At 69.2% G+C, this 54,906-nt stretch carries 54 protein-coding genes and 1 tRNA gene (2 of these 55 running past the window's edge); 27 read left to right on the plus strand and 28 right to left on the minus strand.

Annotation, left to right across the window (positions count from 1 at the left end):
• A protein-coding gene (locus tag ACN6M5_RS01860; RefSeq protein WP_434948307.1) for a hypothetical protein crosses the window boundary here: on the plus strand, window positions 1–197 show its end. The gene continues 928 nt to the left of window position 1, outside the view; the window shows 197 of its 1,125 coding nt (coding positions 929–1,125); the start codon falls outside the window, past its left edge; it ends in the stop codon at window positions 195–197.
• 21 nt (window positions 198–218) lie between these two features.
• Here the strand turns inward: ACN6M5_RS01860 and ACN6M5_RS01865 are convergent, their stop codons facing one another.
• From ACN6M5_RS01865 to ACN6M5_RS01875, 3 genes are read right to left on the minus strand one after another with little or no spacing between them, the layout of a single operon-like run.
• Complete coding sequence (locus ACN6M5_RS01865; RefSeq protein WP_434948308.1) at window positions 219–1,106, minus strand: alpha/beta fold hydrolase; 888 nt, start codon at window positions 1,104–1,106, stop codon at window positions 219–221.
• A gap of 48 nt (window positions 1,107–1,154) precedes the next feature.
• Window positions 1,155–1,670, minus strand: coding sequence for a hypothetical protein (locus tag ACN6M5_RS01870; protein ID WP_434948309.1), 516 nt, complete (start codon window positions 1,668–1,670; stop codon window positions 1,155–1,157).
• Entirely contained in the window at window positions 1,667–3,085 is a 1,419-nt protein-coding gene (locus ACN6M5_RS01875) for an MFS transporter (protein WP_434948310.1), read from the minus strand. The genes ACN6M5_RS01870 and ACN6M5_RS01875 overlap by 4 nt, the downstream gene beginning before the upstream one ends.
• A gap of 138 nt (window positions 3,086–3,223) precedes the next feature.
• On the opposite strand from ACN6M5_RS01875, the gene ACN6M5_RS01880 reads away from it, so the two are divergent.
• Entirely contained in the window at window positions 3,224–5,080 is a 1,857-nt protein-coding gene (locus ACN6M5_RS01880; RefSeq protein ID WP_434948311.1) for a glycoside hydrolase family 15 protein, read from the plus strand.
• Here the strand turns inward: ACN6M5_RS01880 and ACN6M5_RS01885 are convergent.
• Together ACN6M5_RS01885 and ACN6M5_RS01890 are read right to left on the minus strand one after the other, a co-directional pair.
• On the minus strand, window positions 5,046–6,188 hold the full coding sequence (locus ACN6M5_RS01885; RefSeq protein WP_434948312.1) for a hypothetical protein: 1,143 nt from the start codon (window positions 6,186–6,188) through the stop codon (window positions 5,046–5,048). The two genes, ACN6M5_RS01880 and ACN6M5_RS01885, sit on opposite strands and share 35 nt — an antisense overlap.
• 74 nt (window positions 6,189–6,262) lie before the next feature.
• On the minus strand, window positions 6,263–7,276 hold the full coding sequence (locus tag ACN6M5_RS01890) for an adenosine deaminase (protein ID WP_085369500.1): 1,014 nt from the start codon (window positions 7,274–7,276) through the stop codon (window positions 6,263–6,265).
• A gap of 63 nt (window positions 7,277–7,339) precedes the next feature.
• On the opposite strand from ACN6M5_RS01890, the gene ACN6M5_RS01895 reads away from it, so the two are divergent.
• Window positions 7,340–7,810: a ribosomal maturation YjgA family protein gene (locus ACN6M5_RS01895; RefSeq protein ID WP_434948313.1), complete on the plus strand. Its 471-nt coding sequence runs from the start codon at window positions 7,340–7,342 to the stop codon at window positions 7,808–7,810.
• On the opposite strand, the gene ACN6M5_RS01900 is transcribed toward ACN6M5_RS01895, so the two are convergent.
• The 3 genes from ACN6M5_RS01900 to ACN6M5_RS01910 are packed head-to-tail and all read right to left on the minus strand — an operon-like array spanning window position 7,713 to window position 10,809.
• The gene (locus ACN6M5_RS01900; RefSeq protein ID WP_434948314.1) at window positions 7,713–8,693 is read right to left on the minus strand and encodes an NAD(P)H-quinone oxidoreductase; all 981 of its coding nucleotides are present in this window, start codon (window positions 8,691–8,693) and stop codon (window positions 7,713–7,715) included. The two genes, ACN6M5_RS01895 and ACN6M5_RS01900, sit on opposite strands and share 98 nt — an antisense overlap.
• The gene (locus ACN6M5_RS01905) at window positions 8,693–9,934 is read right to left on the minus strand and encodes an ABC transporter permease (protein WP_434948315.1); all 1,242 of its coding nucleotides are present in this window, start codon (window positions 9,932–9,934) and stop codon (window positions 8,693–8,695) included. Before ACN6M5_RS01905 ends, ACN6M5_RS01900 begins: the two co-directional genes overlap by 1 nt.
• A complete protein-coding gene (locus tag ACN6M5_RS01910; RefSeq protein WP_434952292.1) occupies window positions 9,934–10,809 on the minus strand; it encodes an ABC transporter ATP-binding protein in 876 nt (291 codons plus the stop codon). Before ACN6M5_RS01910 ends, ACN6M5_RS01905 begins: the two co-directional genes overlap by 1 nt.
• A gap of 129 nt (window positions 10,810–10,938) precedes the next feature.
• On the opposite strand from ACN6M5_RS01910, the gene ACN6M5_RS01915 reads away from it, so the two are divergent.
• Together ACN6M5_RS01915 and ACN6M5_RS01920 are read left to right on the plus strand one after the other, a co-directional pair.
• Complete coding sequence (locus ACN6M5_RS01915) at window positions 10,939–11,304, plus strand: ArsR/SmtB family transcription factor (protein WP_434948316.1); 366 nt, start codon at window positions 10,939–10,941, stop codon at window positions 11,302–11,304.
• The gene (locus ACN6M5_RS01920; protein ID WP_434948317.1) at window positions 11,301–11,777 is read left to right on the plus strand and encodes an SRPBCC family protein; all 477 of its coding nucleotides are present in this window, start codon (window positions 11,301–11,303) and stop codon (window positions 11,775–11,777) included. The genes ACN6M5_RS01915 and ACN6M5_RS01920 overlap by 4 nt, the downstream gene beginning before the upstream one ends.
• Window positions 11,778–11,870: 93 nt before the next feature.
• On the opposite strand, the gene hisN is transcribed toward ACN6M5_RS01920, so the two are convergent.
• Window positions 11,871–12,674, minus strand: a complete 804-nt coding sequence (gene hisN, locus ACN6M5_RS01925) for a histidinol-phosphatase (protein ID WP_434952294.1) — start codon at window positions 12,672–12,674, stop codon at window positions 11,871–11,873.
• A gap of 111 nt (window positions 12,675–12,785) precedes the next feature.
• On the opposite strand from hisN, the gene ACN6M5_RS01930 reads away from it, so the two are divergent.
• Window positions 12,786–12,861: transfer RNA gene (locus tag ACN6M5_RS01930), tRNA-Lys, on the plus strand.
• Window positions 12,862–12,941: 80 nt separating this feature from the next.
• Window positions 12,942–13,064, plus strand: coding sequence for an LPXTG cell wall anchor domain-containing protein (locus ACN6M5_RS01935; RefSeq protein ID WP_434948318.1), 123 nt, complete (start codon window positions 12,942–12,944; stop codon window positions 13,062–13,064).
• A 27-nt stretch (window positions 13,065–13,091) separates the two neighbouring features.
• Here the strand turns inward: ACN6M5_RS01935 and ACN6M5_RS01940 are convergent, their stop codons facing one another.
• A complete protein-coding gene (locus ACN6M5_RS01940) occupies window positions 13,092–14,225 on the minus strand; it encodes an AI-2E family transporter (RefSeq protein ID WP_434948319.1) in 1,134 nt (377 codons plus the stop codon).
• Between the two features lie 230 nt (window positions 14,226–14,455).
• On the opposite strand from ACN6M5_RS01940, the gene ACN6M5_RS01945 reads away from it, so the two are divergent.
• From ACN6M5_RS01945 to ACN6M5_RS01975, 7 genes are all read left to right on the plus strand, one after another.
• On the plus strand, window positions 14,456–15,649 hold the full coding sequence (locus ACN6M5_RS01945; RefSeq protein WP_434948320.1) for an ROK family protein: 1,194 nt from the start codon (window positions 14,456–14,458) through the stop codon (window positions 15,647–15,649).
• Window positions 15,646–16,836 carry a Gfo/Idh/MocA family protein gene (locus ACN6M5_RS01950; RefSeq protein WP_168689200.1) on the plus strand — a complete coding sequence of 397 codons (1,191 nt, stop codon included), beginning with the start codon at window positions 15,646–15,648 and terminating at the stop codon, window positions 16,834–16,836. The genes ACN6M5_RS01945 and ACN6M5_RS01950 overlap by 4 nt, the downstream gene beginning before the upstream one ends.
• Window positions 16,837–16,918: 82 nt before the next feature.
• The gene (locus ACN6M5_RS01955; protein ID WP_434948321.1) at window positions 16,919–18,184 is read left to right on the plus strand and encodes an ABC transporter substrate-binding protein; all 1,266 of its coding nucleotides are present in this window, start codon (window positions 16,919–16,921) and stop codon (window positions 18,182–18,184) included.
• On the plus strand, window positions 18,184–19,140 hold the full coding sequence (locus ACN6M5_RS01960) for a carbohydrate ABC transporter permease (RefSeq protein WP_085369513.1): 957 nt from the start codon (window positions 18,184–18,186) through the stop codon (window positions 19,138–19,140). Before ACN6M5_RS01955 ends, ACN6M5_RS01960 begins: the two co-directional genes overlap by 1 nt.
• On the plus strand, window positions 19,133–19,987 hold the full coding sequence (locus ACN6M5_RS01965) for a carbohydrate ABC transporter permease (protein WP_085369514.1): 855 nt from the start codon (window positions 19,133–19,135) through the stop codon (window positions 19,985–19,987). Before ACN6M5_RS01960 ends, ACN6M5_RS01965 begins: the two co-directional genes overlap by 8 nt.
• 17 nt (window positions 19,988–20,004) lie before the next feature.
• Window positions 20,005–21,054: a Gfo/Idh/MocA family protein gene (locus ACN6M5_RS01970; RefSeq protein WP_434948322.1), complete on the plus strand. Its 1,050-nt coding sequence runs from the start codon at window positions 20,005–20,007 to the stop codon at window positions 21,052–21,054.
• Entirely contained in the window at window positions 21,051–22,088 is a 1,038-nt protein-coding gene (locus ACN6M5_RS01975) for a Gfo/Idh/MocA family protein (RefSeq protein WP_434948323.1), read from the plus strand. Before ACN6M5_RS01970 ends, ACN6M5_RS01975 begins: the two co-directional genes overlap by 4 nt.
• Before the next feature lie 18 nt (window positions 22,089–22,106).
• On the opposite strand, the gene ACN6M5_RS01980 is transcribed toward ACN6M5_RS01975, so the two are convergent.
• From ACN6M5_RS01980 to ACN6M5_RS01990, 3 genes are read right to left on the minus strand one after another with little or no spacing between them, the layout of a single operon-like run.
• Complete coding sequence (locus ACN6M5_RS01980) at window positions 22,107–22,949, minus strand: NAD(P)-dependent oxidoreductase (protein ID WP_434948324.1); 843 nt, start codon at window positions 22,947–22,949, stop codon at window positions 22,107–22,109.
• Between the two features lie 27 nt (window positions 22,950–22,976).
• The gene (locus tag ACN6M5_RS01985; protein ID WP_434952296.1) at window positions 22,977–24,251 is read right to left on the minus strand and encodes an RNA polymerase sigma factor; all 1,275 of its coding nucleotides are present in this window, start codon (window positions 24,249–24,251) and stop codon (window positions 22,977–22,979) included.
• Window positions 24,248–24,589 (minus strand): YciI family protein, encoded by a 342-nt coding sequence (locus ACN6M5_RS01990; RefSeq protein ID WP_143465773.1) that lies wholly within the window; start codon window positions 24,587–24,589, stop codon window positions 24,248–24,250. The genes ACN6M5_RS01985 and ACN6M5_RS01990 overlap by 4 nt, the downstream gene beginning before the upstream one ends.
• A 206-nt stretch (window positions 24,590–24,795) precedes the next feature.
• Between ACN6M5_RS01990 and ACN6M5_RS01995 the strand changes: the two genes are divergently transcribed.
• Complete coding sequence (locus ACN6M5_RS01995; protein WP_434948325.1) at window positions 24,796–25,437, plus strand: hypothetical protein; 642 nt, start codon at window positions 24,796–24,798, stop codon at window positions 25,435–25,437.
• 29 nt (window positions 25,438–25,466) lie between these two features.
• A complete protein-coding gene (locus tag ACN6M5_RS02000) occupies window positions 25,467–25,592 on the plus strand; it encodes an LPXTG cell wall anchor domain-containing protein (protein WP_434948326.1) in 126 nt (41 codons plus the stop codon).
• Between the two features lie 46 nt (window positions 25,593–25,638).
• Here ACN6M5_RS02000 and ACN6M5_RS02005 read toward each other — a convergent pair whose 3' ends face one another.
• The 7 genes from ACN6M5_RS02005 to ACN6M5_RS02035 form a co-directional block, all read right to left on the minus strand.
• Window positions 25,639–26,709, minus strand: coding sequence for a glycoside hydrolase family 130 protein (locus tag ACN6M5_RS02005; RefSeq protein ID WP_434948327.1), 1,071 nt, complete (start codon window positions 26,707–26,709; stop codon window positions 25,639–25,641).
• Entirely contained in the window at window positions 26,706–27,779 is a 1,074-nt protein-coding gene (locus ACN6M5_RS02010) for a glycoside hydrolase family 130 protein (protein ID WP_434948328.1), read from the minus strand. Before ACN6M5_RS02010 ends, ACN6M5_RS02005 begins: the two co-directional genes overlap by 4 nt.
• 68 nt (window positions 27,780–27,847) lie before the next feature.
• Entirely contained in the window at window positions 27,848–28,744 is an 897-nt protein-coding gene (locus ACN6M5_RS02015) for a carbohydrate ABC transporter permease (protein WP_085369522.1), read from the minus strand.
• A complete protein-coding gene (locus ACN6M5_RS02020; RefSeq protein ID WP_434948329.1) occupies window positions 28,741–29,727 on the minus strand; it encodes a carbohydrate ABC transporter permease in 987 nt (328 codons plus the stop codon). Before ACN6M5_RS02020 ends, ACN6M5_RS02015 begins: the two co-directional genes overlap by 4 nt.
• A 7-nt stretch (window positions 29,728–29,734) precedes the next feature.
• The gene (locus ACN6M5_RS02025; protein WP_434948330.1) at window positions 29,735–31,027 is read right to left on the minus strand and encodes an ABC transporter substrate-binding protein; all 1,293 of its coding nucleotides are present in this window, start codon (window positions 31,025–31,027) and stop codon (window positions 29,735–29,737) included.
• Between the two features lie 19 nt (window positions 31,028–31,046).
• Window positions 31,047–32,072 carry a LacI family DNA-binding transcriptional regulator gene (locus ACN6M5_RS02030; protein ID WP_434948331.1) on the minus strand — a complete coding sequence of 342 codons (1,026 nt, stop codon included), beginning with the start codon at window positions 32,070–32,072 and terminating at the stop codon, window positions 31,047–31,049.
• Window positions 32,069–34,183, minus strand: a complete 2,115-nt coding sequence (locus ACN6M5_RS02035) for a carbohydrate-binding protein (protein ID WP_434948332.1) — start codon at window positions 34,181–34,183, stop codon at window positions 32,069–32,071. Before ACN6M5_RS02035 ends, ACN6M5_RS02030 begins: the two co-directional genes overlap by 4 nt.
• 122 nt (window positions 34,184–34,305) lie before the next feature.
• Between ACN6M5_RS02035 and ACN6M5_RS02040 the strand changes: the two genes are divergently transcribed.
• The gene (locus ACN6M5_RS02040; protein ID WP_434948333.1) at window positions 34,306–35,427 is read left to right on the plus strand and encodes a baeRF8 domain-containing protein; all 1,122 of its coding nucleotides are present in this window, start codon (window positions 34,306–34,308) and stop codon (window positions 35,425–35,427) included.
• Between the two features lie 25 nt (window positions 35,428–35,452).
• Here ACN6M5_RS02040 and ACN6M5_RS02045 read toward each other — a convergent pair whose 3' ends face one another.
• From ACN6M5_RS02045 to ACN6M5_RS02055, 3 genes are read right to left on the minus strand one after another with little or no spacing between them, the layout of a single operon-like run.
• Entirely contained in the window at window positions 35,453–35,986 is a 534-nt protein-coding gene (locus ACN6M5_RS02045) for a DUF2017 family protein (RefSeq protein WP_434948334.1), read from the minus strand.
• On the minus strand, window positions 35,983–36,273 hold the full coding sequence (gene clpS, locus ACN6M5_RS02050; protein WP_085369529.1) for an ATP-dependent Clp protease adapter ClpS: 291 nt from the start codon (window positions 36,271–36,273) through the stop codon (window positions 35,983–35,985). The genes ACN6M5_RS02045 and clpS overlap by 4 nt, the downstream gene beginning before the upstream one ends.
• 37 nt (window positions 36,274–36,310) lie before the next feature.
• The gene (locus tag ACN6M5_RS02055; RefSeq protein ID WP_434948335.1) at window positions 36,311–38,128 is read right to left on the minus strand and encodes a glycoside hydrolase family 15 protein; all 1,818 of its coding nucleotides are present in this window, start codon (window positions 38,126–38,128) and stop codon (window positions 36,311–36,313) included.
• Between the two features lie 30 nt (window positions 38,129–38,158).
• On the opposite strand from ACN6M5_RS02055, the gene ACN6M5_RS02060 reads away from it, so the two are divergent.
• Complete coding sequence (locus ACN6M5_RS02060; protein ID WP_085369545.1) at window positions 38,159–39,535, plus strand: glucose-6-phosphate dehydrogenase; 1,377 nt, start codon at window positions 38,159–38,161, stop codon at window positions 39,533–39,535.
• 14 nt (window positions 39,536–39,549) lie between these two features.
• On the opposite strand, the gene ACN6M5_RS02065 is transcribed toward ACN6M5_RS02060, so the two are convergent.
• Both ACN6M5_RS02065 and ACN6M5_RS02070 read right to left on the minus strand, forming a co-directional pair.
• Complete coding sequence (locus ACN6M5_RS02065) at window positions 39,550–39,966, minus strand: hypothetical protein (protein WP_434948336.1); 417 nt, start codon at window positions 39,964–39,966, stop codon at window positions 39,550–39,552.
• Window positions 39,967–40,105: 139 nt separating this feature from the next.
• Window positions 40,106–40,303 carry a hypothetical protein gene (locus ACN6M5_RS02070; RefSeq protein ID WP_085369532.1) on the minus strand — a complete coding sequence of 66 codons (198 nt, stop codon included), beginning with the start codon at window positions 40,301–40,303 and terminating at the stop codon, window positions 40,106–40,108.
• A 114-nt stretch (window positions 40,304–40,417) separates the two neighbouring features.
• Between ACN6M5_RS02070 and ACN6M5_RS02075 the strand changes: the two genes are divergently transcribed.
• Entirely contained in the window at window positions 40,418–41,572 is a 1,155-nt protein-coding gene (locus tag ACN6M5_RS02075; RefSeq protein WP_434948337.1) for an SLC13 family permease, read from the plus strand.
• 90 nt (window positions 41,573–41,662) lie between these two features.
• Here ACN6M5_RS02075 and ACN6M5_RS02080 read toward each other — a convergent pair whose 3' ends face one another.
• Together ACN6M5_RS02080 and ACN6M5_RS02085 are read right to left on the minus strand one after the other, a co-directional pair.
• Window positions 41,663–43,564, minus strand: coding sequence for a YhgE/Pip domain-containing protein (locus tag ACN6M5_RS02080; protein WP_434948338.1), 1,902 nt, complete (start codon window positions 43,562–43,564; stop codon window positions 41,663–41,665).
• On the minus strand, window positions 43,561–46,497 hold the full coding sequence (locus tag ACN6M5_RS02085; RefSeq protein WP_434948339.1) for an MMPL family transporter: 2,937 nt from the start codon (window positions 46,495–46,497) through the stop codon (window positions 43,561–43,563). The genes ACN6M5_RS02080 and ACN6M5_RS02085 overlap by 4 nt, the downstream gene beginning before the upstream one ends.
• Window positions 46,498–46,617: 120 nt before the next feature.
• Between ACN6M5_RS02085 and ACN6M5_RS02090 the strand changes: the two genes are divergently transcribed.
• The 5 genes from ACN6M5_RS02090 to ACN6M5_RS02110 all read left to right on the plus strand — a co-directional run bounded on the left by ACN6M5_RS02090 (window position 46,618) and on the right by ACN6M5_RS02110 (window position 51,134).
• Window positions 46,618–47,277 carry a TetR/AcrR family transcriptional regulator gene (locus ACN6M5_RS02090; RefSeq protein ID WP_247597362.1) on the plus strand — a complete coding sequence of 220 codons (660 nt, stop codon included), beginning with the start codon at window positions 46,618–46,620 and terminating at the stop codon, window positions 47,275–47,277.
• An 89-nt stretch (window positions 47,278–47,366) separates the two neighbouring features.
• A complete protein-coding gene (locus tag ACN6M5_RS02095; protein ID WP_434948340.1) occupies window positions 47,367–48,581 on the plus strand; it encodes a sensor histidine kinase in 1,215 nt (404 codons plus the stop codon).
• Complete coding sequence (locus tag ACN6M5_RS02100; RefSeq protein WP_434948341.1) at window positions 48,574–49,251, plus strand: response regulator; 678 nt, start codon at window positions 48,574–48,576, stop codon at window positions 49,249–49,251. Before ACN6M5_RS02095 ends, ACN6M5_RS02100 begins: the two co-directional genes overlap by 8 nt.
• The gene (locus ACN6M5_RS02105) at window positions 49,248–50,186 is read left to right on the plus strand and encodes a hypothetical protein (protein WP_434948342.1); all 939 of its coding nucleotides are present in this window, start codon (window positions 49,248–49,250) and stop codon (window positions 50,184–50,186) included. Before ACN6M5_RS02100 ends, ACN6M5_RS02105 begins: the two co-directional genes overlap by 4 nt.
• 57 nt (window positions 50,187–50,243) lie before the next feature.
• The gene (locus ACN6M5_RS02110) at window positions 50,244–51,134 is read left to right on the plus strand and encodes an SGNH/GDSL hydrolase family protein (RefSeq protein WP_434948343.1); all 891 of its coding nucleotides are present in this window, start codon (window positions 50,244–50,246) and stop codon (window positions 51,132–51,134) included.
• On the opposite strand, the gene ACN6M5_RS02115 is transcribed toward ACN6M5_RS02110, so the two are convergent.
• Window positions 51,109–51,921 carry a sugar phosphate isomerase/epimerase family protein gene (locus ACN6M5_RS02115; RefSeq protein ID WP_434952298.1) on the minus strand — a complete coding sequence of 271 codons (813 nt, stop codon included), beginning with the start codon at window positions 51,919–51,921 and terminating at the stop codon, window positions 51,109–51,111. The two genes, ACN6M5_RS02110 and ACN6M5_RS02115, sit on opposite strands and share 26 nt — an antisense overlap.
• 151 nt (window positions 51,922–52,072) lie before the next feature.
• On the opposite strand from ACN6M5_RS02115, the gene otsA reads away from it, so the two are divergent.
• From otsA to ilvD, 3 genes are all read left to right on the plus strand, one after another.
• Window positions 52,073–53,647 (plus strand): alpha,alpha-trehalose-phosphate synthase (UDP-forming), encoded by a 1,575-nt coding sequence (gene otsA, locus ACN6M5_RS02120; protein WP_085370260.1) that lies wholly within the window; start codon window positions 52,073–52,075, stop codon window positions 53,645–53,647.
• A 40-nt stretch (window positions 53,648–53,687) separates the two neighbouring features.
• Entirely contained in the window at window positions 53,688–54,500 is an 813-nt protein-coding gene (otsB, locus tag ACN6M5_RS02125) for a trehalose-phosphatase (RefSeq protein ID WP_434948344.1), read from the plus strand.
• 72 nt (window positions 54,501–54,572) lie between these two features.
• On the plus strand, window positions 54,573–54,906 hold the start of the coding sequence (ilvD, locus tag ACN6M5_RS02130; RefSeq protein WP_434948345.1) for a dihydroxy-acid dehydratase. It continues 1,361 nt past the right edge of the window; 334 of the gene's 1,695 nt are visible here — the first part of the coding sequence; it begins with the start codon at window positions 54,573–54,575; the stop codon falls past the right edge of the window.

The raw sequence follows: 54,906 nt of genomic DNA on the forward strand, positions 1-54,906 counted from the left end.
ACGGCGTCCACCTGACCGCCGCCGCCTATCTGCAGGCCGCAGGCCGGAGCCTGCCCGTCGACGAGGAACGCGCATCCGTCATCGGCGGATGGGACCCGGATCAGACCTGGTGGTTCCGCGCGGACGTGCTGCGGTTCAGCGATGACGCGGGAGTCGCGTGGCGACGCGGGGGAGCGCCGGACTGGCGAAAGGTGTGACCGGCCGGCGCGCCCGTTCCGTCACACCGGCGCGGCCGCCCACGCGAACACCAGCGGCAGCGTCGCCAGCACCGACACGTGCCCGTCGCGTGGGCGCAGCAGCAGGTCGGCGTTCGGGATGCTCTCCAGCAGGGCGAGCGTGTGGGCGACGGGGACGACGCGGTCGGCCTTGCCGTGCACGAGGAGGGCTGGCGCGGTGATGTCCGCCGGGTCGAAGCCCCAGTCGGATACGTAGGCGACGTCGTCGTCGGACTCTCCAGCAGGTCCCTCCGCTGCTCCGGCCTGTGCGTCGGCGCCGAGCGGCGCCCAATCGGCGGAGAGCGCCGCCCAGTCGCGGTCGGTGAAGGAGGACTCGTCGAACTCGGCGTGCTCCGCGTGGCGGAGGCGCGCATCCCGGCCGAGCACAGCGGTGAGGAGCGCGTCGGGGGAGGCCATCCCGGCGAACCAGTCGTCGGACTCCCAGCGCGGGGCGAGCGAGGCGATCGTGGCCACGGCGCTGACCCTGTCCGGTGCCAGGGCCGCGCAGGCGAGCGCGTGCGGGCCGCCACCGGATGCGCCGACCGTCGCGAACCGGTCGATGCCCAGTTCGTCGAGCACCAGGAGGGCGTCTGCCGCAGCGTCGGCGACGCTGCGGTCCGGCCGTTCGGCCGAGCCCGGGTAGCCGGGCCGGGCGACGGAGACGACGCGGAGACCGGCGGCTTCCGCGGCGGCGGCGATGGGCGCGATGATCGCGCCGGTCTGCGGGGTGCCGTGATGCCAGAGCACCGTCGCGCCCGCCCCGGATGCTCCCGAGTCGAAAAAGCGGACGGTGCGGCCGTCCGGTGTGGTGAGTTCGCGCGCGCCGTCCGGCACGGACCCCTCGCGCTCGTCGGCCTCGTCGCCGGCGGTGCCTTCCTCCTGCATGGTCATAGCCGGATCGTACGCCTGGTCGGCCGCGGAGCAGAGGTTTGGCCGGACTCAGTGGATGACGGCCTTCAGCACGATCATCGCGATGCCGAACAGGGCCGTGGTGATGGAGCCGATGATCCGCACCGGCCAGGAGTCGCCACGCAGGGCGAACACGATGTAGCCGAGCACGGCGAGGATCGCGACGCCGAGCCAGAGCGCCGTCCACAGCGCGACCGTGTCGTCGACGATGCGCAGCCCGCCGAGCAGGAGCACGAACGACGGAGGGACAGCGGACGTGAGGAACCCGACCGACCGCCGCAGAGCGCGCTGGAACGACGCGGACAACCCTCCGCCGCCCTCCTCCACACCGTGGCCCGCGATGGTCCCGGCGTAGACGTGCGCCGCCCAGAAGACGATCACCGTGGTGAGCACCGTCAGGAAGACCTGCATCGAGGTGGCGTGGTACGACCCGGCTGCGACGATCATCCCGCTGACGAGCACGGTCCCGTACACCGACTCCTCGGTGATGTAGTCCACTCGCGCGCGACGGAGCGCGGCGTTCGCGGTGCGCGGCCGCGGTGTCATGTCGCCTCCCGGACGCCCGGTACGGGATGCCGAGCGCTCGCGTCCCTGGGCAGCAGCAGCGCGGCGACGAGTCCGCCGAGTCCGAGGACGGCGAGCACCGCCATCGCCGAGCCGTATGCCGCAGAGCCCGCGGCGACGTTGGCGATCAGGATGGTGCCGGCGATGGCCGTGCCGAGGGTGGAGCCGAGGTTCGAGACGCTGCGGGACAGTCCGGAGATCTCGCCCTGCGCCTCCTCCGGGAAGGCGGACTGGACCACGTTCACCGACGGTGTCAGCATCAGGCCGAGGCCGGCCCCGATGAGGAAGAGGCCGGGCACGAACGCCCAGTCGGTCGTCGTGACCGCGACGAGCCAGATCAGCAGCACGATGCCGGGGACGCAGAGCACGAAGCCGGTCAGGATGAGGCTCCGCTGCGAGAACCGCCGAGCCAGCCTGCCGGCGACCAGGGAGGTGAGGAGCAGCCCGACCGTCGCGGCGGTGAACAGCACCCCGGTCGCGATGGCGCTGTAGCCGCGGACCACCTGCAGGTACGCCGACACCGTGAAGGACGTGCCCATCAGCAGCACCCACTGCACGTTCTGGGTGACGAGGGCGATGTTCGACAGGCGGTTGCGGAACAGCGAGGTCGACAGCAGCGCTTCCTTCCCTGCGTGCTCGCGCCGCCGCACCCACCAGAAGAACAGCGCCAGGATCACGATCCCGGCGACGATGAGCGTCACCATCAGCGGCACGCTGTTGTCGGCAGCGAGGATGCCGAGCACGAGCACGAACAGGCCGAGCGCAGAGAGCACGGCTCCGACCACGTCGAACGGCCGCGTCGGATCGGCCGGGATGGGGTCGGTCAGTCTCCTGCTCAGCAGCAGGATGACCACGATGATGAGCGCCTGGAAGAGGAAGGCGGCACGCCAGCTGATCGCGGTGGTGATCAGCCCGCCGATCAGCGGACCTGCCGCGGCCCCGATGCCGCCCAAGCCGCTGATCACGCCGAACGCCCACGCCCGGGTCGGGATGTCCGACAGGTAGACCGTGGTGAGGATGTAGACGGGAGGGATCAGCAGGGCGGTGCCGACGCCCTCCAGGATGCTGTTGCCGAGGATCAGAGCCCACAGCCCCGGCGATGCGGCACTCACGAGCGCACCGGCGCCGTAGACGATGAGTCCCAGCGTGAAGCAGCGCTTCCTGCCGATCTTGTCCGTGAGCTTCCCGGCGGGGATCATCAGCGCCGCCATCGTCAGCAGGAACAGCGTGATGCTGATCTGAACGCCCTGCACCGTCGTGTCCAGATCGCGGGAGATGTCGCTGATCATCACGTTCATGTTCGACCCGGCGAAGCTGCAGATGAACTGCGCGAGAGCCAGGGGCGCGATGAGCCGTCGCACGTCGGAACGGGACGTGCCGGTGAAGGATGCGGTCATGACGACCTCCTGCCGGAAAGGTGGACTTTCCGCTGGCACCGGATCATAGTCCTCGCCCGCTGCCCGCGGATATCCCCCCACTGGCCACCGTCGCCCCGCCGGGTCTATAGTGAGCGCCATCGTCCGAGGAGGGCTCCCATGACGGAGACACCGAGACATGCATTCCCCGATATCGCAGAGCACGGACTGATCGGCGACCTGCAATCCGTGGCACTGGTGTGCACGGACGGGACCATCGACTGGTTCTGCGCCCCGCGCTTCGACTCTCCAGCGGTGTTCGCATCGCTGCTGGACAGGGAGAAGGGCGGATACTTCCGCATCCACGCCGTCGACGACGACGTGCGGGTGAAGCAGATGTACTTCCCGCAAACGGCCGTGCTGATCACCCGGTTCATGAGCGCATCCGGTGTCGCCGAGGTGATCGACTTCATGCCGCTGGCCGACGACCCCACCGTCGCCACCGACGAGCGCCGCATCCTGCGCGGCATCCGCGTGGTCAGGGGCGAGGTGAGCTTCCGGCTCGAGTGCCGCCCGCGGTTCGACTTCGGGCGGCGGACGCACACCGCATCCACCGCTCCCGGGCGGGTGGACTTCGACGACGGGCAGGCGGGAGCCGCACTGCTCGGGCTCGGTGACGACACTCCGGATGCTGTGGCGCTCGCCGCGGGGGACGTCGTGCTGGAGTTCACGATGTCGGCGGGGCAGCTGCGGCTGTTCGCGTTCCACACCGCCCCCGGCGACGACGCGGACGGACTCACCACGCAGCACGGGCAGGAGCTGTTCCGGCAGACCGTGGAGTTCTGGCGAGACTGGCTGCGGGTGAGCACGTACACCGGCAGGTGGCGGGAGGCGGTGGAGCGCTCGGCGATGGTGCTCAAGCTGTTGCAGTACGCGCCGAGCGGCGGCCTGGTCGCCGCGCCGACCGCCGCGCTTCCCGAGCAGCTCGGCGGAGTGCGCAACTGGGACTACCGGTACACCTGGATCCGGGACGGTTCGTTCTCGGTCTACTCGCTGCTCGCGCTCGGGTACACCGACGAGGCCGTCGCGTTCGCACTGTGGGTCGCGGACCGCGTCGCCGAGCAGGCGGGGGAGGCCTCCGGCCCGCTCAAGATCATGTACAGGATCGACGGCTCGTCCGACCTGCAGGAACTGGAGCTCGACGGCTTCGAGGGCTACGAGGGCTCCCGGCCGGTCAACGTCGGCAACGGCGCGGCCGACCAGTTGCAGCTCGACATCTACGGCGAGGCGTTCGACGCTCTGTTCGTCACCGAGAAGTACCGCAGGATCGGGCATCCTGGCTGGGCCAAGCTGCGCACGGTGCTCGACTGGCTCGCCGAGAACTGGGACCAGCCGGACGAGGGCGTCTGGGAGACCAGGGGAGGCCGCAAGGACTTCACCTACGGGCGGATCATGTGCTGGGTGGCGTTCGACCGGGCCATCTCCATCGCCAGGGAGCGCGGCCTTCCCGCTCCCCTGGAGACCTGGATCGGCGCCCGCGACGCCATCTACGAGCAGGTCTTCACCCACTGCTGGAACCCGGACAGGAAGGCGTTCGTGCAGTATCCGGGCACGGACGTGGTGGATGCGATCACCCTGCTGATGCCGCTGGTCGGCATGATCTCCCCGCACGACCCGATGTGGCTCTCCACACTCGACGCGATCGGCGACGAGCTGGTCACCGACAGCCTGGTCTACCGCTACAACCCCGCTGCATCGCCGGACGGGCTGCCGGGGGAGGAGGGCACGTTCTCGCTCTGCTCGTTCTTCTACGTGATCGCCCTGGCCGACGCCGACCGCATCGAGGAGGCCCAGTACGCGTTCGAGAAGATGCTCACCTACGGCAACCACGTCGGGCTGTTCGCTGAGGAGATCGACCCGGCCGGGCGGCAGCTGGGCAACTTCCCGCAGGCGTTCACCCACCTGGCCCTGATCCGCGCGGCCATCGTGCTGGATGCGGCACTCACCCGGCAGGAGTCGCGGCGCCAGCGCCCGTGACGGGCTCCGCCCTCGGCGCACCGGACGCTGCTCCGCTCACCCGCAGGTAGACGATGAGCCAGCTGAACACCACCACCCCGGCCACCAGCTCCGTCGCCGTGAGCACGTAGTACCCGACGACGTAGAACAGCAGCATCACCACGATGGTGGCGAAGAACACGTAGCCGAGCACGAAGAACGACGCCGGCGCCTGGGGGAGCGCAGCGCGCACCCAGAACACGACCAGCGAGAACGTCAGCACCATCCCGACGGCGGACACGTTGTGCAGCACGGCGGAGACGTTGAGCGGGAACAGCCCGACCCCGGCGAGCAGCACGCCGATCAGGATGAGCGCCACCCGCACCCGGATGAGCGCCGCCCTGCTCCTGCGCGCCTCCGGCCGGTCGTCGGCGGGTGCCACCAGCTCGCGCGTGTCCGTCGCATAGCGGGCCAGGGCAGTGACGATCACCCCGGCGATGATCAGGGTCAGGTTGAACGAGAGCGACGACACGCTGCTCGACATACCGAGAGCGCTGAGATGCAGCATCCACCAGTGCGGGTCCGGCGCGCTGAGCATCGCGGTGAGGATGCCCACGATGACGAAGACGGCGAGCACCGTCGACAGGCGCATCAGGTCCATCTGCACGGACGACAGGAAGACGATGTACGCGGTGACGGCACAGGCGACCGCGGCGAGGGCGGCGGCGGACAGGAAGTAGACCGTCGCATCCTGGAACCCGTTGTCGAGCACGGCGCTGAGCGCGAGCCAGCCGAGGAGGGCGATCACGCCGTGCGCGAGGGCGATCACGACGGTGTCGAACACGTCGGCGGCGGTGGCCCGGCCTGCCCGGTTGCCCTCGGTGCTCGCGGCGGCGGGCGCGCGGAACGGCCGCGGTCCCTCCCGCGTCCACAGACGTCCAGCGACGTAGGCGAGCGCCGCGATCACCCCGGCGGCGATGGCGACGAATTGGCCGAGGGAGTCCGGGCCCGCGATCGCGAGGCTCGCTCCCCAGAACAGCGGCAGGGCGACGACGAGCGCAAGGACGAACGCCCCTCCACCAGCGACGATGGCGGCGCCTTCCGCGCTCAGCAGAGGTGCACGTCGTGTTCCAACTCCGGTGCTCGCCATCGCATCACCCCGTCAGCAGTGCGCTCACTGTACCGCCGCGGACGGGCGCTGGGCTAGAGCCCTGTTCCCAGAGGTCAGCCGCGCCAGGCGTCCACCTCGTCGAGCAGCTCCTGCTTGCGGTCGTCCGACGCGAACGACGCCTCGATGGAGGTGCGCGCGAAGCGCTCGGCCTGCTCGCTCGTGACGCCGAGCGCATCCCGGACGGCCACGAAGTTGTCTCCGATGTACCCGCCGAAGTATGCCGGGTCGTCCGAGTTGATCGTGACGGGCACCCCTGCCGCATCCAGCCGGAGCAGTGGATGCTCGTCCAGCGTCGCGACCGTGCGCAACCGCAGGTTGGACAGCGGGCACATGGTCAGCGCGATCCGCTCCTCGGCGAGGCGTGCGACCAGCTCCGGGTCGTCGACGGCGCGGATGCCGTGGTCGATGCGCTCGGCGCCGAGCAGGTCGAGCGCCTCGCGGATGTACGACGCAGGACCCTCCTCCCCGGCGTGCGCGACGACGTGCAGGCCGGCATCCCGTGCCGCGGAGAAGACGTCCTGGAACAGCGACGGCGGATAGCCGACCTCTGCGGAGTCGAGGCCCACGCCGATCAGGTTCTCGCGGCGGCTGAGGCCGGCGTTGAGGATCTGGTCGGCGGATTCGACCGGCTGGTCGCGCAGGAAGCTGAGGATGATGCCGCCGGTGATCCCGAGGTCGCGCTCGGCCTCCTCCAGCGCGCCGGAGATGCCGTCGATGACGGTCTCGATGCGCACGTCGCGGGCGGTGTGCGCCTGCGGGTCGAAGAACAGCTCGACGTGGCGGACGCCCTGCGCGGCGGCGGTGGTCAGATAGCGCCTGGTGAGCTCGGCGAAGTCGTTCTCGGTGCGGAGCACATCCATCGTCGCGTAGTAGAGGTTGAGGAACGACTGCAGGTCGTCGAACTCGTAGAGCGCTGCCAGCTCGTCCACCGACGAGTACGGGAGCGAGACGCCGTTCTTGCCCGCCAGCTCGAAGACGAGGTCGGGTTCGAGCGTGCCCTCGATGTGGAGGTGCAGTTCGGCCTTCGGCAGGGCGAACAGAGCGGAGTCGGAGGCAAGATCGGTCATCCTCCGATTTTGTCATCCCGGGGAGGGACGTGCCGACCGGATGCGCACCCATAGCCTCGGAGGATGAGCACGAGTAGCCTGTCCCGCCGCAGCAGACTGTCCCGCCGCGGCCGCCTGGCTGTCGCGTCCGCGTGCATCCTGGTCGCCGGGCTCGCCGTGCACGCTCTGGCGGACGGTCCGGTCGGCGGATTCGCCGGGGACGCCCTCTACGCCGCCCTCGTCGCGATGATCGTGGCGTTCGCCGTTCCGCGGGCGGCCCGGTGGGTGGCTCCGGTGGTGGCGCTGGCGTTCTGCTGGGCGATCGAGGTGCTCCAGCTCACGCCGCTGCCGCGCGCGATCGAGGTGGCGGTGCCCGGCAGCTACTTCGTCTTCGGGTCGACCTTCCAGTGGATCGACCTCGTCGCATACGCGGTGGGCGTCGCCGTGGTCGCTGCGGTCAGCCGACCTGCAGCAGGATCTTCCCGAGATGCGCGGACGACTCCATCCGGCGGTGCGCCTGAGCGGCGTCCTCCAGAGGGAACACCGAGTCGATGACCGGGTGGATGCGGCCGGCCGCCAGGTGCGGCCAGACGTGTTCACGCACTCCGGCGATGATCGCCACCCGTTCGGCGAGCGGCCGTGCCCGGAGCGTCGTGCCCCAGATGCGTGCGCGCTTGCTCATCAGCAGGCCGGTGTCGATGGATGCCGGGGTGCGGTCGCGCGTCGCGATCGACATGATGCGCCCTCCGACGGCGAGGGCGTCCAGGTCGCGGGCGATGTACGCGCCGCCGACGATGTCGAGCACCACGTCGACGCCGCGTCCGTCCGTCACGTCGCGCACCACCTCGACGAAGTCGCTCTCGCGGTAGTCGATCGCGGCCTCGGCGCCGAGCGAGCGGCAGAACTCCACCTTCACCGGGCTGCCGGCGGTCGCGATCACCGTCGCCCCGAACACCCGGCCCAGCTGGATCGCCATCGAGCCGATCCCGCTCGACCCTCCGTGCACGAGCAGGGTCTCGCCCTCAGCGAGCCGGCCGAGCTGGAACACGTTCGACCAGACGGTTGCAGCGACCTCCGGAAGTCCTGCAGCTTCCACGAGGTCGACGCCCGGAGGAACAGGGAGCACGAGGCCGGCGTCCGCGGTCACGTATTCGGCGTATCCGCCTCCCGGCAGCAGCGCGCACACCCGGTCGCCGACGGCCCAGCCGTGCACGGACGAGCCGACCTGGTCGATCTCGCCCGACACCTCGAGCCCCGGCCACTCCGGTGCTCCTGCCGGCGACGGGTAGTACCCGCGGCGCTGCGACAGGTCGGCGCCGTTCAGCCCGGCCGCCGTCACCCGGATGCGCACCTCGGTCTCCGCCGCGACGGGCTCGGCCACCTCCGCGACGGTGAGGACGTCCGCGTCTCCCGGGGTCGTGACGACGACCGCGCGCATCAGGATCGCGCCCCTGCCGAGTTCGAGCGGCGGCTCAGCACATCCCGGATCTTCACCTTGTTGGTGTACTCGATCGAGCCGTAGCGGAACAGGCGCACCGCGATGCGCAGCACGACGGCGGACAGCACGAACAGCTCGACGATGATGACGATCGCCTGCCAGAGCGGCAGCGTGCCGAACGCATTCAGGATCAGCGCCGTGATCGGCGCGGTGTACGGGAAGAACGCGAGCACCTGCACGAGCGCCGACTGCGGGTTGCTGATCGCGAACCCGGACGCGTAGAGCGGGATCACGATGGAGAAAATCACGATCGAGAACAGCGGGGCGGCGTCCTTCGCGGTCGGCATCACGGCGCCCACCGCCACGAGCGTCCCGGTGAACAGCGCGAACCCGCCGATCAGGATGAGCGCGCCGACGATCATCTTCTGCGGCTCGAACACCAGCCCGGACAGGTCGAGGCTCGGGATGGAGAGCTGCTCCCGGAAGAACAGGTAGCCGACCACCACGGGCAGCGCGAACACCGCCATCTGGATGATGCCGATCATGAACAGCGAGATCACCTTGCCGACCAGCAGGCTGGTGGGGTTGATGGTGGTCAGGATCATCTCGGTGACCCTGTTCTCCTTCTCCTCCAGGGTGGAGTTCAGCATCTGGTTGCCGAGGAAGACGATGACGATGAAGAACGCCACCAGGAAGATCAGGGCCGGGATGATCGCCTCGAACCCGGGAGCGACGGCGCCGTCCTTGAACGTCGTGGTCGAGGTCTGCACCTCGCCGCGCAGCACGGCGACATCGGTGGGGGAGTCGATCCGCTTCTCCACGCTGGCGGAGAGCACGCTCTCCGCCGCCGACGAATACTTGGCGTTCTGCAGCAGCCCGGCGTCCGCGCCGTAGACCTTCACGGTCTGCTTCGCCGGGTCGGCAGGGAAGTCGAAGAAGGCCGCTGAGCTGCCGGACTTCACGGCGTCGATCCCGGATGCGCTGCTCTCGGCGGGCGAGCCGCCCAGCTGCCGGGCGACGGAGGGGTCGACCAGCCCGGACGCATCCACGTACTGGAACTCGAAGCGGGCGTTCTTCTGGGCGTCCGCCGTCTGCGCCGTGGACACGTTGGAGGCGACGACGAGGCTGATCAGCGCGATGGCGAAGATCGGCACGATGAGCGTGATCGCCCAGAACCGGCGCTTCGACACGGTGCGGAGGAACTCGAACGAGACGACGGTCCCGAGGTTGTGCTGAGCCATCAGTCTGCCTCCCTGCTGTCTGCTCCGTACACTTCGACGAAGATGTCGTCGAGCGACTTCCTGGTCGGTGCGAAGCGGGTCACGTCGAGCCCGGCATCCACGAGGGAGCGGAGGATCGCGGCGGTGTCCGCGTCGTTGGCCACCTCCAGCTCGGCGTGGCCGCCCACATCCCGGGCGATCGTGTACGCGGGGGAGGAGGGGATCGTGCCGTCGTGGTCGACGTGCACGACCGTGCCGCCGAACTGCTCCTGCACCTCGGCGACCGTGCCGTATGCGCGCGAGACGCCGTCCTTGAGGAGGATGACGCGGTCGCAGAGCCGCTCGACCTCCTCCATCTGGTGGGTGACCATCATCACGGTGGAGCCCGAACGCTTCTGGTCGTCGATGATGTCCATCAGCAGGCGGCGGTTGACGGGGTCGAAGCCCTTGGTCGGCTCGTCCAGGATGAGCAGTTCCGGGTCGTTCATGATCGTCACGCCCAACTGCACCTTCTGCTGCTGGCCGCCGGAGAGCTTGTCGAGGCGCACCTTCTCCTTGTCGCCGATGCCGACCCGTTCGAGGTAGCCGCGGGACCACCGCCTCGCCTGCTCCTTGCCGAGGCCCTTGAGCTTGCCGAAGTAGACCATCACGTCGATGACGGACTCCTTCTTGTACAGCCCGCGCTCCTCCGGGAGGTAGCCGAGCCTGTCGCCGGCCTCCGGGCTGAACGGGCGGCCGTCGATGTGGAGAACGCCGGCCGTCGGCTGGTAGATGCCGAGGAGCGCGCGGATTGTGGTGGTCTTCCCCGAGCCGTTGCTGCCGAGGAAGCCGAACGTCTCCCCGCGGGCGATGTCGAAGGAGAGGTCGCGGATGACGGTGGTGCGGCCGAAATCCATCCGGAAGTGGTCGATGTGCACGAGTGGTTCCTGCGTCGGACTGCTCACGCATCCACATTAGGGGTTGACGGGTCGTGGGCCGCGGATTATCGTATTCAACGTAACAGTTGATAAAGGAATTGGTTGTATATGACTCAGGATGTGGACGCGGACACGCGGCTCGACCGCGCGTTCCAGGCCCTCGCCGACCCGGTGCGCCGAGCGATCGTCGCCCGCCTCAGCAGGGGTTCTGCGACGGTGAACGAACTGGCGGAGCCGTTCGCGATCACCACGCAGGCGGTGTCCCGCCACATCCACGTCCTCGAAGAGGCCGGACTCGTCAGCAGGACAAAGGAGGCGCAGCGCCGCCCCGTCCACCTCGAACCGGCGGCCCTCGAGGAGCTCACCTCGTGGATCGACGGCTACCGGCTCATCCACGAACAGCAGTACCGCAGTCTCGACAGCGTGCTCGCCGGCCTCGGCGGCACGGCTACACCGAAGGAGAAGAAGACATGAGCAACGCAGTCACCATCACCGCGCCGGACGGCCTCCCGTACGTCGACATCGAGCGCGAATTCGATTATCCCGTCGAGAAGGTGTTCCTCGCCCACAAGGACCCGGCCCTGATCGCCCAGTGGCTCGGCCCGCGCGGCTACGAGATGGACGTCGAGGAGTACGACTACACGACGGGCGGGCACTACCGTTACGTGCACCGCGACCCGAACGGCGGGGAGTACGGCTTCCGCGGGGTGTTCCACGTCGTGCGCGACAACGAGTTCGCCATCCAGACCTTCGAGTTCGAGGGATTCCCGGATGTGGTCAGCATCGAGTCCGTCACGTTCGAACCGCTCGACGGAGGACGCACCCGCGTGAAGGCCCACGCCGTCTACCCGACGCTCGAGGCGCGCGACGGCATGGTCGCCTCCGGCCAGGCGAAAGGCGTCACCGAGGGCTACGAGCGCCTCGATGCCGTGCTCGCCGCGGGCTGACCCGTCCGCCTCTCCTGCCCCACCGATCGAGTCCGAACCTATTCACGCGACACGCCGGTCGCAGGCGTGAATACGTTCGGACTCGATTGCGTGTCAGGCGAGCGCGGCGAGGAGGGCCGGGTGGAGGAGGCCGTTGCTCGCGAGCGAGGAGCCGTTGCCCGGGCCGGCGTCGCCGGTGACCGAGGTGAAGGTGCCCCCGGCTTCTTCGACGATCGGGATGAGTGCGGCGAGATCGTACGTCTTCACGTCGAACTCGCCCACCGCATCCAGAACCCCCTCGGCCAGCAGCATGTACGACCACATGTCGCCGTATGCGCGATCCCGCCACACCTGCCGGGTGAGCGCGATCAGCTTGTCCAGGTATCCGGCGCCATCCCACTGGGCGATGCTCTGGAAGCTGATCGAGGCGTGCTCCAGATCGGAGACGGCGGACACGTGCAGCCTGCGCGGCTCGCCACCGGCCTCCGACAGCCAGGCCCCTGCCCCCTGCGCCGCCCACCAGCGCCGATCGAGCGCCGGCGAGCTGACGACGCCGACCACCGGCTTGCCGTCGACGGCCAGCGCGATCAGCGTGCCCCACACCGGAACGCCGCGCAGATAGTTGGCGGTGCCGTCGATGGGGTCGACGATCCACTGCCGGGATGCGTCCCCTTCCGTCCCGAACTCTTCGCCCAGGATGCCGTCCTCCGGCCGTTCTGCCGCGATGAGCTCCCGGATGGCCCGCTCCACGGCCAGATCCGCCTCGGTGACATGGGTGCGATCCGGCTTCGTGTCGATGTGCAGATCCAGCGCGCGGAACTTCTCCCGCGAAATCGAATCGGCCAGATCGGCCAGCCGGACGGCCAGCGCCAAGTCGGCGGAGAACGGAGAGGATGCGGTGTCGAAAGTCACGTCCAGAGCCTACCGATCCGAGGTGAACACCCGGTGGCGCGCCCGGCGTCCCCTCGATTGGCGATGAGGCCGAAATGGATGCTAGTGTTGAGCCTCGTTCGGGTCGCCGAACAAAACGCACCTCTAGCTCAATCGGCAGAGCAACTGACTCTTAATCAGTGGGTTCTGGGTTCAAGTCCCAGGGGGTGCACCAGATATTGAGAAGCCCTCGATCCCTTGGAAACACCGGGATCGGGGGCTTCTGCTATTCCGAGGAGAGGCTACCGTGAGGGGATGCTTCACCTCGTCGCAGTGAAACCGGATGGCGTCAACACGAACCCCTGGCTGGTCGGTCTGACGGTGGTGGTCATCGCCGTGGTCGCCCTGGTGGTCGTCCTCAGGCGGAGAAGGCGATAGCGGGCGCCGCACAGCGCCTACCGACCCTTACCGCAACTCTTTCCGCGGCATCACGATCTCTTTGATGATCAGGATGATCCCCGCCGAGATCGGGATGGCGACCAGCGCCCCGGGGAGCCCGAACAGCGTCGACCCTGCCAGCGCCGAGATCAGCACCACCGAGCCAGGCACCTGCACCGCCTTGCCCATCACCTTCGGCGTGAGGATGTATGCCTCGACCTGCATGTAGATCAGCATGAAGATGAGGACGACCAGGCCGGAGACGGGGGAGTGGATGAAGGCGAGGACCGTCATCGCCGCCGTGGTCAGCACCGTTCCGATCAGCGGGATGAGGGTGATGAAGAAGGCGAGGATTCCGATCAGGAATGCGCCGGGGACGTCGGTGATCAGCAGCAGGATGACGCTGTAGACCGCGTTGAAGAACGCGAGCACCACCATCCCGCTCAGGTATTTGCCGAAGTTGCGCAGGATGCGTTCCGAGTATTTGACGAACGTAGGCCTGCGAGAGGCGGAGACCAGCTTGTATCCGGCCTCCTTCGTCGCGTCGTATGTGGCGATGAAGTAGATGGTGAGGATGGCGATGAAGAAGCCGGAGGTCAGGCCGTTGACCACGGACAGGCCGAAGCCGACCAGGCCGGTGCCGAGGGAGGCCCACACTTCGGGTTTCTGCACTTCGGTCGAGACCCAGTTGACCAGGGCGCCGAGGACGCCGTTGCTGGAGGCGTTCGCCGGGTCGAACCAGCCTTGGGCGCGGAGGTTCGCCACCTCTTTCGGGATGGCCGTCGCCAGGAACTGGACCTGCTGGATGACCAGCGGGAGCACCACCCAGACGATCGTGATGATCACCGCGATGAGCAGCAGGATGACCGTGACGATCGCCCACGGCCGGGACATGTGCCTGCGCTGGAACCACCGGATGAGCGGGTCCAGGCCGACCGTGGCGAACAGCGCGAGGAAGACCATGAAGATGATCGAGCGCAGGCCGTACAGGGCGAAGCCGGTGATGATCGCGCCGACCGCACCCAGCGTGACGATGTAGCCGAGCACGAGCGGGCTGCGCTGCAGCATGGACTGCTGAGGCGGCTGCGGCGGCTGCGTCCCCTGACCCTGCTGCGGCTGCTCTGTGGTGGCCGGTGGTGGGGCGTGTCTGGTGAGGCGCATGACGCCCTCCTCGGCTCGGTGTATGGCTGGTGCCGAGCGTATTGCCAGCGGGCTATCCGGGACAAGTCACTGCGGCACCGACGCGGGATGCCGGCGGCGTTCGTTACGAATATGTAAACGCCTTTACTTCTATCTGTTTCGCTCTTGACGCCCGCATCCGGCGCATGCTTCACTTGCGGCAGCAATTAAGCAACGAGGTTTCATTGTAAGCGGGACGGGAGAACCGGCGGATGGCATTCGGTGGACACGGCCAGGAGCCGGACGCGTCGCGGCAGAGGGCGGCGAACGCCGCCCGGTGCGCGCTCGCCGTCCGGCAGGGCGGCCGCGGAACCGTCGCGCAGATCGCCGCACGCACGGGACTGTCCCGCCCGACCGTCGAAGTCGCCCTCACGACGATGCGCGAGCGCGGCCTGGTCGTCGAGGTCGACGAGCACACCCTCGGCGGCAGGGGAGCGGGACGCCCGGCGCGGCTCTACGACTTCGCCGCGGACGCCGGATACCTCGTGGGCGTCGACGTGGGCATCCACCGGGTGCGCGTCGCCATCGCCGACCTCGCCGGTGCGATCGTCGGCTGGTCGGAGCGCGAGATCGACGGCAGCTCGCTCGGCGCCAACCGGATGAGCGTGGTGCGCCAGGTGATCTCCGACAGCCTCGACGGGCACGAGGTCGACCGGTCGCGCCTGGTCGCGATGACCGTCGCCGTCTCCGGTCTCGTCGGCGAGGACGGCAAGCTCATCGTCTCCCGCAACTTCCCGGACTGGGAGGGCGTCGACATCGCCGGCCACCTGCGTTCCGAGTTCGGGTGCGAGGTGGTGGTCGAGAACGACATGCGGCTCGCCGCCCTCGCCGAGCACCGGATGGGCGCATCCCGGCTGGTCAACGACTCCGCGTACTTCTTCCTCGGGCACCGCATCTCGATGGGGCTCATCATCGACGGCAAGCTCCGTCGCGGCGCGCACTCCGCCGCCGGCGAGGTGGGCGAGATCGTCTTCTCGATGAAAGTGAACGAGGCCGGCCAGCTCAGCTGGAAGACCGCGCCCTCCGGCGAAGAGGTGTTCCGGATGGCCGTGGAGGGCGACGAGGGCGCCCGCGAGGAGATCGAGTCGTTCGTAGGCGGGCTCGCCACCGGCATCGCCACGCTCACCATGGCCGTCGACCCGGACGTCGTGGTGGTCGGCGGCGGCCTCTCCCGCGCGGGGGAGGCACTGCTCGAACCGTTGAGGAGGGCCGTGATGCGCGAGATCCGGCTGCCCATCCATCCCACGATCATCCAGTCCGAGCTCGGTGCCGAATCCGTCGTGCTCGGGGCGCTCGCGCTCGCCTTCGGCCAGTCGGCCGAGCGGGTCTACGGGACGGCGGACGTGCCGGAGCCCGACATCGATGTCGCGGGGGCGAAGGCCCTCGCAGAGAGGATCACCGCATGAGTTCCACGGAAGCAGGGTCGCCGCTGAGGCTGGCCGTCATCGGTGTGGGGGCGCGGTCGTACATCGCGAGCCACGCCGTCGACTCCGGCAGCGGGACGATCGTGGCCGTCGCCGACCCCAGCAGTGCTGCCAGGGAGCGCGCCGCCGAGCAGTTCGGCGCGGGCATCGCCACCTTCGCGAGCCACCGCGACCTCATCGACGCCCGGGATGCGCAGGGCGGCAGCATCGTCGACGCCGCGTTCGTCACCTCCCCGGACCACACCCACGCCGAGATCGCCATCGACCTGCTGCGCGCAGGGATCCCGGTCTACGTCGAGAAGCCGCTCGCGATCAGCCTCGACGACGCGGACGCGATCCTGGCTGCGGCGGCCGAGAGCGGCACCCGGCTCTACGTCGGCCACAACATGCGGCACATGGCCGTCGTCACTCTCATGCGCGACATCATCCAGCGCGGCGAGATCGGCGAGGTCAAGGCCGTCTGGTGCAGGCACTTCGTCGGGAACGGCGGTGACTACTACTTCAAGGACTGGCACGCGGAGCGCGCCAAGTCGAACGGGCTCCTGCTGCAGAAGGGCGCGCACGACATCGACATCATCCACTGGCTCGCCGGAGGGTACTCCGAGCTGGTCACCGGGATGGGCGGCCTCAGCCTCTACGGAGACATCACGGACCGCCGGGACAACTCCGACCGCACGATGCCCGAGTGGTTCTCGCTCGACGCGTGGCCTCCGCTCAGCCAGACCGAGCTGAACCCGGTGATCGACGTCGAAGACATCTCGATGGTCACCATGCGCCTCGACAACGGCGTGTACGCGTCGTACCAGCAGTGCCACTACACCCCCGATTACTGGCGCAACTACACGGTGATCGGCACGGAGGGCAGGCTGGAGAACTTCGGCGACACCGACGGGGCGGTCGTGCGGGTGTGGAACACGCGCACGACCTACGACCCGGCCGGGGACGCCGAGTACCGGGTGAACGGCGACGAGCGGGGGCACCGCGATGCGGACCGGCTCACGGTCGACGAGTTCATCCGGTTCATCACGGACGGCTCGGAGACCGAGACGTCCGCTGTCGCTGCCAGGAACGCGGTGGCGACAGCCGTCGCAGCAACCGAGTCCATCCGCGACGGCTCACGGCCCATCGCCGTGCCTGCCGTGGACGAACACGTGGCCACGCTGGTGTGACCACGCGGTATTCCCGGGCCGGCGAGGACAAGTCGCCGGCCCGGGAGGCACCACAACAACACTCACATTTCAAGGAGAACCAATGCGAAAAGCCCTATTAGCCGCCGGGGCGGCGGTCGCAGCCACTGCCCTTCTGGCCGGATGCTCGTCCAACACTGGAAGCGGCTCCGGTGCCACTGCCGATCATAATCTGTCGGCTTCGATCTCCTACGCATACTGGGACGTCAACCAGAAGCCCGCGATGGAGGCGCTGATCAAGGACTTCAACAAGGAGTACCCGAACATCAAGGTCACCAGCCAGGTGACGCCGTACCAGAACTACTTCACCAAGCTGCAGACGCAGGGCTCGTCGAAGACGCTGCCCGACGTGTTCTGGATGAACGGACCGAACTTCCAGCTGTACGCATCCAACGGGCTGCTCGAGCCGATCGGCTCCGGCATCGACCCGTCGAACTACCCGAAGGCGCTCGACGAGCTCTACAGCTACGACGGCAAGCAGTACGGCGCTCCGAAGGACTTCGACACGATCGGCGTCTTCTACAACAAGGCGGTCTTCGACAAGGCCGGCGTCGCGTACCCGACGGCCGACTGGACCTGGGACGACTTCCACCAGAAGGCCAAGACGATCTCCGACAAGCTGAAGGCCGAGGGCGTCTACGGCGTCGCGAGCGGTCTGAGCGGCGGCCAGGAGGTCTACTACAACACGATCCTGCAGGCCGGCGGCGACATCATCTCGTCCGACGGCAAGAAGTCGGGCTACGACTCCGCCGCCGCGATCAAGGGGCTGCAGTTCGTGCGCGACCTCGTCGCGGACGGGTCGTCGCCGACGCCGTCGCAGCTGTCGGACACCCCGCAGGACCAGTGGTTCATCAACAGCAAGTCGGCCATGATCTGGTCGGGCACCTGGCTGAACTCCGAGCTCCTCGCATCGCCGATCAAGGACACGATCGCCCTCGCTCCTCTGCCCAAGGGCGAGAAGCAGGCCACGGTCATCCACGGTCTCGCCAACGTCGTCGCCAAGGACTCCAAGAACAAGCCGGCGGCCGTCGCGTTCCAGACCTACCTGGCCGGCAAGCAGGCGGCGCAGACCCAGGCGGAGATGGGCGCGGCGAACCCCGCGTTCAACGGCACCCAGGACGCCTTCGTGAAGACGGCCCCGTGGGATCTGAACATCTTCGAGAAGGCGGCGGCGGACTATGCGTACCCGTACCCCATCTCCAAGAACACGGCAGCGTGGAACAAGGCCGAGAACGACCTGCTCCCCGACGCGTTCTCCGGCAAGCGCCCGGTGGCCGACGTGGCCAAGGAGCTCGCCAAGCAGATGAACGCGGACCTCGCCAAAGAGTAATGTCCCTGTCCACCGCAACCCAGGAGGCGGGCGTCGTGACCACGGCGCCCGCCACCCGGCCGGCCGCACCGCGCAAGCGGCGCACCGACCGGAAGGAATGGCTGTGGGCGGCCCTGTTCGTCGCCCCGCTGCTGTTCGGCGTCCTCGTCTTCTACATCTGGCCGATCATCCGGAATGCGTACTTCAGCTTCACCACCTGGGGCGTCTTCGGAGGGGCGACCTGGAGTGGACTGGCGAACTACCAGGCGATGCTCGCCGACCCGTCGTTCTGGCGCTCGATCGTCAACACGCTGATCTACATCGGCTTCCTGCTGATCGGCATCCCGCTCGCGGTGATCTTCGCCAGCCTGATCAACCGGCCGGGGCTGCGCTTCGCCGCCCTGTACCGCACGGCGTTCTTCCTGCCGTACGTCGCGATGCCCGCCGCCGTCTCGATGGTCTGGCGGATCATCTTCAACGGCGACTTCGGCGTCATCAACTACGCGTTGTCGCTCATCGGCATCAAGGGGCCGAACTGGCTCTCCACCGAATGGGTCGCACTGATCGCGGTGGGACTGGTCGGGATGTGGATCTCGCTCGGCTTCAACCTCATCGTGCTCTCGGCCGGCATGAAGGGCATCCCGCCGGAGATGTACGAGGCGTCGAGCCTCGACGGCGCGAGCAGGCTGCGGCAGTTCTTCTCGATCACGGTTCCGCTGCTCAGCCCGTCGATCTTCTTCGTCTCCGTCATGACGGTCATCACCGGCTTCCAGCTGTTCGACCTGCTCTACGCGCTGATGGGAACGCAGAACCCGGCGCTCAACCAGACCCAGTCGATGGTGTACCTGTTCTTCGCCCACCAGCAGACCGGCGACAACGGCTACGCAGCCGCCGTCGGCATGGCGATCCTCGTGCTCGTCGGCGTGTTCACGATCATCCAGTTCCGGATGCAGAAGAGGTGGGTGACGTATGTCTAGCTCCGTCGTCGTCGGCGCGAAATCGGGGCGCGCCCGGGTGGGGACGGGTGTCACCCACCTCGTCCTGATCGTCGCGTCGATCGTGATGATCTTCCCGTTCGTCTGGCAGATCCTGATGTCGCTGTCCACGAACGCGCAGGTCACCTCCGTGCCGCCGACCGTCTGGCCGGGCACACTGCACTGGGAGAACTTCGCCCACGTGTTCGACCAGCTGCCGTTCCTCAACCAGCTCTGGGTGTCGGTCGCCGTCACGGTGATCCGCACGGTCGGCCAGCTGTTGCTGTGCTCGATGGCCGGGTATGCGTTCGCCAGGATGTCGTTCCCGTTCAAGCGGACGATCTTCGCGCTCGTGCTCGCCATCCTGATGGTGCCGCCGCAGGTGTACCTGTTGCCGCAGTACCAGATCGTGCAGGGTCTCGGCTGGCTCAACACCATCGCCGGGATCGCCGCGCCGGGCATCTTCAGCGCGTTCGGCACCTTCCTGATGCGCCAGTTCTTCCTCGGCCTGCCGGACGAACTGGCCGAGGCGGCCCGTCTCGACGGAGCGAACCACTTCCAGACCTTCTGGAAGGTGATGCTGCCGCTCGCCAAGCCCGGCCTGTCCGCGCTCGCGATCATCACGGTGCTCGCATCGTGGAACGACCTGCTCTGGCCGCTCATCGTCGCGACGGACTCGACCCAGATGCCGCTCTCGGCCGGTATCGCGACGCTCACCAGCCAGCGGTCGATCCCCGACTACCCGCTCCTGCTCGCCGCCAGCCTCCTGGCGATGGCGCCGGTGCTCATCCTCTTCCTGATCATGCAGAAGCGCGTCATCGACGGCATCGCATTCTCCGGTCTCAAATAGAAAGAACGGACACGTTCGTGAATACACTCCGAGTCGGCCTCATCGGCGCCGGCGGGATCTCGCAGGTGCACGCATCCGGATGGGCGGCGCTGGGCGTGCCGGTCACCGTCTACTCCCACGAGGGCGCTGAGGCGCTCGCGGCGGAGTACGGGTTCGACATCGCCACCGACCTGGACTCGCTGCTCGCGGCGAGCGACCTCGTCGACATCGTCACGTCGAGCAACAGCCACAAGGAGCTGGCGCTCTCGGCCATCGCGGCAGGCAAGCACGTGATCTGCGAGAAGCCCCTCTCCGTCACGGCCGCCGACGCGCGCGAGCTCGCCGACGCCGCCGCGGACGCGGGAGTGCGGCTGTTCCCCGCTCACGTCGTCCGATTCTTCCCCGAATACGTCGCGGTGAAGGCCCAGGTGGATGCCGGCCGCATCGGCGACCCTGCCGTGCTGCGTTTCGTGCGCGGCGGGCAGGCGCCCCGCGCCGGCTCGTGGTTCTTCGACGAGAACGCCGGGGGAGGCATCATCCTCGACCAGATGATCCACGACCTCGACCAGGCCAGGTGGCTGGCCGGTGAGGTCACGCAGGTCTACGCGGTGCAGAGCCCGGAGAGCGTCGACGGCATCGTGCCCGGCATCGTCACGGCGCACGTCACCCTCACCCACGCGAGCGGTGCGATCAGCCACGTGCAGGGCACCTGGGGACCGGATGGCACGGTGTTCCGCACGAGTGCCGACGTCGCGGGCAGCAGGGGAACGCTCTCCATCGACTCGCGGAAGGACACCGCGACGGTGCTCGACTTCCCGGCCGGTGTGTCCGGGGACGGCTACCTTCCGCCGTCCACCACCGCCGTCAGCCCGTACACCCGGCAGCTCGCCGCCTTCCTGGAGGCGGTCGTGGAGGGAACCGATGCGGTCGTGACGCCGGAGGACGGCGTGCGCGCCGTCGCCATCGCGGAGGCGGCCGCCGCGTCGCTCCGCACCGGGCGCGCGGTCGACATCGATCAGGCGACCGGCCTGGCCGTCGCCGACCCGTCCGTCGCAGGATCGCACATCGCAGAGAACGTCGGCGCATGACCGCCGGAACAGGAGACACCGTGACCCGCCCGCTCAAGATCGCCGTGCTCTCGTTCGCCCACCCGCACGCGATCGGATACTGCCGACTGCTCGCCGGGCGCGACGACATCGAGCTGATCGCCACAGACCCCGACGGCGCTGCCGCCCCGGATGCCGCCCTCCGCGGGGAGGCGCTGGCCGCATCCATCGGGGTGCGCTACGTCGCTGACTACGAGGCGGCGCTCGCCTGGGGTCCGGATGCGGTGATCGTCACGGCGGAGAACGCCAGGCACCGCCCGCTGGTCGAGGCCGCAGCGGCGGCCGGGGCGCACATCCTGTGCGAGAAGCCGCTCGCGACGACGGTCGAGGACGGCCGGGCGATGCTCGACGCCGCCGAGCGCGCAGGCGTGACCATGATGACCGCATACCCGGTGCGCTTCGCGCCGTCGTTCGTGGATGCGCGCGCCAGAGTGCGCGCCGGCCAGCTGGGCGACATCATCGGCATCCGCGGCACGAACAACGGCAAGCTCCCGGCCGACCGCGCCTGGTTCACCGACCCTGCGCTCGCGGGCGGCGGCGCGCTGGTCGACCACGTCGTGCACTGCGCCGACCTGCTCGACGATCTGCTCGGGGCCCTGCCGACCACGGTGCGCGCCGTCTCGAACAGCATTCTGCACGCCGACGACGCGCTGCGGGTGGAGACCGGCGGCCTGGTGACCGCCACCTATCCCGGCGGGGTGGTCGCGACGATCGACTGCTCCTGGACGATGCCGGAGAACGCGCCGACCTGGGGAGGGCTCACGCTGCAGCTCACCGGCACGAAAGGCAACATCACCATCGCGCCGTTCGCACCGCACATCGCGGGGCAGACCGTCGACGGCGAGGTCTGGGAGGGCGTCGGCGACGATCTCGACGCTCTGATGCTCGCCGAGTTCCTCGACGCGGTGCGCTCCGGCCGGGCTGCGGTGCCGGACGGCCAGGTGGGGCTGCGCACGCTGCAGGTGGTGGATGCCGCACGCCGCTCCGCCGTGGACGGGCAGCCGGTCGCGCTGTAGCGGTCGACCGTTGCTTCCCTAGCGTCGGGCGGCGATGACCGAGAAGTCCTTGTCGCCGTCGCCGGTGTCGACCGCGTCCTCCAGCGCGGCCGACACCAGCGACACAGCGGGCAGGGGGTCGCGCGAGGTAGCCAGCATCAGCCGGGTGTCCTTCGCGAGCAGCGCAGCGGAGAACTGGGTGTCGTCGAAGTCGCCGGAGACGACGGGGCCGCCCTTCATCGCGGCGATCGGCGCGAGCGCCGTGATGCCGAGGGTGTCGAGCACCTGCTCGGCGCTCAGGCCGCCGGACTCGCCGAGGCGCAGCGCCTCCACCAACCCCTCGAACGAGACGGCGAGGGCGAGGTTCGCGACGAGCTTGCCTGCTGCCGCCTGCTCGGGGGTGTCGAGCATCCGGAGCTTGTTGGGGTCCGCCCAGAGGGCGACGATCGTGCGCGCCGTGCGGGCGGCGTCGTGCTCCCCGCCGATGAGGACGCCGAGGGAGGCGGCGCGGGCGGGCGCGAGGGAGCCGATGACGGGGGAGTGCACGTACGAGACTCCGGCGCCCGCCGCCCACGCGCTGAAGTCGGCGGCGTCGGCGGGAGAGACGGTGGTGATGTCGATCCACACAGCTCCGGATGCGAACGGCAGCCCGCCGTCGACGATCACCTCGCGCACGGCGTCCGGTCCGAACAGGGCGGAGACCACGGCCTGCGCGCCGTCGACCGCCTCCGCCGCGGTCTGCGCCACCGCCGCTCCACGCCTGCCCATCGCCTGCGCAGGCTCCGGGGAACGGTTCCACACGGTCACGCGGTGACCGGCGTCGATCAGGTGGGGGACGAGCTCGCGGCCCATGCGGCCGAGCCCGAGGAATGCGATGTTCATGTCTCCACTCTGCGCCGATGCGGGCGGCTAGGGAAGAGGCGACGCGGTGAGCCTGGCACGCGCCGCCGTCAGGAACTCACGCTCGGCGGCGTTGTCGGCGAGGGCGATGGCCGCCTCGTACGCGGCGGCGGCCTCATCGGGCCGCCCCAGCCGGACGAACAGGTCGGCGCGGATCGCGTGCAGCAGGTGGAACGCGCCGAGCGCCTCCACCAGCCTGTCCGTCTCGGCCAGCGCCGCCGCAGGGCCGTCGACCTCGGCGACCGCGACCGCCCGGTTGAGCGCGACGACGGGGGAGGGATGCACGGCCAGCAACTGGTCGTAGATCGTCACGATCTGCGGCCAGTCCGTCTGCTCCGGGATGCGCGCGTCGTCGTGCACCGCCTGGATCGCCGCCTGGAGCTGGAAGCTGCCCGGCCGGTTCCTGCGCAGGCAGGTGCGCAGGATGTCCTGGCCTTCGGCGATGCGCGCCCCGTCCCAGAGGGTGCGGTCCTGGTGCGGAAGCGGCACGAGCCTGCCCTGCGCATCCACCCGGGCGGAGCGCCGGGCGTCGACGAGCAGCAGCAGCGCGAGCAGGCCGAGTGCCTCCTCCTCGTCCGGCATCAGCTCGATCAGCAGCCTGGCCAGCCGGATCGCCTCGCCGCACAGCTCGTCGCGCACCAGCCTGTCGCCCGCCGACGCGGTGTACCCCTCGGTGAAGATCAGGTACACGACCGTCAGCACCGAGGCGAGCCGGTCGGGGAGGTCGGCGTCGGACGGGAGGCGGAACGGGATGCGCGCATCCCGGATCTTCGCCTTCGCCCTGGACAGCCGCTGGCCCATCGCGGACTCCTGCACGAGGAACGCCCGCGCGATCTCCGCCGTGCTGAGGCCGCCGAGCAGCCGCAGCGTGAGCGCCACCCTGCTGGCCGGGGCGAGCGCCGGGTGGCAGCAGGTGAAGATCAGGCGCAGTCTGTCGTCGTCCACCGGTCCCTCCTCTGCGATGTCCGGCGCATCCTGCTCGCGCAGGAGCGCCGCCTCCGCCTCGCGGTCGCGTCCGGTGGCCTCGCGGCGCAGCCGGTCGATGGCTTTCCGGCGGGCGGTCGTGATGATCCACCCGGCCGGTGCAGGCGGGATGCCGTCCTCCGGCCAGCGGACGGTCGCCGTCGCGAACGCATCCTGCACCGCGTCCTCGGCGACGCTCAGATCGCCGAAGACGCGGTACAGGACGGAGACCGCGCGGCCGTACTCTGCACGGAAGACCCGCGCGATGTCGTCGCTGCCGACCGTGGGCTCCACGCCGACCGCGCGCTCCACGCCGGTCAGCCCGCGAACGGGCGCACTTCGATGGGCAGTGTGGTCGCGACGGCGAGCCGCCTGCCCCAGTCGAGCGCCGCATCCAGGTCGGGCACGTCGACGATGCTGAATCCGCCGAGATGCTCCTTGCCCTCCGCGAACGGGCCGTCGGTGATGAGCACCTCGCCGTCTGCCGGCCGCAGCACGGTCGACGACGACGCGGGAAGCAGCCCGTTCGAGAAGACCCACACGCCGGATGCGCGCATATCCCGGTCGACGGCGCCGACGGCCGCATCGATCGCCGCCATCACCTCCGGCTCCGGGATGGGCCCGTCGGGCTGGTAGACGCTGAGCAGGTACTGAGTCATGGTGTTCTCCGTTTCTCTCACCGTCTATACGAGTGGGGGTGGGTGATTTCGACATGGGCCGCGTGATTAGTGTGCAGTCTCGTCCGTGCGGAGGAGGAGCGCCAGGGCGGGGTTGAATGCATGTAAAATGTTTCTATTGCAGAAGGTGCTATGTTCGATGACCAAGCCGCCTCAGCGGCCATTCGACGAAGAATGGGAGAACGAACATGCACCGTCGCCTCAGAACATGGACGGCCATCGCCTCGGCAGTAGCGATGGGCGCGCTCACCACCGGGTTCGCCCCTGCCACGACGGCGCCCAACGACATGCCAGAGGCGCGCGCGTTTCTCGCAGAGTACGGTGCCGATGAATCCACCCAGGATCGACTGGTCAGCACGTATCTAGCCGGAGGTCGCTGGGACTCGATGAAGGGGGTCGAGCCCGTCTCCACCCAGGAGAGCACGCGCGCGGATGGCACCTATACCGTGTCGACGTTCCCGGACGGTTCGATTCAGGTGACTCGCGTCGAGCACGCCTCCCCGGCGTCCATCGTGAGTCGCGGCATCACCGGATGCTCGGTGAACGGGAAGCAGTACAACGGCTGCAAGATCGACACCTGGGTCGGCGCGGTCGCCATGAGCTTCTACACCTCGTACAACCTCGGCACGAACACCGTCACGGCAAGCCCGTGGGGTGCGGGATGGTCACTCTGGCCGGATTGCGGATCGTCCGTCACCTACCTCGGGAAGCCCACGACCAACCGGGCGCAGCTCAATCTCAAGGCGACGATGTGCGCAACCCTCTTCACCACGAACTTCGAGCTCCGGCTCACCGTCGCCGGCGGCAAAGCCACCGTGACGTGGGCGTAGCTCGGGGCTGACCAGAACGGAGGACACAGATGCCGTCACTGACTATCTGGAACGTCAACGCCCTGCTGATGATCGGCGGAATCGTCGCGGTCGTCGTGGCCTGTGCGGTGTGGGTTCGCCGTCGGCGCCGCCGACAGGATCGCAACGGCCACTAGGCACCAGGGGGAGTGCCCGGCGCGAGGGGTTCGCGCCGGGCGTTCGTCACTTCTCTGTGCGGTCCAGCCGCGCCACCCCGATCTTCGAGTCGGCCATCCCGTAGAACACGTAGCGCTGGCCGTCGATGGTCTCGATCGCCGTCGGGAACACCACGTTCGGCACGATGCCGCTGCGCTCGTCCTCTGTCTCTGCCTCGAGGAGCGGGGCGTCTGTGCGGTCGATGACCCGCCAGGGCTCGTCGGCGTCGAGGATCATCGCGCCGGCGCCGTAGTTGACGTTCTGCTGCTGGGCCATCGCGTTGACGATCACGCCCGTCACGCCGTGGTGCAGGAGCAGCCAGCCCTCCGGGACGCGGATCGGCGCTGGACCTGCGCCGATCTTCAGCTCCTCGAAGGGATGCTCGGGGCCGGCCAGGAAGCGGTTGCCGCGCCAGCGGGCGAGCTCTCTGCGGTCGGCGAGGACCGCATCCAGGGGGATGAAGGCGATCCAGATGCTGGGGCGCGGGTCAGGCACGGTGGCCGGCGGACGGTTGCCTTCGCCGGGGCGCACCTCGCCGAGCTCCCAGACCGGGCGGTGCAGCACCGCGAGGCTGGGGGTGCCGTCCGGCGCGACCACGGGCTCGGGGAAGAACACCGTGTCCTTGTTGTGGTAGAGCCCGAGGTCGACGCCGAGGGCGTCGTCGTACTCGAAGGTCACCGGGCCGAGGCGCTGCCAGGAGCGGAGGTCGTCGGAGACGGCGACCGCCGTGCGCGGGCCGAGCGGGCCGAACGCCACGTACGTCATCACGTGCGTGCCGAGAGCCGGGATGAACGTCACGCGCGGGTCCTCGACGCCCGCGTTGTTCGCGCCGGACTCCCACTCCCGCTCCGGCTCCAGCACGACCGCCTCGCGGGTGACGCCGACCGGGACGCCGCCCTCGATGTCCACCCTGGCGAGCCCGACGCGGGAGACGTTGCCCTCCGCCACCAGTCTCGGCAACAGGTACAGCGTGCCGTCCGGCGCGTGGCCGGTGGCCGGGTTGAGCACACCCTCCGCCTCCAGCGGGTTGCCGGGCTCCGGGGTCATGATCACGCCCGCTCTGGTGAGGGCGTACGGGAAGTCGTCGGGGGAGCTCATGCTTCCTCCTCTGCGATGGTGCGGTCGTTGCGGTCGCGGTCGGCGCGGTCGTTGCGGTCGGTGCGGCGGGTGGAACGGTAGAAGTACATCTCGCGGGAGCCGGGCGGAGCATCCCAGCCCTGGGCGAACGTCCAGTCGCCGTCGAGTGTCTGCAGCCCTCCCCAGGCGAGCGAGCCGCCGCGGTTGATGGCGAGCTGCGTGAACGGGGCGGATTGCGCGTAGAGCGCCTGCGCCGCGGCGAAGTCGCCGTGCTCGTCCGCGTAGAAGAAGTCGAGCACGAGGTCGTCGCCGTCGACCACCGCGCAGGCCACCTCGTAGAGCGAGCCGTTCAGCGGGGTGAGGTCGAGGTACGGCTGCTCGGCCAAGGTCCAGTGCACGAGGTCGTCGGAGCGGCCGATCATCTGGCGCCCTCCGCAGCCCTCGGAGAGGAACATCAGGTACTCGCCGCCGATCCGCACGGCGTCCCCGTCCGCATCCCGGGGCACCACCGCGCCTTTCGCCCAGTTCTGCGACACGTCGTACGGCACGGCGAGGCCCTGCTTCTCCCAGTGCTCCAGGTCGTCGGAGGTGGCGACCATGATGTCGCAGGCCACCTCGCCCGTCTCCGTGCGGCGGATGGCGTTGTAGAACAGGACGTAGCGGCCGTCGACCCCGTAGACCTTGGGATCTTCGCAGCCGAGCACCTCGTTCTCGAGCGTCGGGTAGATCACCGGGTTGGCGGGCGAGTCCGTCCACACCCCGTCCCTGCGCACGGCGTGGCCGATGCGGCTGGCCGTCGACTCTTTCCGCGGGGAGGCGCGGTAGAAGAGGTGCAGGGCTCCGTCGCGCTCGATCACGGTCGGGTTGAAGATCGCGTCGCTCGTCCAGCCGATGCCGGTGGGGTCGTCCCACTGGCCGTCCAGCCGGAAGGTGAACGACGCATCCCGGGCGAACGGCCCGATCGCCCACGGCGGCGTCTCCGCGTAGTGGGCGGAGAACTGGTCGGTCGAGATGCGGTCGGTGAGCGCGTTGGTGTGGGCGAGGGCTTCGGCGAAGCTCTCTCGGAGGTCGTCGGTGTCGACGGCTTTCACGGTACTCCTCGGTCGGAATAAGGGATGGGCGGAAAGGGGATGGTGGGTCGGCGCCCCGTGGATGCGGGTCAGCCCTTCACACCGGAGCCGATGTCCGTCGACGTGAAGTAGCGCTGGAACACGATGAACAGCACCACCACCGGCGCGGCCAGCACGACCGCTCCGGCGAGGATCGCGCCGTACGGGTTCGTGGTGGAGGCGGCGACCGTGCTGATGTAGTTCGCCAGCGAGACGGCGAGCGGCTGCATCGTCTGCTCCTTGGTGATCAGGAACGGCCAGAGGAACTCGTTCCACGGCCCGATGAAGGTCAGCAGCAGCACGGTCACCAGCGCCGGTCGTACCAGCGGGAGCGCCACCCTGCGCAGGATCATGAACTCGCCCGCCCCGTCGATCCTGGCCGCGTCGAACAGTTCCTTCGGGATCTGCAGGAAGTACTGCCGGAAGATCAGCACCGCCGTCGAGTTGATCGCGAACGGCAGGATCATGCCGAGATAGTTGTCGGCGAGACCGTAGTTGCGCGCGATCAGCACGTAGAGCGGAACCATCAGCAGCTGGAACGGCACCACCTGCACGAGCAGCGCCAGCGCGAACGTCACGCCGCGCCCCCGCCACCGCAGGATGGACAGCGCGTACCCGGCGAGCAGGCCGAACACGACCGTGCAGAGCAGCACGCCGCCGGTGAAGATCCCCGAGCTGGCGAGCCCGCTCCACAGGTTGATGCGGTCGTTGATGTTGACGTAGTTGTTGAACGTCAGGTTGCCGGGCGTCGGGAAGGCGCCGGCGACCGTCGTGTCCGGAGACGCCTGCAGGGAGCCGACGAGCATGTAATAGAACGGGAACAGGAACGCCAGCGCGCCGATGGTGAGCACGATGCCCTGCAGCACCGCCTGCCCCCTGCTGAGCTGCCGGGGAGAGGACAGATCGGTCTTCCGGCGTTTGCGGGCCGGGGCTGCTGTCGTCGTCATGATTCTCTGTCTCCCGCGAATCGGTTCTGCAAGAAAGCGATGATGAGCACCACCACGACCAGGACGATGCCGATCGCGGCCGCGTATCCCGGGTGGCCCTGCTGGATGCCCTGCTGGTAGATCAGCAGCACGGGGGACGTGGATGCGCCGTTCGGCCCTCCGCCTCCCGTCAGCAGGTACGGCTCGGTGAACAGGTTGGCGCCGACGATGGTCGACAGCAGCAGCACCAGGACCGTCGCCGGCCGGACGCCGGGGATCGTCACGGAGAAGAACTGCCGCACCCGGCCCGCCCCGTCGGTCGCCGCCGACTCGTAGAGCTCGGTCGGCACGTTCTGCAACGCGGCCAGGTAGAGCAGGATGTAGAAGCCGAGCTGCTTCCAGGTGACGTAGATGGCGATCATCGGCATCGCCAGGGTCGGGTTGACGAACCAGGTGGGGTTCGGCGCCAGCGGCCCGAGGATCTGGTTGACCAGGCCGTCCTGGTTGAACAGGAACAGCCAGACGCCGATGATCGCGACGCTCGCCGTGACGTACGGCACGTAGTAGCTGACCCGCAGGAAGGTGCGGAACCGCTTGATGCTGTTCAGGCCGCTCGCCAGCACCAGGCTGAGCACGACCGTCAACGGCACGTTGATGACGAGGAAGATGCCGACGTTCGCGAACGACTGCAGCACGGCGGGGTCGGTGAACGCCGTCACGTAGTTGTCGAGACCGACGAACGGGCGGTCGACGTTCGCTCCAGGAGCCGCGAAGAAGTAGTCGAAGAACGACATGTAGATCGCGAACAGCAGCGGGTACGCGAAGATCACGATCACGAAGATCAGATACGGCGCGCTGAACAGCCAGCCGAGCGGGTTCCGTCCGAAGATGCGCTGAAGCAGCGGCTTGGCGGCCTGGTTCTCTCTGCCGCCGTGTGGCTGCCGCCCGGCGGCGGGGGCGTTGCCGCCCCCGGCCGCCGTGGTGGTGGTGCGGATGCTGGACATGCTCCGCCTACTTCTTGTTCTGCAGCGAGTCGATCTTCTCGGCCGCCGCCTTGAACGCGTCCTCCACGCTGCCGGAGCCGGAGATCACGGACTTGGTGTACGCATCCCGGAGCGCCTGCAGCTGCGCGACGGTGTTCGGGCCGGACGGGTCGTCGACCGTGCGCGCCGACTGGGCGCCGAACTCCTTGTACGCCGGGTGGGCGGCGAAGTAGTCGGCGTAGACGGAGGCGAGGTTGTCACGGATCGGCATCTGGCCTGTGACGTTCAGGAGCTTGTTGTCCTGGTCCTTGCTCGTGGCGAACTTGAGCACATCCCACGCCGTGCCCTGGTTCTTGCAGGAGGTGTACATACCGACGTTCTTGGCGTCGGGGAAGGTGTACGTCTTGTCTGCCGCGACGCCGTCCTTGGTCGGGACGGGCACGGATCCCCACTTCACCTTGTCTCCGTAATACGCGATGGCCCACGGGCCGACGATGGCCATGGCCGACTTACCGTCGGCGAACGCGTCGCCCTGGAACTGCTCCTTGCCCGCAAGGCCCTGTGAGTAGATGCTCTTCCAGAAGTTTGCGACCTCGAGGCCGTCCGCGCTGTCGATCGTGGCCTTGCCGTTCTCGATCAGACCCTTGCCTCCGGTCTGGGCGGCCAGGAGGGGCAGGTAGTCGAAGTTCGGCTGGAAGAACTCGCTGGTCGGTGCTGGGTAGATGGCGTACTGCGCCGCGCCGCTGGAGGTGACCTGCTTCGCGGCCGTCAGGAACTTGTCGTATGTCGACAGGTCGGGGTTGTCCGGGTTGAGTCCGGCCTTCGCGAAGATGTCCTTGTTGTAGAAGATCATCACGGGGTTCTGCTTCCACGGCATCTGGTAGAAGTCGCCGTCCGCCGACTTGTACTGATCGGCGGCGCTTCCGCTCCTGGCCTGGATGTACGAGTCGCCGTCGGAGAACTTCGACAGGTCGACGAGGCCGCCCTGCTTCTCGAACTGACCGGTGACGGCGGGGAGGTTGTTGAACACCAGGCAGGGTGTCGTGCCCGCGGTGATGGCCGCGCCGAGCACTTCCTCCGTGCTCTTGCCGGCCGGAACCTCCTGCGCCTTGATCTGCTCCTTGGGGTGGGCGGAGTTCCAGGAGGAGACCATCGCCTTGCCCCACTGCACCTCCTGCTCGTTGTTCGAGTACCAGATGGTGATCGGGCCCTTCGCCTTCATGGCGTCGGACGAGCCGCCCCCGCTCGACCCGCAGGCCGCGAGGGCACCGGCGATGGCACCGGCGGTGACGATGCTGAGGATGATCCTGCGTCTTTGCATTCTTTCGTTCCTTTGTGTTTCACTCGCCGCCGGCGGGTGCCGCGGTCGATGCGCGCACGACGAGTCGTGCAGGGGGCAGGGCGACGTCGGCCGGCTCGCCGTCTTCCACCAGCCGCAGCAGTGCGGTGGCGGCGGCGATGCCCCATCCGGTCGGGTCGTTGTCGATGGTGGTCAGCGACGGGTAGACGTACGTCCCGATCTGCGAGCCGTCGAGGCCCGTGATCGAGAGGTCCTGGGGGAGCCGGAGGCCGCGCTCGTGCGCGACGCCCATCCCGGCGATGGCCATCGGGTCGTTGCCGTAGACGATCGCGGTGGGCCGGTCCGGCCCGTCGAGCAGCGCCTTGGTGGCCTCCGCGCCCTGTTCGGGCGAGAAGTCGGTGGGCACGACGACCGGCGTCAGCCCGGCGGCGAGCATCGCGTGCTCGTACCGTTCGCGCCGCTTGCGGCCGTGCAGCATCCTCTCGTCGCCGGAGACGTGCACGATCCTCCGGTGGCCGAGACCGATGAGGTGGGAGACGAGGTCGTCGATGCCGGCGTCGTAGTCCCGGGTGATGACGGGGAACGGCGTATCGTTGCCCGGCTCGCCGAGCGACACCGCCTGCATCCCGAGCCCGTGGATGTACGGGATGCGCTCGTCGTGCGCGAGCAGGTCGGTGAGCAGGAAGCCGTCGACCCGCTTGTCGGCGGCCAGCCTGCTGTACGCGCGCCGCTCCGCTTCCTCGTCCGGCACGACGGTGAGCACGAGCACCTGCGCGCGTTCGGCGAGCACCGTCTCCACACCGGCGATGAACGCGGGGAAGAACGGGTCGACCTCGATGGTGCGCGGGTCGCGGCGGAGGATCAGGCCGAGGGCGTACGCCCGCTTCGTGCTGAGACCTCTGGCGCCCGGGTTGGGACTCCAGCCCATCTCGCGCGCCACCGTCAGGATGCGGTCACGGGTGTCCGGCGCCACCCCGCGGCGGTCGTTGAGCGCGAGGGAGACGAGCCCCTTGCTCACGCCCGCCGCCTTGGCGACGTCGTTGATCGTGACCGTCGCCGCGCTCATCGGGGCACCACCGTCGTGAATCCTCCGGCCTCGACGACGACCACGGCGTGACCGCCGAGCTTCGCGGGGGAGCCGACCTGGTGGCCGGTCTTGTCGTACCGGGTCACGGTCACGGGGCCGGTGCCTGCGAGCTTCGTCAGCGTCGGCAGCTTCGTGCCGTTGACGTACACGTCGAGCCCGGTGGATGCGCCGGCCAGCCCGAGGTGCGACACCGCCGGCTGCACGAGCACGGCGTCGAGGCTGACCGGTCCGCCGACGCGCGCCGTGACGGTGCGGACAGCGGGGAGCACGGGGACCGGCAGCGTCTGCGGCTTGAGGTGCACCGTGGTGGGCGCGATGCCCTGGGCTTCGGCCGCCGCGTTGACGGTCGTGCCGATCGGGAGCGTGATCCGCCCGGCCGTGGCCGTCCAGACGGTCGTGCCCGATCCTCCGGAGCCGAGGTCGGCGATGGGCAGGATGCTCGCGAGAGCGTGCCCGGCCCGCAGCGTCAGCGTGATCGTATCCCCGGCCTTCGCGGTCACGTACTTCCCGCCCGACCAGTTGGCCGATCCCGTCCACGCCGAGGGCGGCGTGACCACGGTGGCCGACCCGGTCAGCGCGCCGTTCTCCGCTTCGACGACCGTGAGGCCGTCCGTCGCGGTGGTGCGGCTGAGGGCCGTGGCCTGCGCGGCGACGGCGGGATGCGCATCCAGTGCCAGCATCGACAGCTCGGTGTGGATGACCGACTCCGCGCCGCAGTTGCGGTTCACGGTCGTGTCCGCCCCGATCCCGTCGACGCACACGCCGGTGGCCGGGTCGTAGACGGGGACGCTGGCCGGGTTGGCGCCGAAGTACCAGGCCGCCTGGGCTGCCGCCAGCTGGGTGAGTCCGGATGCGCCGGTCGCGTCGGCGACGGACAGCAGCCCTTCGAGGCGCGAGTCGACGCCGTAGGCGATCTGCGTGGTGTCCGCCGGGGTCGGCGTCCAGCCGTTGTCCGGGCCGCCCGAGGCGAGGAGCTGGGCGGTGAACTGGGCGGCGTCCGTCGCGGCGGTCTTCTGCAGGTCTTGCCTGCCGAGCACGGTCGCCGCGCGCGAGAGGGCAGCGGGCTCCATCCCGCCCCAGGCGTGCCAGAACGTGGGGGAGTTGGCCTCCGGCAGGAGCGCGCCGAACGGCCACTGCCCGATGCCGCCGCTGGCGAGCCCCGCGATGCCCTCCGCGTAGCGGGAGAGCGCCGTGGCCGCCGCCTGATCGCCCGGCGCCGCCTTCACGTACGCGCTGAGGCCGAGCACCGCCTCGCTGGTGGCGCTCGCGCTTCCCACGATCAGCCAGGCAGGGACGGTGACCCCGTTGGCCTGGGCCGTGGTGCCGTACTTCGACAGCGACTGGCGCTGCAGGGCGGAGAGGGAGAGGTCCATCCGGTCTCTCAGGAACGAGGCGAACGCCGGGTCGGTGGCTGCGAAGCCCGCGTAGCCTTCTCCGAGCGCCCAGACGGTGCGCGCGAGCCAGAACGACTCGGCAGAGTCGCTCGGGTCGGGAAGCTCGACCGGGATGGCCGACGGGTTCATGGTGCCGTCTGACTGCTGCCAGAGCACGACGCCGCCCGCGTTCGGGCCGGACGTGGTCTGCAGGTAGGTGAGCGAGCGCAGCAGTTCGTACGCGGACAGCTTGCTGCTGGCCGTGCCGTTCTGCGCCCAGTCGCGCAGGTAGACGACGGCGGCCCGGGAGATGTCATCGGCGTCGAAGGCGCCCTGCGCGTACCAGCCCTTCGCTGCGTCGGTGATCGGCCCTCCGCCGACGCGACGGAAGGTCCCGTCGGAGTTGCGGTCGGCGTAGACCCACGGTGCGCGGGCGGTCGGCTCCTCGGCCTGGCGGTACGTCGTGTGGCCGTCGACGCCGGGCAGCAGGGGGACGTCGGCCTGCAGCCAGTCGAGGTGCGCGAGGTTCGTCAGCTTCGCCGGAGCCGCGGCGGTGGCAGCCGTCCCGGTGGCTGCGACAGTGGATGCGGTGGTCGCCGCGGGGACGACGGCCTGCGCGGGAAGCGCGCCGAGCGTGGCGGCCATCGTGCCGCCGAGGATGAGGGCGAAGATCGCCGTCGAGCGGCGTCGTACTGGGTGGTTTCGGAGGTCTCGCATCGTCGCGTCCTTTGTGTCTAAACCGGTTTAGGTGACGGTAGGCGCGTTTTCGGGGCTTGTCAACGGGAGGGGGCACGACCAGACTGGCGAGACCGGACAGCACTCGACCGAGGGAGTCGGAAATGGAATACAAAGACATTCCCACGAAGGCCGACATCGAGAGGTTCGCGGCGTTGAGGCAACCGGGCTCCGTGACCATCTACCTGCCGACAGGCACCGTCCCCGCCGAGGCGGACCGCGCCAGGATCGAACTGAAGAACCACCTCGCGCAGGCGGTCAAGAAGCTCGAGGAGGACGGCACCCCGAAGCAGCGGATCGCCGCCATCCAGCGCGAGGGCGAGGCGATCCTGGAGGACAGGGACTTCTGGCGATACCAGTCGCGGTCGCTTGCGGTGTTCCTCGACGGCGAGCTCAGCGAGACCTTCCGGCTGCCGAACCGGCTGGGGTCGTCCTGCGACATCGCCGACCGCTTCTACGTCAAGCCGCTGCTGCGCACGATCACGTTCCCGCAGACGGCGCTGATCCTCGCGCTCGCGCAGAACTCGGTGCGTCTCATCCAGGTGTCCCCGCAGGCGCCGGCGGCGACCGTCGATGTCCCAGGGCTGCCGAAGGACGTCGCGGACGCGGCCGGGGTCGCCTCGATCAACGGCCGGGCACCGGATGGGCGCATCCAAGGCTCGGAGGGCCAGAAGGTCAGGATGCGCGAGTACGTCCAGGCGATCGAGCGCGCCCTGCACCCCATCCTCGCCAACTCGACCGACCCGCTCATCCTGGCGGCGGCCGAACCCCTCATCGGCATCTTCCGCAACGTGAACACCTACCCGAAGCTGGTGCCCGAGACGATCACGGGCAACCCGGAGGACAAGACGGACGAGGAGCTCGCGGCGGAGGCTCGCCTCATCCTGGACGCGGTGTACGCGCGGAAGGCCGAAGCCCTGAAGGCGGACTTCGAGGCGCGGCTGGCGGCCGGAACGGCCACCACCGACCTCAGCGACATGGCCAGGGCGGCGACATACGGTGCCGTCGAGTCGATCGTGGTCGACATCGACCGGCGCGTGCCAGGCACGCTCGACGAGGAGACGGGTGCCATCACGTACGCGGACGAGGACGAGCCCGGCAACTACGGTGTCGTCGACGAGATCCTGCGCAGAGCACTCGGCTCGAAGGCGACCGTGTACGCGCTGCGCGCGGAGGAGATCCCCGGCGGCGCTCCTGCGGCGGCGGCGGTGCGCTTCCCGGTCTGACCGGGGGCGCGCATCCGCGCGTGTCTCAGCGCGCGCCCTTCCACACCGCGCCGACGAGCGTGTCCTGCACGAACGCGAGCCAGTCGTAGATCGCGCGCAGCATCGCGGTCTCGTCGTCGTGCACGTCGCCGTCGTCCCCGTCCTCGACGATGCCGAGCCGGGAGGCGAGCACCAGCCGGATGTCGCCGATCGCGCGCATCCACGCTGTCGCCTCCTGCGCGTCCAGCCGCACCTCGATGCGCCCGCGCGCCGAGCCGCCGCCGCCGCTGCCGCCGCCCGCCGCGCTCAGCGCCTCCACCACGGTCACGGCGTTCAGCGCCTTGCGCTCGGCGAGCCCGTCCGTCGTGAACCGCCGGAACTCGACGGACGCCTCGGCGTCGTCGGGGTACGCATCCGGGAGCAGCCGCAGCAGGGCCGGATCGCTCGCCGGGTCGACCCCGGACCGCACGGCCTCGACCAGTTCCGCCGACTCCGAGGCCAGCCGGGCGATGATCTCGGCCTCCTCGCGCTCGAACACGGCGACGATGGCGCCGTCCCTCGCGCGCCGGAACGGCTTCACTCGTCCGCCTTGGTCAGGGTGGCCCAGAGCCCGAAGTCGTGCATCGCCTCGACGTGCCGCTCCATCTCCTCGCGCGTCCCCGTCGCGACGACCGCGCGGCCGGCGTTGTGCACGAGCAGCATCAGCCGCTCGGCCTCGGAGCGCGGGAAGCCGAAATAGCTCTGGAAGACGTAGCTCACGTACGACATCAGGTTGACGGGGTCGTTCCAGACGATGGTCACCCAGGGCGATCCGAGCTCCAGGCGTTCGCCGAGCTCGGTCTCTTCGATGGTCGACGCGTCGGTCACGACGCGTCCTCAGGGAGGTGGAACACGGTCACAGAGTCTACCGCCGGCCGCGCACGACATCCCTGGTCGGTTCGTGCCCGAGCCCGAGGGCGTCGGAGATGGCATCCGCCGCCCGCACGAGCGTCAGGTGGGTGAGCGCCTGCGGCGTGTTGCCCGCCTGGGAGCCGCCGGAGACGTCGTACTCCTCCGACAGCATGCCGACGTCGTTGGCGAGCGCGACCAGCCTGTCCATCAGCTCGCGCGCATCGTCCACCCTGCCCGAGCGGGCGTACTGCTCCACCAGCCAGAACGAGCAGGCGAGGAAGGGATGCTCGCCGGGCGGCAACCCGTCCACCCCGTTCTCGGTGCGGTAGCGCAGCAGCAGGCCGTCGCGCATCAGGTCGGACTCCAGCGCGCGCACGGTGCCGAGCATCCGCGGGTCGTTCCAGTCGCAGTAGCCGACCTGCGCCAGCTGCAGCAGGGAGGCGTCCACCTCGGTGGTGCCGAAGTGCTGCACGTACGTCCCGCGCTCCTTGTCGAAGCCGTGCGCCTCCACGTCGGCGCGCACCTCGTCCCTGCGCTGCCGCCAGCGGTCGACGGGCCCGTCGAGCCCGTGGTCCTCCACCGCGCGGATCGCGCAGTCGAATGCCGCCCAGACCAGCGCGCGCGAGTGCGTGAAGAACCGCGGGGTTCCCCGGATCTCCCAGATGCCGTGGTCCGCCTCGTGCCAATGGTCTTCGAGGTAGCCCATCAGTGCGCGCTGCAGCGCCCAGGACAGCCGGGTCTCGGCAACGCCGTTCCTGCGGCCGTGGTCGAGGGCGAGCATCACCTCGCCGATCACGTCGGCCTGGAACTGAGTGGATGCCTCGTTGCCGTTCCGCACGGGAGCGGCGCCCTGATAGCCGGGCAGGGTCGTGATGATGCGCTCGGAGAGGTCGCGCTCACCGGAGAGGCCGTACATGATCTGCACGTCGCCCGGATCTCCGGCGACGGCGCGCAGCAGCCAGTCCCTCCAGTGGTCGACGTAGTCGTCGTAGCCGTGGGCGAGCAGCGCGGAGATGGTGAGCGACGCATCCCGGAGCCAGACGTACCGGTAGTCCCAGTTGCGTTCCCCGCCGAAGCTCTCCGGCAGCGAGGTGGTCGCCGCCGCGACGATCCCACCGGTCTGCAGGTGCGTCAGGGCCCGCAGCAGCAGAAGCGACCGCACGACCTCGTCGCGGTACGGCCCGTCGTGCTGGCAGCCCTCCGCCCACTTCGACCACCAGTCGCGGGTGCGGGCGAGCGCCTTCTCCACGTTCGGAGCAGACGGGGTGTGCCTGTGCGACCGGAACCAGGTGAGGCTGAGGTCGATGGTCTCGCCGGCGATGATCGCGAACTCGCCGGAGTGCGCGTGGTCGGTCGCCCGCAGTGCTGAGCCGCGCACGACGATGGCGTCCGGCCCTGCTACGGCGATGAGCGCGGGCGGATGCTCGGAGTCGTCCTTGCGCACCCACGGGATGGCGCTGGCGTATCCGAACCGGATGCGCAGATCCTGCCGCATCCGCACAGTGCCCCGGATGCCGCGCACCCTCCTGACCAGGTCGGCCCGGCCGTCGCCCATCGGCATCGCGTCCGTGACCTCGACCTCGCCGCTGTCGGTGGTCCAGGTGGTGACGAGGATCATCGTGTCGCCCTCGTAGCGGCGCACGGAGCGCGCATCCGGATCGCTGGGCGCGAGCAGCCAGCGCCCGTGGTCCTCCGTGCCGAGCAGCGAGCCGAACATCGACTGCGCGTCGTAGCGGGGGAGGCACAGCCAGTCGATGCTGCCGTCCCGTCCGACGAGGGCCCCCGTGAAGCAGTCACTGATCAGGGCGTAATCCTCGATGGGGAGCGACATGTCTTCCAGTATGGCCGTACTGTGATGGACATGACGCAGTCGGTGACCACTCTCGTGATTCTCGGAGCGAGCGGCGATCTCTCGTCCAGACTCCTCCTCCCCGCACTCGGACAGCTGCTGACCGACCACCCGGAGCGCTCGGTGAAACTGGTCGGGTCCGGCACGGAGGACTGGACGGACGCGCACTGGCGTTCCGTGGTCCGCGCGGCCTTCAAGACGATGAAGGCCAGCGGCCCGGCGGTGGATGCGATCCTCTCCGGCACGACATACCTCAGCGCCGACGTCACTTCGCCGGACGACCTGCAGCGCATCCTCGACGCAGCAGACGGGGTGCCCGCGCTGTACTTCGCACTGCCTCCCGCGGTCGCCGCGCTCGCCTGCAAGGCCCTCGAGAAGCTGAAACTTCCCACAGGTTTGACGCTCGCCCTGGAGAAGCCGTTCGGCACGGACCGGCGCAGCGCGATCGCGTTGAACGCCCAGCTCGCGAAGCTCGTGCCGGAGGACCAGATCCACCGGGTCGACCACTTCCTCGGACGGTCGACCGTGTTCAACCTGGTGGGACTGCGCTTCGCGAACCGCATCTTCGAGCCGCTGTGGAACGGCCAGCACGTGGACAGGGTCGACGTGATCTACGACGAGACCCTCGGCCTCGAAGGCAGGGCGCGCTACTACGACAAGGCGGGCGCGCTGGTCGACATGATCCAGAGCCACCTGCTGCAGGTGCTCGCCGTGCTGGCGATGGAGCCGCCGTCGACGATGGGCGCCCAGGACATCCGGGATGCGAAGGGCGCTGTGCTCCGCGCCACCCGCGTGTGGAACGACAGCCCGGTGGAGTCGAGCAGGCGCGCGAGGTACACGGCGGGCACGGTGGAGGGCGCCAAGGTGCCGTCCTACGTCAAGGAGCCGGGCGTCGACCCGGACAGGGAGACGGAGACGCTCGCCGAGGTGACCTTCCAGATCGACACCTGGCGCTGGGCGGGTGTGCCGTTCACGCTGCGTTCGGGCAAGGCACTGGGGGAGAGGCGCCGCGAGATCGTGGTCACCTTCAAGCCGGCCCCGCACATCCCGACCGGGCTGACGGGCGTGAAGGAGCCGACCAAGCTGCGGATCATGCTCGCGCCGGACGAGATGTCGCTCGACCTGAACATCAACGGCCCTGGCGACCCGACCGCGATCGAGCGCGCATCCCTGTCGGTGGAGTTCGGCCCTGGCGAGCTGCTCGCATACGGGGAGGTCCTGGAGGGGATCCTCGACGGCGACCCGTCGCTGTCGGTGCGCGGAGACACCGCTGTGGAGTGCTGGCGCATCGTCGCCCCGGTGATCAGCGAGTGGAAGAAGGACGCCGTCCCGCTGACCACATACCGCGCAGGCTCACGCGGGCCCGCCGCGTGGCACCCGCTCGGCTAGCCGGAGGCTGGGCGCTAGGCGGCGGAGCGCTCGGTGAGGGTGGGGATCTCGCCGGTGACCGGCTTGCGCAGGTCGGTCCAGACGGTGATCGGCGCGGGCTCCCAGCCGAAGGCGGCCGGCTCGTCGGACTCCGTCGTCGTGTCCGCCTCGACCGTCACAGCGGTCTCGTCGGCCGCGACGGGCTCGGAGGCAGGGGCGTCCGCGGCGAGGTGCTGCGGCTCGGCGGTCGCGATGGTCTCGCCGGCGGCGACGCGCTGACGTGCCTCCACGAGGGCCGTCGTGATGCTGAGGCTGACCGATTGGGCGAGGACCGAGTGGAAGATCGTGTCGGTGTCGTCTGCGGCGCGTCGGGACACGGTCCATTCACCGCACTCACCGATCAACTCGGCCACTTTGCCGTGGACGAGTTCGAGGATCTGGGCGTCCGTCAATTGTGGAACCGGAGCCGCCGGAACCGCGGCGGCGTGCCGCCTACGACCAAACATGATCCAACCCCTTCCAGGCTGTTCTTACACTTGAATACAAGTGTCCTGGAAGAAATCTCAGATTCGGCGCGGACACGCCGTGCGATCAGCGCGATTTCTCGCTGATCTCGGCTTCTTTCGACTCTTCGAGCACCGTGCCGACCGCGATGACGAGCGACAGGGCCGCGCTGATCCACAGCAGGGGCACCCGCCAGTCCTTCGCGCCTGAGCGGGTGGTCTGGATGGTCGTCCAGAGCCCGAAGGCGGCACTGATGATCGCTCCGTTGAAGATGAACTTGCGCATCCGCATCCTTTCGCTCCTGGCACTACGCTACCGGGTGCGTTTCGTAGCGTACGCTCGCAGAGCCGCGTCGAGAACCGCAGCAGCGAACACACCCACGACACGAAAGGACGATGGATGCGCACCGCGATCGTCGGCGCTGTTCTCCTCCTGCTCGGAATCGTCGCTGTTGCGACCGGCATCCTCCCCCTGGAGGACGCTGCGCAGCTCGGGGACAGGGTGTGGCCCATCCTGTTGTTCGTCGTCGCCGTCACGGTCGTCACCGAGCTGGCGGCCGAGGCTGGACTGTTCACCGCCATCGCGCAGCAGACGGCACGCTGGGGTCGCGGACGGGCCTGGGTGCTCTGGCTGCTGGTGGCAGCCGTTGCCGCGCTCAGCACCATCTTCCTGTCGCTCGACACCACGGCCGTGCTGCTCACCCCGGTGGTCATCGTGCTCGCCCGCCATGCCGGCCTCGACCCTCTGCCGTTCGCGCTCACCACCGTGTGGCTCGCGAACACCGGCTCGCTCCTGCTTCCGGTGTCGAACCTGACCAACCTGCTGGCCCAGCACGCGATGGGGGATCCGAGCCCGCTGCAGTTCGCCGCGCTCACCGCAGCGCCCGCCATCGTGGCGATCGTCGTGCCCGTCGTCGCGATCTTCCTGATCTACCGCCGCCGCCTGCTCACCCGCTACGAGACCGGGGACATCGACGGCATCGAAGACCCCGTGCTGTTCTGGTGGAGCGCCGCCGTGGTGGTCGCGCTTGTGCCTCTACTGGTGTCCGGCATCCCGGTGTGGATGCCCGCGACGGGGGCCGCCGTGGTCCTCGGCGCGGTGTTCCTGGTGCGCCGCCGCTCCGTGCTCCGGTTCGGGCTGGTGCCGTGGCAGCTCGTCGTGCTGGCGTCCGGTCTGTTCCTGTTCATCGAGGCGCTGCACTCCGTCGGCCTGGGCGAGCTGCTCGCCGTGGTGTCGGGGACGGGGGATTCGCCGCTCGCGCTGCTGCGGCTGTCGCTGACCGGGATGGTCGGTGCGAACGCCATCGACAACCTCCCCGCCTACCTCGCCCTCGAACCGGTCGCCGGCAGCCCAGCGCGGCTCGTCGCGCTGCTGATCGGCGTGAACGCCGGGCCGCTGATCACCCCGTGGGCGTCGCTGGCCACGCTGCTCTGGCACCAGAGGCTCACGTCGCTCGACGTCGAGATCCGCTGGAGCCGCTACATCCTCCTCGGCGCCATCGTCGCGCCGCTCACCGTCATCCTCGCGACGCTCGCCCTCATCGCCACCCTCTGACCCGCCCCGCTCCCCAAACCATCGAGTCCGAACTTATTCACGCGACGCGCCGGGCGCAGGCGTGAACAACTTCGGACTCGATTGCTGGGGTCACTCGGCAGGGAGCAGCTGGGCGACGCGCACGATGCGACGGCGCGCCACGGCGATGGCCGAGATGGCGAACCCGACAGCCGCCCAGAGCAGGAGCGCTCCGAGGCCGCGCCAGACGCCGTCCGTCGACTCGACGACGCCGCGGAACGCCGTGATCGCCGCCGAGGTGGGCATCCACTGCACCGCGCTGGAGAAGAACCCGGGCACGGTCGACACGATCCCGGATGCGAGGGTCACCACCACCACGAGCATCGAGACGAACCGCCCGACCCCGCCGAGGAGGGCGACCAGCCCGTGGTTCACGGCGGCGAACGCGACGCCCACCGCCACCGCCACCCCGGCGAAGCCGAACCAGTGGCCCACGTCGAGACCGAGCGCGAACTGCATCACGCCGGCTACGAAGACGCCCTGGATCGCGCCGATCGCCGCGGCGGGCAGGAACCCGTCGAGCGCGATGCGACCGGATGCGCGCGTCGTCAGCAGTGCGCGGCGGGAGACCGCCTGCAGCACCAGGAACGTCGCGAGCGCGCCGAGCCAGAGCGCGACGGCGCCGAACAGCGGGATGCTGGTCTGCCCGAATCCGCTCGTGCCTTCACTGTTCTGCGTGACCGGCTGCGAGGCGACCGTCGCCAGGTTGGAGCGCTCGTCGCTCGAGTAGTTGGGCAGCTTGTCCGCCGCTTCCTTCAGCCCGGAGGCGAGGGATGCCGTGCCTGCGCTGGTCTGGTCCGCCCCGGTCGCGAGCCCGGCGACGCCCGTCGCGAGCTGCTGCGTGCCACTCGCGAGCGACGACGCTCCCGACGCGGACTGCGACGCCCCCGAGGCGAGCTGGCTCGCACCGGATGCGCTCTGGCCGATCCCGGCGGTGAGCGCCGGCATCCCCGCTGCCAGCTGCTGGGTGCCCGCGGCGACGGAACCCGCCGCATCCACCAGGCTGGGGGAGCCGCCCTGGCCGGTGGTCATCCCGGCGATCGTCTGGGCGATGCCCGCGCAGATCGGGTCGTTCGGGCCGTGGACGGCCGCGCATCCCGCTGCCAGCTTCTGCAGCCCGGCGACGGTGGCGTTCACTCCGCTCGACACCCCGGCCGTTCCCGTGGCGAGCTGCTGGGTCTGATCGGGGAGTGCTGCGGTCTGCTGCTGCAGCGTGGTCAGGCCGCCGGCGAGCGAGGCGACGCCGTCGGAGAGCTGGCCGACGCCGCTCGAGAGCGCTGAGGCGCCGGACGCCAACCGACTGGATGCGTCACTCAATTGGTGCGCGCCGGACGCCAGCTGCGACACCCCGCCGGACAGCTCGGTCGCCCCGCTCGCCGCCTTCGCGATCTGGTCGTGCAGCGTGTTGAAGCCGACGTAGACGTTCTCCAGGTAGGTGGAGGTGAGCTGCGTGTTCAGCACGGAGGTCGCCGTTGTGGTCACCGCCTGGCTGATCGCCGGGTCGACGAGCTTCGACTTCTCGCTGGTCTGCACGTCGATGGTCGCCTGTTCGGCGTCGGCGGCTGATCCGGACGGCGAGGTCGCCGCCTTCGAGAAGTCCTTGGGGATGGTCACGACGGACACGTATGTCCCGTCGGCGAGCCCGGCGTCGGCGTCCTTCTTGTCTGTGAGCACCCAGCTGTAGTTGTCCGACTTCCCGTTGAGGAGTCCGGCGGACAGCTGTCGCCCGAGCGGGACGGTCTGGCCGTTGATCTCCACCGGCTGGTCGAGGTTGACGACGGCCGCCTTCACGTCGCTGAGGCGCTCGGTCGGGTTCCAGAGCGCCCAGACGAGCAGGCCGCCGATCACCAGCGGCACCAGCAGCAGACCGGCGATGGTGAGCCAGGTGACGCGCTTGTCGGAGCGCATCCGTTCCAGGGAGAACAGCGAGCGCGGGCGGCGGAGCGGCGTGGTCGGGGAGGTCGGGGTGGTCATCGGACGATCGCCTTCTCGGTGGTGCTGTCTGCGGGGTGTGCGGGGGCGGAGTGCTGGTGCACGGCGTGGTCGGTTGCGAGATGCCCGCCGCTGCCCGGGCGGTCCGTCCTGCCGAGCGAGGTCGGCACGACGCTGTCCGGCAGCAGGTCGTCGAGTTCGGCGGGATCGACGCAGCTGACGACGATGGCGAACGGCCGCTCGTCGTCCCTCGCGCGGTTGACCGCGTCGGAGAGCTCGTACCGGATGCGCCGGCGCTCCACCGGGTCTGTCACCGCATCGACGGCGTCGAGCGCGAGCAGCTGCGGGTGACCGGCGAGCGCGTTCCGCACGTCGTGCACGGGCGTCTCCGAGGTGCCGAGGCGCACGACGGCGGTGCGGGAGCGCACGCCGGCCGCGCGGGTCGGCAGGACGAATCCGGCCACCTTGATCGTGCCGGCATCCGGTTTGGTGCGTCCGGTGATCGCCATCAGCAGCGCGAGGGACGCCGTGCGGTCGTCGCCCTGCACGACGAGGACCTCGCCATCCGTGAGGCGGAACGACACGTCGGCGAACAGCGGCCGCTTCTTGGCGCTGATGGTCAGTCCGTCCGCTGCCGCGATGTAACGGCCGCCCGGCTCCGGCCAGTCGGCCAGGTCGAGCTCCTTCTGCAGGCCGTCGCCCTCGACGTCGAATGACGGCAGGATGCGGTCGAGCCAGCGCGGCATCCACCAGGCCTTCTCGCCGAGCAGCTGCAGCACCGCGGGCACCAGGGTCATCCGCACGATGAACGCGTCGACGAAGACGCCGACGGCGAGCCCGAGCGCGATCGGCTTGATCGACGTGTCGCCCTCGGGGACGAACGCGGCGAACACCGAGATCATGATGATCGCGGCGGCGGTCACCACCTTCGCCGACCCGACGAACCCGCTCTCGACAGCGCGCCTGGCGTTGCCGCCGTGCACGTAGTCCTCCCGGATGCGGCTGACCAGGAACACCTCGTAGTCCATCGCGAGCCCGAACAGCACGCCCATCAGGATGATCGGCATGAAGCTGATCACCGGCCCCGTCTTCGCGACGTTGAGCGCGTCGGACAGCCAGCCCCACTCGAACACGACCGTCACGGCGCCGAACGCCGCGCCGACAGAGAGCAGGTAGCCGAGCGCCGCCTTGATCGGCACGGCGATCGACCGGAACACCATCGTCAGCAGCACCAGCGAGAGCCCGACGACCAGGATCCCGAACGGCAGCAGGGCGCCGCCGAGCCTGTCAGACACGTCGATCTGCGCGGCCGTGTTTCCGGTGACCTTGAGGTCGACGCCGTACTCGTCCAGGAAGTGCTGGTGCTTCGCCCGGATGTCCGAGACGAGCTGCGCCGTCTTCTCCGAGTCGGGACCGGTGGTCGGGATGACCTGCACGATGCCGGTGTCCGCCGTCTGGTTCGGGGTCGCGAGCGGCACGGCGGCGACGCCGGGGAGCCCGGCGAGCTCGTCGCCGATCTTCGTCATCAGTCCGACGGGGTCCGTGCTGGAGATGATCGAGCCCGTGACGATCAGCGGCCCGTTGTATCCGGGGCCGAAGTGCTCGGAGATGAGGTCGTATGCGATGCGCGCCGGGTCGTCAGGGGCGTGCGAGCCCGCGTCGGGGAGGGCGAGCCTCAGCTGGGCGGCGGGGATGGTGGCGACGCCGAGGATGGCGATGACGCCCACGATGGTGACGATCGGGAACCGGGTGACCGCCCGCACCCAGCCGCGGAAGAACCCGGGAGGGACGTCGGCCTTGGCCGCGTGCGCGAGGGTCGGCGCCGAGGCGCTGGGGGAGGGTTCGGGCGTCTCGGGTGCTGCGCTTGTCGCCGCTGCGCCGGATGCGGCTCCCGCCCCGGATGCGCCCGCCGCCTTCGCAGCGCGCCGCGCCGCGCGCTTCGCCGCACGCCGTCCCGGTGTGATCCGCGCGCCTGCGAAGCCGAGCAGCGCGGGGGTGAGCGACAGCGAGATCAGCACGGCGATGGCGACCGCCGCCGACGCCGCGATGCCCATCGTCGTCAGGAACGGGATGTTCGCCACCGACAGCCCGACGAGCGCGATGATGACCGTGATCCCGGCGAACAGCACCGCGGACCCCGCCGTCGCGACCGAGCGGGCGGCGGACTCCTCCGGATCGACGCCGGCCTTCAGCTGACTCTGATGCCGGGAGATGATGAACAGCGAGTAGTCGATGCCGACCGCGAGCCCCAGCATGAGCGCGAGTAGCGGCGTCGTCGAGGAGATCGGCCCGAACAGCGTCGCGATGAAAATGAGCGCCATCGACAGCCCGACGCCGAGCAGCGCGGTGAGGAGCGGCATTCCCGCCGCCAGGAACGACCCGAAGGTGAGGATCAGGACGACGAGGGCGATGCCCACGCCGAGCAGCTCCGTGACGCTGAGCGTCGGCAGGCTCTGCGAGAACAGCTGCCCGCCCACGGCGACCTGGGACCCATCCGGAAGCTGCTTCTGGAGGTCCGCCCCCGCATCCTGGAGTGCCGTCTTGGTCTCGGCGGGAACGGTGGTGATCTGGCCCTTCAGCTGCACGGTGACGATGGCGGCGGACCCGTCGTCGGAGATGGAGCCCTTCACCTGCTTGCTGTACGGGGAGGTGACGCCCGCGACGCCGTCGAGCTTCGCGAGGTCGGTCATGGTGGCGTCGACGGGCTGCTTCACGGACGCGTCGGTGACCGTCTCGCCCTTCGGAGCGACGACGACGAGCTGCGCCGACGTGCCGCTGACCTGCGGGAACGTGCGGCTGAGGGTGTCGAGGGCGTCCTGCGACTCCGTGCCGGGGATGCTGAAAGAGTTGTCCGTGCCCTGGTTGAAGAGCACGGCGCCGCCGCCGAGGGCGACGAGGAGGACGATCCACAGGGAGACGACGAGCTTGCGGGCACGAAACGCCCAGCGGCCGATCGAATACAGAATCGAGGACACGCGTTCTCCTACATAATCGGCTACAGATCCAGTACGGGGGTTCGATACACCGTTGTATCCGATACCCGAATGTATCCGATACACTCGTGTATCTGGAACTCGATTCAGGAAGGTTTCAGCTTGGAAACGACAGCTCTCAGAGACGAAGCGCCGGCCGAGTCGGCGCGCCGCCAGAAGACCCGCTCCCGCCTGCTCGACGCGGCCTTCGACATCTTCGCCGAGCACGGCGTCCACGCGGCCAGCGTCGAGATGATCACCGAGGCGGCCGGCTTCACCCGCGGCGCCTTCTACTCCAACTTCTCCACCAAGGAGGAGCTCTTCTTCGCGCTGATGGAGCGCGAGAAGACCATGCGCATCGAACAGCTGAACGCCGGTGTCGCGCAGTACCTGGCGCCCAAGGTCGGCGACGGCGTGACCATCGGAGACGACGATGTCGTCGACATCGTCGCCAAGGTGCTCGAACTGCAGTCCGACGACCGTCGCTGGTGGCTCGTCCAGTCGGAGTTCCTGCTCCTCGCGATGCGCGACCCCGCCATCGCCGCCGACTTCGTGCGCTACCAGGACGGCTTCTTCTCCGAACTCACCGAGATCGTCGAGGCAGCGCTCGAGACGGCCAACCGCCGCTTCACCATCGCGCCGGAGGAAGCGGTGCGCGTCATCGCCGAACTCTGCGCGAACGCCGAGGCGAGGGCACTGCTCACCGGAGACGAGCGCGCCTTCTCGGAGCGCCTGTCGGCCAGCGTGCCCGCGGTGCTGCTGGCGCTGACCGAGCGGGTGTGAGGCGAGGGATGGTGCGCTGACTCATCCATTCGGATGAAATCACCGCGCTGAGCAGGACGGCCGGTGCGTCTCGCCCTAGCGTTGAACCCATGAGTTCCGCTCTCCGTCGAGGCGCCGCTTGGGTCATGCCCTGCGTCGCCGTCGCCTATCTCCTCTGGGCGGTGTTCGTCGTTCCCGCATCCCGAGTGGACGAGTTCGCACCCGTGTACGCGCTGCTTTCTTTCGCCATCGCCGTCTCAGCGTGGATGCCGTCGGTCGCGCTCTTCCTCGTGGTCGCAGCACCGGGACTCCAGGCGCTGCGCCTCGTCGCCGTCGCCGATGAGTCGAACTGGCCGATGTATCTCGCCACCGTCGTGGTCGCGTTCGTGGTCGGTCTCCGGGCACGCGGTGCTGTGCGGTGGATCGCTGTCCTCGCGCTCGGGATCGCGGCGCTGCTCGTCGGCTGGTTCGTCGTGATGCCGGGGGAGTACGGCGAGTTCGTCTCCAACTCGCTCGTTCCCGATCCGTCCATGCGGCGGGTGGCGTTCGCGCTGACGGCACTCGCCGCCTTCGGTGCCTTCCTCTCGGGCTGGTCGGGCGGCCTGGCCGTCGCCTCCCTCCTGCGCACCCGCGCCGTGACGAATCTGCTCGACGAGGCGACAGCCGATTGGCAGGAGGCGAGCAGCGAGCTCGCCGCGGCGCAGGACCGCGACCGCATCGCGCGGGAGGTGCACGACGCGCTCGCTCATTCGCTCGCCGTGATCGTCTCCCAGGCGCAGGGGGCCGCGGCGGTCGCCGCGACCAGGCCGGACGCCGTCGGCGGGTCGTTGCAGACGATCGCCGAGGTGTCCAGGACTGCTCTGACCGATGTTCGCCAGCTGGTCGAGCACATCCAGAACGATGATGTCGGCGACCGGCACAGCATCGACGACGTTCCCGGCCTCCTCCGATCGATGACGCAGATCGGGATGCGCGTCGAGCTCGATGAGCACGGGCGGCGGCCGGCGCTCGCCCCGGCCACCCAGCTCGCCGTCTTCCGTATCGTGCAGGAAAGCTTGACCAACGCTCTCAAGCACGGCGGTCCGGAGAGCGAGGTGCTCGTCGACCTCGATTGGCGAGGCGACGGGCTCGCCCTTCTTGTGGAGTCTCGGGGGGATCGGCCGCTCGTGCCGGCAGGCAATGGGCAGCGGCGCGGTGCGGGCATTCGGGGGATGTCCGACCGGGCACGACTCGCCGGCGGCTGGCTCAGCACGGACCGTGCAGAGGATGGCGCATTCATCGTGACGGCGCACATCCCGGTGGAGCGCGAGCTGGTCGATGGCTGAGCGCATCACCGTCGCGATCGTCGACGATCAACCTCTCTTCTCGTCCGGGCTGAGCATGCTGCTCGACGCCGAGCCGGACATCGACTGCCTCGGCTGCGCCGACGACGCACCCACTGGTCTCGACCTCGTCCGGCGCGCACAGCCCGATGTGGTGCTGATGGATCTGCGGATGCCGGGGATCAATGGGCTCGACGCCACCAGGATGCTGCTCTCGGACCCATCGCTCACGGTCCGTCCCTCGGTCGTGGTCCTCACGACCATCCAGCACGACGGCGCGCTCTACGCCGCGATCGACGCTGGGGCGTCAGCGTTCCTGACGAAGGATGCGACTCCCGCCGATGTGCTGGACACCATCCGGGCGACGGCGGGCGGGCGGGAGGTCGACGCTGACGCGCTCCGGCTCGTGCGGGAGTTCGGTGCACGAGCGCGGGCGGCGGATACCTCATCCGTGGCGGTGTTGAGCGCGCGCGAGCGGGAGATCTTCCTGCTGGTCGCCTCCGGCCTGTCGAACCAGCAGATCGCCCAGTCCGCGCACCTGAGCGAGGCGACGGTGAAGACGCACGTGGGCGCCATCCTCACGAAATTGGAGCTGCGCAGCAGAGTGCAGATTGTGATTTTCGCGTACGAGCACGGCCTCGTCGCCGGCAGAAGGAGTGGAGGCCACCGATGAACAGCGCATCCAGATCCCGCACTGAGCGCATCGCGCGATGGGCGACAGCGGCCACCGCGGTTGCGGCTGTGGCGATCGTCGCCGTCGCGGGCCTTCCCGCGCGTGCAACCGAGCACCTCACCGACCTGCCGGAGCGGGACGCGAACGCGTGGACCATGCCGCTGGACGCCTACCTGCCGATCGGGACGACTCAGGACAGCTACGCGGAGAACCTGCTGAACGCCCGCTGTCTCGCCGCCCGCGGTTTCGATTGGCCGGTTCCCTGGCGGGACGCCGCCGCCGCAGACAACGCGCTGGGCGACACCACGGTCCTCCGGCCGCTGACGGCAGGCGTCGCAGCGTCACAGGGGTACCACGTCGCGAACGATGTGGACGAGGGCAAGAGCGATTGGCTCGTGTTCGCGTTCCCCGACACGCAGCCGAACGCCGAGCTGCAAGCAGCACTGGACACCTGCATCGTCGCTGGAAGAGAGAAGCATCCTCTGCTCAGCGGCCAGTCGATGCAGGCCGCCGACGTCGCGGTCAAACTCGCGAACGAGGCGTACCGCGGTGCGGTGGGCGATTCCGCTGTGCGTGACACCGTGGCTGCCTGGCGTTCGTGCATGGCTCCGGCGCGCGTCCCGGATCTGACGTCGCCCGAGCGGATGCCGACCACGACGATGGTCCAGGAGTTCAGCACCGGCATCCCGACCACGCGACCGTCAGAGCGCGAGGCATCGATCGCGTCCCTCGACCTCGCTTGCCAGGACTCTTCGGGCTACCGGGACGCGCTCTATCGGGCGGAGTGGGACCGCCAGGCCGTGCAGCGTCCGGTGGATGCCGCACTCCTCCGAAGCGCCGGCGACACGATCGAGCGACGTGCCGACGCCGTCCGGTCACTCCTCGACGAACTGACGCCGCCCCGCCCGGAACGATACGACCACAGCGCACACTGAGCCCAGCCACGGCGGACGTCGAGCGGGCGCCAAGGATGCGCAGGTAACGTTGATCGGATGCGACGCAGAGCCATCGTCATCCCGATCATCGCCGTGGTCGTCGTCGGCGTGCTCGCCGGCGCAGCGGCCTTCGCGTGGTCGGCGACCTCGAACGCGCGTCACGACTCCCAGGACGGCCGCCCCGTCGCCGCGCGCGAGACACCGACGCCCACGCCCACCGTCGACCCGTTCCCGGATGAGCAGCTCACCCCGGAGACCCGCTATGTCGCGCTCGGCGACTCGTTCGCGGCCGGGATGGGCGCGGGCGGCGAGACGGGCAAGTGCGTGAGCAGTCCGAAGAGCTACCCGGACGTGTTCGCCGAGGAGTCCGGCGTCGACCTGATCGCGAACGCGTCGTGCAGCGGCGCCACCACCTCCGACCTGCTCAAGCGGCAGCTGATCGCCCTCGACGACCGCACCGACCTCGTCACCCTCAGCATCGGAGGCAACGACCTCGGCGTCGCGGACATCGCGTCCGACTGCGCGGCGGGCAAGGCCATCCCGTGCCGCAACGAACTGTCGAGCGCGCTCTCCCTGCTGAACGTGCTCCCCGACCGGCTGGATGCGGTCTACGCGGCGGTCGCGAAGGCCGCGCCGAACGCGCGCATCGTCGTCACCGGCTACGCGGTCATGTACGACGCCTCCGACCCCAACGCTCCGGACTTCGGGATGGCTGCCGCCATCAACGCGGCGACTATCGGCCTCAACGAGGTCATCCGCACCGCGGTCGACGAGCAGAGGGCGAAAGGCGTCCCGATGACGTTCGTCGGCGTCGACTTCGATGGGCACGGCATCGGCAACAAGAGCCCGTGGGTCAACACCTCGGGGTTCGCCGCCTTCCACCCGACGGCCGCCGGATACCGCGAGTACGCGCGGGCGCTCGTCAGGACGCTGGGGAAGGCGCAGTAGCCGACCCCGTGTGCTCGCGGGCGAACGCGGCGGTCTCGCGGAGCATCCCGAGCCGTTCGTCGTCGGTGCGTGCCTTGCGGGTGTTGACCTCGGCGACGATGCTGCCTGACCAGCGACGGTCGGCGAGCATCCTCAGCACCTCGGCGACCGGTTCACCCCCGTGGCCGGGGAGGAGGTGCTCGTCGAACACGCGGTTCTCGTCGAGCGGGCCCGACCCGTCGCAGAGGTGGACGTGGCGCAGACGGTCGCCGAGTTCGGTGGCCAGGGCGAGGGAGTCGACGCCGCTCAGCGCGGCGTGCGAGAAGTCGAGCGTGACCGCGTCGCAGTCCATCGCCGCCGGGTTCCAGCCGTGGGAGTACGCGGCGAGCGCCCGGCCTGCCAGCTTCCACGGGAACATGTTCTCCACCGCGATGGCGACGCCGCTCGCGTCGGCGGTCTCGCGGACGATCGCCAGGAAGTCCTCCGCATAGCCGGACTGCCAGCGGAACGGTGGATGCACGACCACGGTGTCCGCGCCGACCTCCGCCGCCAGCTCGGCCGACTTCTCCAGCTTCACGCGCGGGTCGCGGCCCCAGACGAAGTGCGTCAGGAGCAGCACGGGCGCGTGGATGGAGAGGATGGGCATCCGGTAGCTGTCGGAGAGGGCGAGCAGCGCATCCGGGGACTGGGTGGTCTCGTCGCGGGTGACCATCACCTCGACGCCGTCGAAGCCCGCCTCGGCTGCCAGGCGGAAACCGTGCTCGACGGCCAGCGGGTAGACGCACGACGTGCTCATGCCGATTCGCATCACGCGCGACACTGTACCCACGCGCGCTGAACGCAGCATGACCGCCGTGCGAACGTGAGCCGCGCCGCCGCCGCGCCGCTGCTGGCCCGCCGCCGGGCCGCCGCCCCTGGGGAGGGCTAGAACACGCTGGTACCCTGGCATACAGTGCGCAATGGCCGCGACCCGACGGATTGGACACACCATCTCACCCCACCGAACCTCCTCCACCAGCACGGAAACGACGACGGACACCGAGACGTACGATCTCGTCATCGTCTCCAACAGACTCCCCGTCGACCGGGTCACCGACGACGACGGAACGGCCAGCTGGCGGCCGTCTCCCGGGGGACTCGTCGCCGCTCTGGAGCCCGTCATGCGGGCGGAGGACGGCGTCTGGATCGGCTGGGCGGGCGTCGCTGACGAGGACATCGACCCGTTCGAGGCGGACGGCATCAACATCCTGCCCGTGCGCCTCAGCGAGCAGGACCTGCAGGAGTACTACGAGGGCTTCTCCAACGACACCCTCTGGCCGCTCTACCACGACGTGATCGCGCAGCCGAGCTTCCACCGCGAGTGGTGGGACACCTACGTGAAGGTCAACCAGCGCTTCGCCGATGCCGCCGCCGCCGTGTCGGCGAAGGGCGCCGTTGTCTGGGTGCACGACTACCAGCTGCAGCTCGTCCCCGCCATGCTGCGGGCACAGCGCCCGGACCTCGTGATCGGCTTCTTCAACCACATCCCATTCCCGCCCTACGGCATCTACTCGCAGCTGCCGTGGCGCAGGCAGATCATCGACGGCCTGCTCGGCGCGGACGTGATCGGTTTCCAGCGCGTCGCGGACGCCGGCAACTTCTCCCGCGCCGTCCGCCGGCTGAAGGGGTACGAGACGCGCGGCCCCATCATCGAGGTGCCGATCGACACCGACGATCCGGATGCCGGGTCGCACCGTCACGTGACCACCAACAAGCACGGGGGACTGGCCCGCACCGTCCTCGCCAGGCAGTTCCCGATCTCGATCGACGCCGAGCGGTACCAGGAGCTGGCGAAGCGGCCGGAGATCCAAGAGCGCGCCAGGCAGATCAGGGAAGAGCTCGGCAACCCGGAGAAGATCCTGCTCGGCGTCGACCGACTCGACTACACGAAGGGCATCGGGCACAGGCTCAAGGCGTTCGGCGAACTCCTCGCGGAGGGCAAGCTCGACTCGGAGCACGTCACGCTCGTTCAGGTCGCCAGCCCCAGCCGCGAGCGCGTCGAGACGTACATGCAGCTGCGCGACGAGATCGAGCTGACCGTCGGCCGCATCAACGGCGACTACTCCACCCTCGGCCACACCGCGATCGCATACCTGCACCACGGCTACCCGCGCGAGGAGATGGTCGCCCTCTACCTCGCGGCGGATGTGATGCTCGTCACCGCCCTCCGTGACGGGATGAACCTGGTCGCCAAGGAGTACGTCGCGACCCGCGCGGACGACGACGGCGTGCTGGTGCTCAGCGAGTTCGCCGGGGCGTCGGACGAACTGCGCCAGGCGCTCCTCATCAACCCGCACGACATCGAGGGGCTGAAGGAGACCATCCAGCAGGCGATCGCGATGCCGAGGAGGGAGAGGACACGCAGGATGCGCGCCCTGCGCAAGCGCGTCCTCACCAACGACGTGGCCAAGTGGTCCGCATCCTTCCTGGATGCTCTGACGCGCAGCGCGCACGGAGACCACCCGTTGCAGAACCCGCCCGTCAACCGGCGCTGACCGGCGCGTACCCAGCCGCAGTATCACCTGAGAAAGAAGCATGACAGAGACAGCCCCCGCAACACCGTCCGCCTCCGCCGTCGCCCTCGTCGACGCCCTCCGCGCGTTCGCGTCGGAGGAGCGCGTCCTCCTCGCCCTGGACTTCGACGGCACGCTCGCGCCGTTCGTCGACCGTCCCAAAGCGGCCAGGATGCTCCCGCAGGCCAAGGAGGCGCTCGACAGGCTCGAAGCGCTGCCGAACACCTGGGTCGCGTACATCTCCGGCCGACCGCTGTCGAGCCTCGAGATCGTGACGGAGGCCGATCCGGATGCGCTGCTCATCGGCTCGCACGGCGTCGAGATCCGGTTCGGCCGCGACGGCGTATCGCTCGACCTCAGCATCGACGAGCAGGAGACGCTGCAGAAGCTCGGAGACGTGCTCGGCGCGCTCGTGTCGTCCACGGAGGGAACGCGCCTGGAGACCAAGCCCGTCGGCTACGGCGTCCACTACCGGCTGCTCGGCGAGGAGGAGGGCAAGGAGGTGGTCGAGGCCGCGTACGCCGCTGCCGCCTCGGTCAGCGACACGCTCACCATCCGCGACGGCAAGGACATCATCGAGTTCTCGGTGCGCGGCGCCAACAAGGGCGACGGCATCGAGCGCCTGCGCGAGTACACGAAGGCGACGGCCGTGCTGTTCGCCGGAGACGACGTGACGGACGAGGACGGCTTCGCGGTGCTCCGCCCGGGCGCCGGGGACGTCGGCATCAAGGTGGGCGAAGGGGAGACGGCAGCGCAGTTCCGCCTCGCCGACGAGACCGCCGTCGCGACGATGCTGAGCCTGCTCGCGGACGCCAGGCAGTCCTCCACAGCCTGACCTCTTCGCGGGTTATCCACCGGTCTCGGTCATATGTTCAGAGCGGCATCCCGAACGTCCTAGAGTTGATCCATGCCAGACATCGATTGGAAACCGCGTTCGCGCGTCGTCACCGACGGAATCGAAGCAACCACGAGCCGCGGGATGCTTCGGGCTGTCGGAATGGGCGACGCCGACTGGGAGAAGCCGCAGATCGGAATCGCGAGCTCCTGGAACGAGATCACCCCCTGCAACCTGTCGCTCGACCGCCTCGCACAGGGCGCGAAAGAGGGCGTCCACTCCGGTGGGGGATACCCGCTGCAGTTCGGCACGATCTCCGTCTCCGACGGCATTTCGATGGGCCACGAGGGCATGCACTTCTCCCTCGTCTCGCGTGAGGTCATCGCCGACTCCGTCGAGACCGTCA

Origin of the sequence: Leifsonia araucanica, from assembly GCF_051161895.1 — a bacterium.
GTDB lineage: Bacteria > Actinomycetota > Actinomycetes > Actinomycetales > Microbacteriaceae > Leifsonia.

Excerpts from the sequence above, each read along its gene's own strand:
- ACN6M5_RS01875 (WP_434948310.1), bottom strand. The coding sequence starts at position 3,085 with ATGACCGCATCCTTCACCGGCACGTCCCGTTCCGACGTGCGACGGCTC.
- ACN6M5_RS01890 (WP_085369500.1), bottom strand. The coding sequence starts at position 7,276 with ATGACCGATCTTGCCTCCGACTCCGCTCTGTTCGCCCTGCCGAAGGCC.
- ACN6M5_RS01900 (WP_434948314.1), bottom strand. The coding sequence starts at position 8,693 with ATGCGCGCGGTCGTCGTCACGACCCCGGGAGACGCGGACGTCCTCACC.
- ACN6M5_RS02095 (WP_434948340.1), top strand. The coding sequence starts at position 47,367 with ATGAGTTCCGCTCTCCGTCGAGGCGCCGCTTGGGTCATGCCCTGCGTC.
- otsB (WP_434948344.1), top strand. The coding sequence starts at position 53,688 with ATGACAGAGACAGCCCCCGCAACACCGTCCGCCTCCGCCGTCGCCCTC.
- ACN6M5_RS02005 (WP_434948327.1), bottom strand. The coding sequence starts at position 26,709 with ATGAGCTCCCCCGACGACTTCCCGTACGCCCTCACCAGAGCGGGCGTG.
- ACN6M5_RS02020 (WP_434948329.1), bottom strand. The coding sequence starts at position 29,727 with ATGTCCAGCATCCGCACCACCACCACGGCGGCCGGGGGCGGCAACGCC.
- ACN6M5_RS01960 (WP_085369513.1), top strand. The coding sequence starts at position 18,184 with ATGTCCCTGTCCACCGCAACCCAGGAGGCGGGCGTCGTGACCACGGCG.
- ACN6M5_RS01870 (WP_434948309.1), bottom strand. The coding sequence starts at position 1,670 with ATGACACCGCGGCCGCGCACCGCGAACGCCGCGCTCCGTCGCGCGCGA.
- ACN6M5_RS01880 (WP_434948311.1), top strand. The coding sequence starts at position 3,224 with ATGACGGAGACACCGAGACATGCATTCCCCGATATCGCAGAGCACGGA.
- ACN6M5_RS01865 (WP_434948308.1), bottom strand. The coding sequence starts at position 1,106 with ATGACCATGCAGGAGGAAGGCACCGCCGGCGACGAGGCCGACGAGCGC.
- ACN6M5_RS02055 (WP_434948335.1), bottom strand. The coding sequence starts at position 38,128 with ATGTCGCTCCCCATCGAGGATTACGCCCTGATCAGTGACTGCTTCACG.
- ACN6M5_RS02115 (WP_434952298.1), bottom strand. The coding sequence starts at position 51,921 with ATGCGAATCGGCATGAGCACGTCGTGCGTCTACCCGCTGGCCGTCGAG.
- ACN6M5_RS01995 (WP_434948325.1), top strand. The coding sequence starts at position 24,796 with ATGCACCGTCGCCTCAGAACATGGACGGCCATCGCCTCGGCAGTAGCG.
- ACN6M5_RS02025 (WP_434948330.1), bottom strand. The coding sequence starts at position 31,027 with ATGCAAAGACGCAGGATCATCCTCAGCATCGTCACCGCCGGTGCCATC.
- ACN6M5_RS01935 (WP_434948318.1), top strand. The coding sequence starts at position 12,942 with ATGCTTCACCTCGTCGCAGTGAAACCGGATGGCGTCAACACGAACCCC.
- ACN6M5_RS01940 (WP_434948319.1), bottom strand. The coding sequence starts at position 14,225 with ATGCGCCTCACCAGACACGCCCCACCACCGGCCACCACAGAGCAGCCG.
- ACN6M5_RS01910 (WP_434952292.1), bottom strand. The coding sequence starts at position 10,809 with ATGGATTTCGGCCGCACCACCGTCATCCGCGACCTCTCCTTCGACATC.
- ACN6M5_RS01975 (WP_434948323.1), top strand. The coding sequence starts at position 21,051 with ATGACCGCCGGAACAGGAGACACCGTGACCCGCCCGCTCAAGATCGCC.
- ACN6M5_RS02015 (WP_085369522.1), bottom strand. The coding sequence starts at position 28,744 with ATGACGACGACAGCAGCCCCGGCCCGCAAACGCCGGAAGACCGATCTG.
- ACN6M5_RS01945 (WP_434948320.1), top strand. The coding sequence starts at position 14,456 with ATGGCATTCGGTGGACACGGCCAGGAGCCGGACGCGTCGCGGCAGAGG.
- ACN6M5_RS02105 (WP_434948342.1), top strand. The coding sequence starts at position 49,248 with ATGAACAGCGCATCCAGATCCCGCACTGAGCGCATCGCGCGATGGGCG.
- ACN6M5_RS01990 (WP_143465773.1), bottom strand. The coding sequence starts at position 24,589 with ATGACTCAGTACCTGCTCAGCGTCTACCAGCCCGACGGGCCCATCCCG.
- ACN6M5_RS01920 (WP_434948317.1), top strand. The coding sequence starts at position 11,301 with ATGAGCAACGCAGTCACCATCACCGCGCCGGACGGCCTCCCGTACGTC.
- ACN6M5_RS02075 (WP_434948337.1), top strand. The coding sequence starts at position 40,418 with ATGCGCACCGCGATCGTCGGCGCTGTTCTCCTCCTGCTCGGAATCGTC.
- ACN6M5_RS02110 (WP_434948343.1), top strand. The coding sequence starts at position 50,244 with ATGCGACGCAGAGCCATCGTCATCCCGATCATCGCCGTGGTCGTCGTC.
- ACN6M5_RS01885 (WP_434948312.1), bottom strand. The coding sequence starts at position 6,188 with ATGGCGAGCACCGGAGTTGGAACACGACGTGCACCTCTGCTGAGCGCG.
- ACN6M5_RS02060 (WP_085369545.1), top strand. The coding sequence starts at position 38,159 with ATGACGCAGTCGGTGACCACTCTCGTGATTCTCGGAGCGAGCGGCGAT.
- ACN6M5_RS01950 (WP_168689200.1), top strand. The coding sequence starts at position 15,646 with ATGAGTTCCACGGAAGCAGGGTCGCCGCTGAGGCTGGCCGTCATCGGT.
- ACN6M5_RS02080 (WP_434948338.1), bottom strand. The coding sequence starts at position 43,564 with ATGACCACCCCGACCTCCCCGACCACGCCGCTCCGCCGCCCGCGCTCG.
- ACN6M5_RS01955 (WP_434948321.1), top strand. The coding sequence starts at position 16,919 with ATGCGAAAAGCCCTATTAGCCGCCGGGGCGGCGGTCGCAGCCACTGCC.
- ACN6M5_RS02040 (WP_434948333.1), top strand. The coding sequence starts at position 34,306 with ATGGAATACAAAGACATTCCCACGAAGGCCGACATCGAGAGGTTCGCG.
- ACN6M5_RS02070 (WP_085369532.1), bottom strand. The coding sequence starts at position 40,303 with ATGCGCAAGTTCATCTTCAACGGAGCGATCATCAGTGCCGCCTTCGGG.
- ACN6M5_RS02030 (WP_434948331.1), bottom strand. The coding sequence starts at position 32,072 with ATGAGCGCGGCGACGGTCACGATCAACGACGTCGCCAAGGCGGCGGGC.
- ACN6M5_RS01915 (WP_434948316.1), top strand. The coding sequence starts at position 10,939 with ATGACTCAGGATGTGGACGCGGACACGCGGCTCGACCGCGCGTTCCAG.
- ACN6M5_RS02000 (WP_434948326.1), top strand. The coding sequence starts at position 25,467 with ATGCCGTCACTGACTATCTGGAACGTCAACGCCCTGCTGATGATCGGC.
- ACN6M5_RS02100 (WP_434948341.1), top strand. The coding sequence starts at position 48,574 with ATGGCTGAGCGCATCACCGTCGCGATCGTCGACGATCAACCTCTCTTC.
- otsA (WP_085370260.1), top strand. The coding sequence starts at position 52,073 with ATGGCCGCGACCCGACGGATTGGACACACCATCTCACCCCACCGAACC.
- ACN6M5_RS02035 (WP_434948332.1), bottom strand. The coding sequence starts at position 34,183 with ATGCGAGACCTCCGAAACCACCCAGTACGACGCCGCTCGACGGCGATC.
- ACN6M5_RS01905 (WP_434948315.1), bottom strand. The coding sequence starts at position 9,934 with ATGGCTCAGCACAACCTCGGGACCGTCGTCTCGTTCGAGTTCCTCCGC.
- ACN6M5_RS01980 (WP_434948324.1), bottom strand. The coding sequence starts at position 22,949 with ATGAACATCGCATTCCTCGGGCTCGGCCGCATGGGCCGCGAGCTCGTC.
- ACN6M5_RS01965 (WP_085369514.1), top strand. The coding sequence starts at position 19,133 with ATGTCTAGCTCCGTCGTCGTCGGCGCGAAATCGGGGCGCGCCCGGGTG.
- ACN6M5_RS01895 (WP_434948313.1), top strand. The coding sequence starts at position 7,340 with ATGAGCACGAGTAGCCTGTCCCGCCGCAGCAGACTGTCCCGCCGCGGC.